This window comes from Crocosphaera watsonii WH 8501, assembly GCF_000167195.1.
Taxonomy (GTDB): domain Bacteria; phylum Cyanobacteriota; class Cyanobacteriia; order Cyanobacteriales; family Microcystaceae; genus Crocosphaera; species Crocosphaera watsonii.
The window spans coordinates 344458-402128 of record NZ_AADV02000001.1; the positions used below are offsets into that span (position 1 = coordinate 344458).

The window sequence follows — 57671 nt, forward strand, 5'->3', positions numbered from 1 at the left end:
TCACACTAAAGCGTTCCCTATTAGCGTTATTTCTTAATCGATTATTTGCTACAGATGGTTGGATTTCAGTCCTTAAGAGTAGTCAAGTTAAATTAGGTTATGCTACAGTTAGTGAAAAATTAGCTCGTCAAATTCAACATCTCTTACTAAGATTTTCCGTAATTGCTAAGTTGAAAAAACGCTCAGTAAAATATAAGAATAATCCTAGACAAATTTGGCAACTTGATATTAGCGACTCTCAATCAATTAAAAGTTTTATCGAAGAAATAGGAATATTTGGAAAAGAAAAAGCCATAGATTTAGCTAAAGAAAGTTTAAATAATAAACGATATCAAACTAACTGTGATCTTATACCTATAGAAATTTGGAAACAAATAGCTTTAGCTAAAGGTGATGAAAGTTGGTCAAGTTTAGGGAAAAGAGCAGGAATTAAAAGCTATAGTAATCTTCATGTTGGTCAACGAGCATTATCCCGTAATCGACTCTTTAAGTTAGCTTTAGCTTTATATGATTTATCATTACAGCAACTAGCGACAAGTGATATTTATTGGGATGAAATTATTTCTATTGAATATATGGGTGAACAACAAGTATATGATTTAACAATTCCGAAAACTCATAATTTCGTTGCTAATGATATCTGTGTTCATAATACAGCTTTTGGGTTAGGAGTGGCTGCAAATATTGCTAAAAAGGAGAATTTACCTGTGGCAATGTTTAGTTTGGAAATGTCAAAAGAACAGCTTTCTATGCGTTTATTGGCAGCAGAAGCAGGGATCGAGAGTAACCGTTTAAGATCAGGAAGATTTGTACAAAATGATTATGACAAAATTAGTATTGCTATCGGTACTTTATCTAGTTTACCTATTTATATCGATGATGCTGCTAATATTACTGTTACCCAAATTAGATCCCAGGTTCGTCGTTTGTTGGCAGAAAAAAAAGGAGAGTTTGGTTTAGTTTTAATCGATTACCTACAATTGATGGAGGGTGCAGCTAGCGAAAATAGAGTACAAGAATTATCAAAAATAACCCGTTCTTTAAAGGGTTTAGCCCGTGAAATAAAAGCACCAGTTATAGCCTTATCTCAGTTAAGTCGTGCCGTTGAATCGAGAAATAATAAACGCCCAATGATGTCAGATTTACGAGAAAGTGGTGCTATTGAACAAGATGCTGATTTAATTATGATGTTATATCGGGATGAATATTATAACCCGGATACGGTAGATAGAGGGGTTGCTGAAATTATTTTAACCAAGCATCGTAATGGACCAACAGGAACCGTTAAACTAATATTTCAACCGGAATTAACTAAATTTTTGAATATGCAAAACAGTTCTAATTACTCATGATTTTTGCCTGTTTTCTTCGTTTAGGAATTAGTAAAATTGCTAAAAAGTTAAACAGTACAGTTACAGCTAATCTCAAAGATACTAATTCCCCAGGACTTAATTTTAGTTCTTTACTTGTCCAGCGTTGAGGATGACTATATAAAAGATAAATTATTTCTTGATGTTGTTGTAATGTTAATTGATTAAATTTAATTCTTAATTTCTTTTTATCTTGATGATTATTGTTGCTTTTTTCCATTAGATAAATATCAATTTTTAGTCTCCCTAATTGTAAAATAAATTCCGCAGGTATATCGTTATGAGAATTAACTAAAATAGTTGCTCCTTCTTCGGATATCTCTAGAGTTTTACCATAAATTACTTGATTAGATGCAAGAATTTTAATCTTTTTTCTCAGGGGAAAACTATCATATATACTTGGTTTCGGTTTATCTAGAAATGCTAATAAAGCAACACAAATAATTAAAGCATTATATAAACTCCAATAAGTACCAATATTGAAATCTATAACAGTGGTTGGATCACTAAATAAACTCACCACCAAGCTGATTAAATTAATTATTAAACATATTATCAAAGGCAATGCTAACTTAAAATTGTAAACGTAATAATTGCGAGATATTCCTTTGATAGTAACTCTAAATGTTGTGTTGAAAGGATTAAATATGACTTTCAAGCTATTATAAGAGGTAGGAAAACAACTTATCAGACTATAAATATCCGAAAAAATAACTGACCTTGTTTTAAAACTTAACCAACGGAATACAGAAAGATGGGTAATATAGCAGGGTAAAAAGATATAAATAAACTCGTCAGAGGTGATCTGAATGAAAACAATATTGAATATAGAATATAGAAAAGGAAGCATCAAAAATAAACAACGAGGAATACCGTTAAACCAGTGTAATATTCCTTCTAAATGAGCTAATCTTTGTTTGAATGTTAAATTAGGAATAGTCAGAGGGTTCTCTTTAATAAAAAAAGCTTGTAATGTTCCTCTACCCCATCTTAATCTTTGTGCAATGTGTTCTGAAATACTCTCTGCTGCTAAACCAGCACTCAGCTTTTCAGACAAATAAATGACTTCATAACCTTGAGATGATAAACGAATTCCTGTGAAGTAATCTTCACTGATTGATTCTGTAACAAACCCTCCGACTTCCTCTAAATAACTACGCCTAACCACAAAAGAAGTACCTGCACAAATAACACTTTCTACCCCATCTTTCATGGGTTGAAGTTGACGATAAAATACTTCTTCTTCTGGGTTTAAAATATGTTCTAATCCTAAATTTCTGGAGATAGGATCAGCATTATAAAAGTTCTGAGGCGTTTGTAATAAGGCAATTTTATTATTTTGAAAAAAGCCTATTGTTCGTTCTAAAAAGTTCGTAGTTGGAACAAAATCAGCATCAAAAACAACAACTAATTCTCCATTAGTTTGCTGTAAAGCATTATTCAAATTTCCTGCTTTGGCATGAGTATTATGGGAACGACTAATATAATAACATCCTAACTCTTCTGCTAATTGTTTAACTTCTGCTCGCCCAGTATCATCTAGCACATAAATTTCTTTATGTTTATAGTTTAATAATTTACAGCCAATAATAGTTCTTTTTAAAGTGAAAATAGGTTCATTATAAGTAGGAATGAAAATGTCAACATAAGGGCAATATTCCTCATTAGACCTCTTGCAAAAGTTTTTCGTGGTATAATAAAAAATTATTCATTTTTTGCATAGCCACCATTGGTAAAGCGATCGCACTCTCATAGTGGCGATCGCCTGAACCCCAAAAATCAATTAAGTTTTAAAACAAGAATCGTTGTATAATTATTAAAGATAACTATTCAGCTAATAAAATTGATTTGATAATGAAATATTGGCAAGTTAAAAAGTTAAAAGAGACCGAATTCAAGCGTTTGACAGGAGTAAAAAAAAACTTTCAGAGTGATGGTTCGCACTGTCAAAGCTTATCTAAAAAGAAAAAAGAAACCCGGACGTAAACCAAAATTAATAGTTGAAGACCACATTCTCATAATGCTTGAGTATTTAAGAGAATATAGGACTTATTACCATATTAGTCTAACGTGGAAAATGTCCGAATCTAACGTTTGTCGCATTGTCCATAAAATCGAAAATATATTAATAAAATCTCGTCAATTTCGACTACCTGGAAAGAAAGAATTATGGAAAACGAATTATCAAGAGGAAATGGTAGTAATGGATGTCATGGAAAGTCAAATTGAAAGGCCGAAAAAACGACAAAAACAGTTTTATAGTGGAAAACAAAGAGAACATACTTTAAAAAGACAAATAGTCATTCAACAGAAAACTGGTCAAATTGTATGCCTAGTGAACGGAAAAAGAAAAACTCATGATTTTAAACTATTTAAAAACAGTGGGGTCAAATTTGGGACATCAATAAAAGTTCTTGCTGATAAAGGCTATCAAGGAATAGGAAAAATTCATCAATTAAGTGAAACCCCCATCAAGAAAAAGAAAGGGAAGAAGTTAAGCCAAGAGGAGAAAAAATATAATCGGCAACTAAATCGATTAAGAATCACAGTCGAACATATAAATCGTCGCTTAAAAATCTTTAAAATCCTTTCTTATCCTTATCGAAATCGTGGTAAGAGATTCGGATTAAGAGCCAACTTAATAGCTGGACTTCATAACTACGATTTGGCTAATTAATTTGTAAAAAAAATCTATTTAATCTCTAGTGGGTTGAGCTTTTTATCATTAGCTTAACTGTTTTAAGCAGCCTATTTTTAATGATTTTGTGTAGAAGCGATCGCTCTTATCTCAATTATTCAAAAATTATCAGATATTTTGTACATCTGAGCAAGTTAAATTGGCAAAAAAATAGCCTTTAATCATAGCATAAAATATTTTTGCAAGAGGTTTATTGATAACCTGTTGACTATAATAATCTGCTTCTCGTCTGCGATCTTTAAGATGATACATTAAATATAATTGCAACACACTACTAAATATGACTAGCAACTCCAGCACAAATAAGCTGATACTAAAAATTCCGTCTATGGGGTTAGATAAATTTAAACTTGACAGCGATCGCCAGAATAAATAACGTAGAGTTAACCCAATTAAAATAGTAACAATTAATCCCCGTGACCAAAATCTAGGACTAGGGGATATTCTGATAATAATTTGTGTAAGACAGACCGACACAATGGCAGGTAAATATAAATAAATCCTATCCAATCCCATACCCAACTGCTCTAACCACTCTAATGAAAAAGTAGCTATTAAAAACCCTAGTATTACTAATAATATACCCGCTATATACTTTGTAAATAGACCACCAAAAAAGATTTGTCTAACCGATTTTTTCCAAGTTGTCTTATCTCGGTCATGACTAAAAGTTTTGAACATGAGTGGATAAAAATAAGTAAGTGTCCTATTTCTATTCTAAGCACTAAATATTAAATTTTGCTGAAGAAGAGATGAGAATTATTATCAACAGTAAATTTACGGAAATTTATTAACGTCTTTTGAGAAAATTGTATCCTTTTTTACTAAAATTATAAGTTTGAAAAAGGTGGGACGATCCCACCCCCAAAAACGCAGGCTATATTTCTATTATCCCATGATATTAGTAAAGAAATCAATAGTTTCTTTTAAAACCATGACAAATTGATCAATCTCGTCGTAAGTGTTATAAAAATATAAACTAACTCTGGCACTTCCAGAAGCATCAAATAAACGGTGTAAAGGTTGAGTGCAATGGTGTCCAGAACGGATGGCAACCCCTTCTTGATCTAAAAGGGTTGATAAGTCACTACCGTGGATACCTTCGATGTTAAATGCGGCTAAAGCTGCCCTTCCTTTTCCTTCTGGGGTGGGTAAAGGTCCGTAAATTTTCAGGTTAGGAATATCTGCCAGTTTCCTAAATAAATAAGCGGTTAATTCCTCTTCACAAGCATGAATTTTATCCATACCAATATCAGTTAAATAATCAACCGCTGCCCCTAAGGCGATCGCCTCTCCAATAGCAGGGGTTCCGGCTTCAAATTTATGGGGTAATTCTCCACAGGTAAAGCTATCAAAAAACACCTCATTGATCATTTCTCCACCTCCTAAAAAGGGAGGCATTTCTTCTAGTATTTCTTGCTTTCCGTACAAAAAACCTACCCCAGATGGACCACACATTTTATGACCACTAGCCACTAACCAGTCGCAGTCCATTGCCTGTACATCTATGGCCATATGGGGGACACTTTGGCAAGCATCAATTAATACTTTCACTCCCTTCTCATGGGCTAATTTAATTACTTCTTCAACGGGATTAATGCAGCCCAATGTATTAGAAACATGAACAATGGTAACTAACTTTGTTTTCTCCGATAACAAGGATTTAAACTCTTCTAGATCGAAGTCTTCATTATCAGTTAAAGGTACATATTTAATCACTGCCCCTGTTTGTTTAGCAATCATTTGCCAAGGAACAAAATTACTATGATGTTCCATTACTGAAGTAATAATTTCATCCCCTGGTTGCAGATGATGTAATCCCCAACTATAAGCCACTACATTGATCGCTTCGGTGGCGTTTCTGGTGAAGATAACTTCTTGGCGAGAAGCCGCATTAATAAACTGTGCTATCTTATCTCTTGATCCTTCATAAGCTTCTGTTGCCCTAATACTTAAACTGTGGGCCCCACGATGAACATTAGCGTTATCTTTTCCATAATAATTTTGCAGGGCATCGAGTACAGTTACCGGTTTTTGAGAGGTAGCCGCGTTGTCTAAATATACTAAGGGTTTGCCGTGAATTTCTTGGTGTAAAATAGGGAAATCCTTACGGACTTTTGAGGCTAGGGTTTTTTCTTGGATAGCAGTCATAATTGGAGTCAAAAGGTTTGTTATATTTTGCGGTTAAGTTTATACTTCGGTGGTTTGAGCAACCACACACTTGGTTAAGCTTTGTTGCAGAGAGTCTAGGGGAATCCTTTCTAAAATTTCAGCAGCAAAAGCATCGATTAAAAGATGACGGGCATCGCTTTCGTTTAAGCCTCGACTTTGTAAATAAAAGAGTTCATCAGCTTCTAATTGACTAATAGTTGCCCCGTGGGAACATTTGACATTATCTGCTGTAATTTGTAGTTCTGGTTTTGTATTTATTCTGGCCTTGGTTGAGAGTAATAAGTTACGATTTAACTGGGTTGCACTGGTTAACTGTGCTGGTTTGGGGACGAATATTTTACCATTAAATACTCCACGGGAATTACCATCCATAATACACTTATGTAATTGGTGGGTAACTCCATGAGGATGACTTAGACAAACGGCGGTGTGGGTATCAGCAACCTGCTCGTTACCAATCATAGTTAAACCGTTGAGATTACTTTCTGTTTGAGTGCCATTTTGTATAATTTGTAGAGTATGACGAGATACTTTTGCCCCTAAATTTATCTCGTTACAAGTATAGTGACTATCTTGATTTTGGGTAATGATACTTCTGCCAATATGAAAGCTATTTCCTAATTCTCTTTGAATACGATTATGATTGATGTGAGCATTACCATCTAGGCAAATTTCTGTGACAGAATTTGTGAAATAAGGCTCATTTTGTTTCACATATAAAGACTGTTCTGTTATCGTGCCATAATACTCAACCAGTGTAGCACTAGAACCTGTTTCTGCTATAACTAATGTACGAGGTTGGATCAAACTTGCTGTCTCACTGCTAACCGCAAGAAATAGTACCATTATAGGGGTTTCAAGAACAACATTTTTGTTGATCCAAATTACAGCAGCATCGCTTAAACCTGCTGTATTTAAAGCCGAAAATGTGTCTTTTTCTCCTTCTGACTTGCCTAAATAGTTGACAATTTTTTCTGTTTGTGCATCAGATAAATGACTTAGGTTGCCTACAGAAACGCCTTCAGATAATGCAGAAACATTGGACAACTCAGAAGCGTATTCCCCATTAACAAAAACAAGGTAACTTTGTTTGGCTTCGGGTAAGATAAATTGATCAATAATATTCTTACTAACTGCCTCAGTTTTCCCTATGGTCAAGTCTAACTCATACAGTTTGGAGAGATCAGTAAACCGCCACTCTTCATCCTTTTTTTTGGGAAGGGTTAATTCTTGAACCTGAGAAACAGCATTTTTCCGTAGGGTATGAAGATAGTCAGCGTCAATGAGGGGAGAATTGGCTTGACACTGCTCTAAGAGATGATTTAAGTAGTTTTCTAGTCTATTTGTCTGGACAGTTGGGGTGTTCATGCAGTTAAGGGCTATAATCGGCGGTTATAGTCTCTGTTGATACGGGTTGTCTCTGTATTCAACATCGACCAATGGAGTCAGGTACTCTAAATCTATAACTATCTTACAATAATTTAGAAACATTTTTGTTGTTAAAGTTGCTTTTTGCTTTCACAGCTAAAATTTACTGTTGCGCAATAGAACAAATGCTCACTACCGGCTATTAGAAACGTCAATCCTTGATAAAATTGTCGAAATGGCTTTTTATCTGGAGTTAAAGTGTGATCAAAATAGACGGAAAACAAGACTTGCTTTGGTGGAGAAATGTATTTAATAGTTTCATTCTTCTCTGGACTTTTGCCTTGTCTCCTAGTGCAGCTTGGCGAAAGTAATCCACCAGATTTTTACAGAAACTTTCGTGACTAGCCACGACAATGTGTTTCAATGAAACTAACGGAAGAATCTCGAAGTTGATGTCCATGATAAAAGCATTGCCAATTAACCTCTCCAACCTACAGAAAACAGTACTCCAACAAATAGTGAGAGGGACAACAAACCCCTATCGCCTTGTTAGACGAGCCAAGCTAATCTTAGCCGCAGCATCAGGAGAGAGCAATAGTTCGATTAGTCGAAGATTAGAATTAGACCGAGTACAAGTGCGTCAGTGGCGATCGCGATGGTTTGAGGAGAGAGAAAAACTGAGTGCCGCCGAAGAACAACAGGTAACGGAGAAAGCATTAATGGTCTTGATCAAAGGAATTTTAAGCGATCGCCCAAGACCTGGAACAACAAAATCCTTTACGGTCGAACAAGTAGTCCAGATTGTAGCGATCTCTTGTGAAGAATGTGAAAAATCAGACAGACCAGTGAGCCATTGGACACCTTCAGAGTTGGCGGATGAAGCCATAAAAAGAGGAATTGTCGAAAAGATTTCCCCCCGTAGTGTGGGGCGTTTTTTAAAAAGAAGCGACATTACAACCACATCTCGTTCGTTACTGGTTAAATGCCAAAATTGATGATCCCTTAAAATTTAAAAAGCAAGTCAAATATATCTGTGAACTTCATCAAGAAGCTAAAACTTTGTTAGAACAAGGAATTCATTTAATTAGTACAGATGAAATGACAGGGATTCAAGCTCTTGAGAGATTATTTCCGAACAAAAGAATCAAGCCTAAACAAGTAGAAAAAATCGAATTTGAATATGAAAGACACGGAACTTTAAGCTTGATTGCGAACTGGGATGTGGCAAGAGGAAAAGTTGTTAGTCCCTCTATTGGACCGACAAGAACAGAACAAGATTTTTCTGAACATATCCAGAGAACGATTAAGATTGATGAAAAAGCAGAATGGATTTTTATTGTAGATCAACTCAACACTCATAAATCGGAAAGCTTAGTCAAATTAGTAGCAGAAAGCTGTGGAATTACTATTGATTTGGGGAGAAAAGGAAAGGAGGGGATTTTGCAATCTATGGACAGCAGAGCAGATTTTTTATCAGATGAATCTCATCGAATTCGCTTTGTTTATATTCCCAAACATACATCGTGGCTTAATCAAATTGAGTGTTGGTTTTCGATCTTAGTCCGGCGTTTACTCAAAAGAATTACTGTCCGTTCAACTGAAGAACTATCCCAAAAAATTCTCAATTTTATTGATTACTTTAATCAATATTTTGCTAAGCCGTTCGTTTGGAAATTTAAGGGCTTTAAAGATCATAAGTGACTGGTGGATTATTTTTGCTAAGCTGCACTAGCAGAAATTCCCAATTATTTTGATACTGTAACCGATTTTGAAGTGGATGTTGATATCATAGGGATTGGAGGTTTAGATGTTGGTTTTAGCGATTTAACTCTGACTCAACAGGGCAATGACACTTTAATTAGTAGTAACGAAGCCGATTTAGGTCTTTTATTAAACGTTGATTCTACTCAATTAGACGAAAATGACTTTGCCTTTGGTTAACTCCTAATTTCTTATTTAAAGTTATCATGATCACAATGAAAAATCACCTCTTCATTTCAAGAATAGGTAATTTTTCATTAAAAAGATATCATTGCTTCCTACTGACCTGAGTTCGATATAAGGAAATTTGCAGAAAACTAACTCAAATCAGAAGTATCAAACCCTCATTCTCTCGTAAAAAAAATCATAACTCCGAACTCCGAACTCCGAACTCCGAACTCACGTTACTGACATTTTTCTGAAAATTATTATGATTGACAAGAGAAAAAATATTGCAGATATTTATCCCCTGTCCCCTCTACAAGAGGGCATTTTATTTCATACTCTTTTAAGCCCCCATTCGGGAGTATATCAACCTCAAGTATGTCTGACATTAGTAGGTTCTTTAGATATTTCTAGATTTAAACAAGCTTGGGAAACTATTATTGCCAGACATCAACTTTTTCGTGTCTCTTTTCATTGGGAAAAGCGAGATCGACCTTTTCAAGCGGTTTATCGTCAGGTTAATTTACCTTGGGAAGAACAAGACTGGAGAGATATTTCTTTAGACAAACAAGAACAAAAGTTAGCAGAATTTTTAGAAGTAGACCGAAAAAGAGATTTCGATCTCAAAAACCCCCCTCAAATGCGTTTAACCCTGATTCATTGCCCAGACAATCGTTATTATTTCCTCTGGACACAACATCACTTAATCATAGATGGTTGGTCATCCGGGTTAGTAGTTAAAGAGGTTTTTCAGGCGTATAATGGGAAAATAGAACTTAGTTATACCCGTCCCTACGGCGACTATATTGGTTGGTTAAAACAGCAAGATAAAACCACTGCTAAAGCCTTTTGGAAAAAAGAACTAACCGGGTTTACTACTCCGACAAATTGGGGTATAGAAAACAATAAACCCATCCTACCAGAAAATATTTCACAAGCGGAACAAGAAATCTGTTTATCAGAAAATATTACAACTAACTTAAAATCTCTAGCACAGCAACAAGAAATAACCTTAAATACCCTTATTAGGGGTGCTTTAGGATTATTAATAAGTTATTATAGTGGGGAGCAAGATATAGTTTTTGGGGCAACTTGTTCTGGGAGAGCCGGAACTTTAGAAGGGCTTAATTCTATGGTGGGGCTATTTATTAATACCCTTCCAGTACGGATTAAAGTTCCCCCCCAACAAAATCTAGTTTCTTGGTTAAAAGAGTTACAAACCCAACAAGGAAAAACCTCTCAGTACGAATATGTTTCCCTGCTAGAAATTCAAGAAAATAGCGATTTAGCAACAGGTACATCTTTATTTGACACAATTTTGGTGTTTGAAAATTATCCCGTTGATCTCTCTGTAGCTCAAACAACTCAATCATTAACTATAGATTCAGTTAAGTCAACGGAATGGACAAGTTTACCCTTGACAATTTTAGTAGCAGGAACCAGGGAATTATCCATTAAAATAAAATACCATTGCCATCGCTTTTCTGATGGAGATATTGATCGCTTATTAAATAACTTTCAAAATATTCTAACTAAAATAATTGAAAATCCCAAACAACAACTCTGGGAACTTTCTGAGAATATAGGTAATGCAGAAAGTACAGGCAATGTAGAAATTTTAGATAGTTTGCTTCCGCAACTGTTTGAAAAACAAGTTGAAAAGACTCCTGATAATATTGCTGTTATTTTTGAAGAAGAATCATTAACTTATGAAAAACTTAACAAAAAAGCCAATCAAGTTGCTCATCATCTACAAAAATTAGGCGTTAAACCAGAAACATTAGTTGGTATTTGTTTACAACGTTCTTTAGAAATTGTTATCGCTATTTTAGCCATTCTTAAAGTAGGAGGAGCTTACGTACCCATTGACCCAACTTATCCCCTAGAAAGGATTAATTTTATCCTTGAAGATGCTCAAATTTCTATCTTATTAACGAATCAAGATTTCCCTAACTGTCCCGTTAAAACCCTAATTAACTTACAAACAAATTACTTTCAATCTTACCCAGAGCAAAATACCAATCCCACCCCAGAATTGAGCCTAGATAATAGTATTTATGCCCTTTATACATCAGGTTCCACAGGAAACCCAAAAGCCGTTATTAATACCCATCGAGGGCTATTAAACCGCTTAAACTGGATGCAGAAAGCCTATGAATTAACCCCTGATGATCGTGTATTACAAAAAACTCCTTATACTTTTGATGTATCTGTCTGGGAGTTCCTCTGGACACTATTAAACGGTGCTTGTTTAGTAATAGCAAAACCCGATGGACATCAAGATAGTGCTTATTTAGCCAGTTTAATTATTGAGCAAAATATTACCACTGTTCATTTTGTTCCTTCCATGTTACAAGTTTTTCTAGAAGAACAAAAAGCTTCTCAGTGTAACTCACTTAAACGCGTTATTTGTAGTGGAGAAGCCCTATCTGTTGACTTAAGAAATCGCTTTTTCCAAACCATAAAAGCTGAGTTAAATAATCTTTATGGACCCACCGAAGCTGCGATCGATGTGACGGCCTGTACTTGTCAAACCGATGATTTATCCGTTCCCATAGGTTTACCTATAGATAATATTCAAGTTTATGTACTCAATGCTCAGTTACAGTTACTTCCTGTAGGTGTTGTGGGAGAGTTATATTTAGGAGGAGAAGGACTCGCTAGAGGGTACTTAAATAAACCAGACTTGACAGCAGAAAATTTTGTCCCAAACCCCTTTAAAGCAGGAGCAAGATTATATCGAACAGGGGATTTTGTAAGATATCAAGAGGATGGCAATGTTGAGTATGTAGGAAGAATTGATAATCAGGTTAAAATTCGTGGAGTACGTCTTGAGTTAGGGGAAATAGAAGCAATCTTAAGCCAACATCCAGATATTATAGCCTGTGTTGTTCTAGCTAAAGAATTTGCCCCAGGCGATCGCCGACTCTTGGCTTATATTCAAACATCTCAGACAGAAGATATTTCCGAAGAATTACGTCAATTTTTGGGTGAAAGAATCCCTAATTATGGGATTCCCAGTGTTTTTATCACATTAGAGAGTTTTCCTTTGACCAACAATGGAAAATTAAATACTAAAGCCTTGCTTGCTTTGAATTACTCTAGCAAAAAAGAAATAATGTCCCCTCGCAATGAGACGGAAACAGCGATCATGGAAATTTGGAAAGAAATTCTCAAAGTTGATAATTTAAGTATTGATGACAACTTTTTTGAACTAGGGGGCAACTCCCTGATAGCAACCCGTGTAAACTCTCGTTTACGTCAATCTTTTTCCTTAGACTTACCCTTGCGTACTTTGTTTGAAAAACCAACCATAGCCAGCCTAGCACAGCGAATCGATGTTATTCAATTGTCTGTTCAACCTGCGGCTACTCCTATAGACTCAACGAAGCAACGAAAGGAAATAGAAATTTAGTCATATCCAGGCCAGAGAAATCTTTCAGAGCCAATTTGTTATAGTGTTCTTAACTCAATTGTTCACACAACTTGACTAAATAAATCTAGCGAAAAATACAAAAAATTGGTTTTTCATCCGATTAGCTTCAAAAAACTGACAAACCTTCAGATTACTCTTACTCAACCTAGTTTATGGACTCGAGCAACTTCATTTCTAGTTTTACACAATATTTTGTCCATCAAATAAGGGACAACTCCCCCTATTGGAATTAACGTTTGACCCTCACCGAAAAACAAAATTAATTCATGCTCGACTAATTTTGCCTTTGGTGTTGAGATATTGAAGAATGAAGCAATCTCTTTTTTTCCCCAGTGTTTTTGTGAGTAGTGCCATTGCCTTATCTGTTCCCCAAGCTGCTTGGAGCCAACTTCCTCCTATTGTTCAAATTACCGAGCTTAGGTTAGAAGGGACAGCCGAAGGGTTAGCTTTGGTTATTACCACGGCGGATGGTTCCCCCCCGCAATTTTTTGAAACCCGTTCTGATAATACCCTCGTTATTGACCTCTTAGATGCTCAATTAAGCTTACCTGGAGGAGGAAAAGAGTTTTTTCAGCAAAACCCAGTACCAGGAATCACCTCAATTACCATTAAACAACAATACCGCATTGGAGTCTTGATCAGTATTGTTGGAGAAGAGGGAGTTCCTCTAGCTCAAATCAGCACAACTTCATCGGGAATAGCTGTTAACTTGCCCGACACCGGAACAGAGTCCATCGCCGGGAACATAGACCCGTCAACCTCTCCAGAGGGTGCTATAACGCCCTCTGATCCTGAAAACCCCCTGTCAACAATACCTACCCCATCTATCCCAGGGGAAGACCCTCAAGCCCCTCCTCAACAGCCAACTGGACCAGAAGAACTACCAGAAGTGGTTGTTACGGCTGAACCCGATGATCCACCACCAGATCCTGGGCAAACCCCTGAACCTGCCCCTGAACCGCGTCCTCGTCCTTTAGAAGCCCGAACCTATACCCCCAATCCAGATCCCAACGTAAATCGGGATGGTTCGAGTAACTTAGAGACCCCTCAAAAGGTTGATCAAATCCCCGAGGAAATTATCGAAGACCGTGCAGATCGCACCGTTGGAGAAGCTTTAGAGAATATTAGTGGGGTAACCAGTGGTCGCTCTCCCACCAGTTCCATTGCTCTAACTCCGATTATTCGAGGTTTTGAATCAACTAATATCCTCAGAAATGGCATGAGAGACGATACTCAACGATTCTTTGGGGGAATTACCACTAATTTAGAACGGATTGAAGTTTTAAAAGGTCCGGCTTCTATTATGTTTGGTCAAGGAAACTTAGGGGGAACAGTCAATTTAGTGACCAAAGTGCCTCAACCCGAGTCATTATTTTCTTTTGAATTTCGCTCTGGGGAAAACGAGTTGTATCGTCCCGAAGTGGATGTTACTGGGCCACTTAATGAGGATGGAAGCCTCTCTTATCGTTTAGCCGCTTCTTTTGAAACAGGCAAAACCTTCAAAGATTTTGAAATCATTGATGAGCGGGTTTTAATGGCTCCTTCTTTCCGTTGGGATATTAGCGATCGCACACAAATGATCGTAGAAGCAGAATATATCAAAGAGAGAACTAGAGGGATCGCCCCTGAATTACCAGCCGTGGGAACAGTGGTTAGAAACCCCAATGAAGACTTTGAGGGGCCTTACCGTAATTGAAAATGAAGATGGTGCATCCTTTACAGGAACATTCACCGTGGATGGAAATATTCCTCCCGTTGCCTTTGATGCTGATGGTAACTATGTTGCTGGTGGACTCTCAGTCTTCTTAGATGTTAAAGAAGTTTTTGAATTAGCCAATCAGTTTGATACATTTATCGAAACTAATCTCACCTTTGGCTCTAGCGAAGCCGCAGCGAGTCAACCCAACATCTTTGAATTAATCCTCTTTGAAGAGACTTCCGAGCTTACTATTACCATCTTCGACGACATTATCGAAGAAGAACCATTCACCTACAATTTTGAACTGGTAGATGACCTCGAAGGTTCAGATTACATAGTCAACCCAGATGCCAACACAGGCAGCTTTGTCCTCGAAGATGGTCTTCCTGGGGGCCCTGGTGTGGGACCGGATGTAGGTGTCTCTGTCACTGAAAGCGAGTTGTTTGAAGGAGACGAATTTACAGTTAACTTCACGGTTGAGGGAGATGATCTTCCTACCCCTGACAATCCTTTAACAGTGTTGGTAGATAGTGGAGTCTTTGGAGCTATTGGTGAATTTGTCATCTTTGATGAAGAGGGCAACGAAGCCGTAGAATTTGAGGGTATTGCTGGGTTCCCAGAGGTTAATGGTGCGTCTGCCAGTGGTTTCTTGGTTGATTTGATTGCTCCAACTGCCAGTCTCACCCTGGAAGTGTTCGATGATGGACCAGGTGAAGGTCTAGAAACCTTTGACTTTGAACTAGCTAATGGGGAACTATACGAAGTTGACCCCGACAATGCTGGAGTTACCTTAAACATTGATGATACTGCTCCTGCCTTAGTACCCAACTTTGGTTCTCTTGATGGAGAGACTATCGAGGGAGTAGGCAGTAACGAGCTAACCTTCGGTGGAGCAGGAGACGATTTAATCGATACAGTTGGCGGAACAGGTGGGAACCGTCTCTATGGACAATCAGGGGATGATACCTTCATTTTAGGTAGCGATGACCGCGCCTTGGGTGGAGCAGGAGACGATCGCTTCTTCCTCTTAGGAGGTGATAACACTATTACTGGTGGTCAGGATATGGATCAATTCTGGATTGCTAATGCAGACATTCCCCCTGCAGCTAACACCATCACCGACTTTGAATCAGGAGAAGATGTGATCGGAGTTGCTGGTTTGGATATCGGTTTTGATGATTTGGGTATCACTCAACAAGGTGACGATACTTTAATTTCTCTTGGCAACGATGAGTTAGCCAAATTGCTCGGCGTTACTGCTAGTGATTTAACTGCTGCTGATTTTGCGTTTGCTGACTCTGTAACTATTTAAGCTCAAAAAAGCCATCTCACCTAATATTTAGAGTTTAATTGCTACTAACTTGGGTGAATTGAGCTAAATAAAAAACAAGGAAAAGTTATCTTTCCTTGTTTTTTGTTTTTAACCCTAAACCCCGTTTTTAACAACGGGGTTTTTTCTGGAAAATCGGGGTTTTAAGAGTATGTCAATTCTGACTTCCTGAACCTGAAAAGTTCTCATATATCATTCGGTGATTGCTATACTAGCTTTTAGGACTAAGATCAAACTCATAAATGAAACAAGATATTTCTCAGCAAATTGCCAATCTTTCCCCAAAACAGCGAGCTTTATTAGAAAAACGTCTCCAACAGAAGAAAATTAAACGTCCTTCCTCTTCTATCATTCCTAAACGCCAGCCATCAGATATTATTCCCCTTTCCTTTGCTCAACAAAGACTCTGGTTTATTCAACAGTTAGAACCAGATAATAATTCTTACAATGTTCCTAGTTCCTTTCGTATCAAGGGAAAGCTACAAGTTGAAATATTAGAACAAACTCTCAACGAGATTGTTAAACGCCACGAAATGCTACGCACAAGCTTTACTACAGATAGCGATCGCCAACCAATTCAAGTAGTTACGCCGTTTCAACCCTTTTCTCTGCCTATTATTGATTTACAAGATATTGCTAACGCAGAAGCAGAAGTTCAACGTCTTGTTATCAGAGAATTTTTACGTCCTTTCGATCTTAGTGAATCTTTATTACGTTTAATTTTATTAAAACTCTCTGAAAAAGAACATATATTATTAATTACTACCCATCATATTGTCTGCGATCGCTGGTCAATCGGTGTTTTCTTACGGGAAATGACCACCCTTTACAATGGATTTTTTAAGGCAACAGAAGTTGGCAAGGGAGAAGATAATAAAACACCTTTAAATTTATCTCCTTTACCTATTCAATATGGTGATTGGTCAATTTGGCAACGTCAATGGTTACAAGGGGACCTATTAGATAAACAGATTAACTATTGGCAAGAAAAACTAGGGCAAGATTTACCTATTTTAGACCTTCCCACCAAGCGATCGCGTCCTTTGGTTCCTTCCTACCGAGGGAAACATCATCCCATTGCCCTCTCCCCTGCTCTCTCAGACTCACTCAAGGCTGTTAGTGCAAAAGAAAAGGTAACGTTGTTTACTCTGCTTCTGAGTGCCTTTAAGGTGTTGCTATGTCGCTATACAGATCAGGATGATATTGTCATCGGCACAGAAATAGCTAACCGCAATCGCCGTGAAATGGAGGGTTTAATCGGTCTTTTGGTCAATACTTTGGTCTTACGTACTGATTTATCGGGAAACCCTAGCTTTAAGACGGTTTTACAACGAGTACGAGAGGTTACTTTAGGAGCTTATGCTCATCAAGATTTACCTTTTGAGAAGTTAGTAGAGGTATTAAACCCCGATCGCCATCTCAGTCAAATGATGCCTTTATTTCAGGTGAAATTTGATTTTCAACTAGCTACAGTAAAACCTTTGCAACTATCCGATCTTAGTTTGGAACGGTTATTAGGAGAACAAGAAACAGTTAAATATGAATTACGCCTCAATCTTCAGGATACAAATGAGGGTATTAATGGCCAGATCGAATACAGCACAGACCTATTTACAGATGAGACCATTGCTCGTATGGCAGAGCATTTTCAAGTGCTTCTAGAAGGTATTATTAGCAACCCTGAAAAACCCATCTCTGAGTTACCTTTATTATCACAAATAGAACAAGCAAAACTATTAACAGTCAATAGTGAGCAGTTTTCTAGTTTATCTATTCCTAATAATGCTAATATTCCTCAGTTATTCGAGGAACAAGTTAATAAGAATCCTGATGCTATTGCCTTGAGTTTTGGGGAAGAAAAATTAACTTATCAAGAAATAAATATACAGGCAAATAAATTAGCCCATTATTTACAAAAATTAGGGGTAAAACCAGAGGTTAAAGTAGGGATTTGTTTTGAACGATCGCCCCTGATGGTAATCGGTTTATTGGCTATTCTTAAGGCCGGCGGGGCTTATATTCCCCTCGATCCAGCTTATCCTCAAGAACGTCTCAATTTTATCCTAGAAGATGCGCAAATATCTATATTACTAAGTCGGCAAAGTCAAGAAATAAAGAAAGGTGATTTTGCAACCATTGACCTAGACAAAGATTGTGCAAAATTTGCACAAGAAAAGACAGAAAATCCTGACAATAATTTAGATCCTAATAATTTAGCTTACGTTATTTATACATCTGGGTCTACAGGTAATCCTAAAGGAGTTGCGATCGCCCATCGTAATACCGTGGAATTATTATATTGGGCAAAAAATAGTTTCTCTCCTCAACTATTACAAGGGGTGTTAGCTTCTACCTCTATTTGTTTTGATTTATCAGTTTTTGAGTTATTTGTGCCGTTATGTTGGGGATATCAAGTAATATTAAGCGAAAATGTCTTAGATTTACCCTATTTAGCAGCAAAAGAAGAAATTACCCTCATTAATACCGTTCCTAGTGCGATCGCTCAACTATTACGGATCAATGGTATTCCTACATCAGTAAAAGCAATTAATTTGGCAGGAGAAGCTTTACCCCATCGTTTAGTAGAGGAATTAGAGAAATTAAGTCATATTGAAACTATTTTCAATCTTTATGGTCCCTCAGAAGATACAACCTACTCAACCTATACCTCTGTAAAAAGTAATGCTGATGGTGTGGTAACAATTGGTAAAGGTATTAGTAATACTCAGACTTATATCTTAGATCGTTACTTGAATTTAGTTCCTCAAGGGGTTATTGGAGAATTATATCTCAGTGGTGCAGGAATAACACGGGGTTATTTAGGGCGATCGCCTTTAACAGCAGAGAAGTTTTTGCCTAACCCTTTTATGGAGGGAATATATAGTCGTTTGTACAAAACGGGGGATTTAGTACGATACGATGGGGAGGGAAACCTAGAATTTTTAGGAAGACGGGATAATCAGGTTAAAGTACGGGGTTATCGTCTGGAAATAGGAGAAATAGAAGCAGCTTTGAGTCAATATCCAGACATAATAGAAAATGCTGTTATGGTTTGGCGAGAAGATAACAATAATCAACGGTTGACAGCTTATATTGTGGTTGAAGAAGCATTTTCCCAAAAGCAGTTACGTCGCTTTTTAGGGGAAAAATTACCAAAATATGCCATCCCCACCACCTTTCTAGAATTACCTGCTTTACCTCGTTTACCCAATGGCAAACTAGATCGCAAGTCTCTACCACTCCCTGAAAATTTGGGACGTAGTTTAGAAAATGAATATATAGAACCCCAAATAGAAACAGAGAAAATTATCGCTGAAATTTGGCAAAATGCTCTTAAAATTGAGAAAATAGGTCTTTATGATAACTTTTTTGAATTAGGAGGTCATTCTCTCCTCGCTATTAATGTTATCGCAGAAATGAGCGAAAAGTTAGAGATAAAAATTTCTCTTCGTAGCTTATTCCAACAACCAACCATCGCAGGTTTAGAGGCACAAATCTCGGGAAATGAGCTAATTGAATCAGTAACAGCTAATTTACCCACATTAGTCGTAAATACAGAACAACGCTATCAACCTTTCCCTTTAACAGATATTCAACAAGCTTATCTCATCGGCAGAAGTGCAGCTTTTGAGTTAGGAAATGTAGCTACTCATGGTTATCGAGAAATCGAAACAGTTGGCTTAAATGTTCAAAAAGTAGAAGAAGCATTCAATATATTGATTCAAAGACATGATATGTTGCGGATGGTAGTAGATGAAGACGGAAAACAAAGAATTTTACCAGATGTTCCCCGATATGATCTAAAAACCCTAGACTTACAACAAGAAGACGAGACAACTATTGCCAGTCGCTTAGAAACATTACGCGATCGCCTCTCCCATCAAATCTTTACCACGGATCAATATCCCTTATTTGAAATTCAAGCTATTCTTTTACCAGAAGATAAAATCAGATTTATGGTGAGTTTTGAGGTTTTACTAGGTGATGCTTGGAGTTTTCAGCTTTTGGGATACGAATTTGCTCAAATATTAGAAAATAAAGCTAATTTATTGCCTCCTTTAACTATATCTTTCCGAGATTATGTCATGGCCGAAAATTCATGGCGAGACTCGGAAGACTATCAACATTCTTTAACCTATTGGCAAAACCGTTTATCTTCATTACCCCCATCCCCGGAACTCCCTTTAACTAAGCGTTTGGGGGCAGTGACTCAACCCCATTTTGTGCGTCGCAGTGGCAAACTCAAGGCTAATGACTGGCAAAAATTAAAGGATCAAGCTTCTCGTTTGGGCATAACCCCATCCGGTTTATTATTAGCGGCCTTTGCAGAAATTTTGACTACATGGAGTAAAAACCATGAATTTACCCTAAATTTAACCCTATTTAACCGTTTGCCTATTCACCCTGAAATTAACCGTCTCATAGGAGATTTTACCTCTTCATTACTCTTAGCAGTTAATAATAAAGGACAAGATTCTTTTAGTACCAAAGCTAGACGCATTCAGGGACAACTATGGGAAGATTTAGATCATCGTCATGTTAGTGGGGTGAAAATATTACGAGAATTATCCCGTTTGCGTGGAGGGAAAGGGGAAGCATTAATGCCCGTGGTGTTTACCAGTACCCTGACACAAACCTCTCAACAAACCTCATCCTCTCGTAGTTGGGATGCAGATGTTGTTTATAGTGTCAGTCAAACTTCGCAAGTTTACCTCGATCATCAAGTTTCGGAAATAGCAGGAGAATTAATATTTAACTGGGATGCTATTGAAGAATTATTCCCCACAGGGTTACTAGATGATATGTTTACAGCTTATAGTAGTTTCCTGGAAAGACTGGCAGCAGATACAACCCTCTGGGAAAGTCAAACCCTTGATTTATTGCCCCCAGAACAAATTAAAATAATTACAGAGATTAATAATACTGAAAAAACGTTTAAACAAGAAAATAGTTTACTCCATGAGCTATTTTTTGAGCAAGTTAGAGAAAATCCCCAGAAAATAGCTATTATTGACCCAAGAATTACCTTAACCTACCAAGAATTAAGCGATCGCATTTTAACTTTAGCCCATCGCTTACGCAACTTAGGGATCAAACCTAACCAGTTAGTTGCAGTGATGATGGAAAAAGGATGGGAGCAAATTATCGCAGTTTTGGGCATTTTAACGGCTGGTGGGGCTTATGTTCCCATTGATACTGCATTACCTTTAGAAAGTAGCTATTATCTCTTAAAAGAAATCAAAGCTAACCAGATTTTAACTCAGTCTTGGTTAGATATAGAAACTCCAGATAATTTACAACGTATTGATATCGATACCTTAGAAACAAGTAATACATTTGAACCTTTAAAATCAGTACAGAAACCCGATGATCTAGCCTATATTATTTATACCTCCGGTTCAACAGGAATGCCCAAAGGAGTAGCGATCGCCCATCAGGGGGCAGTTAATACAATCTTGGATATTAACCAAAGATTTGCAGTTTCAGGTAAAGATAAGGTTATTGCCTTATCTGCTCTCAATTTTGACCTTTCTGTTTATGATATCTTTGGCACACTAGCAGTAGGGGCAACATTAGTTATTCCAGAACACGATCGCCGTCAAGATCCCTCCCACTGGGCCGACTTATTGAGTCAACATCATATTACCATTTGGAACTCTGTTCCTGCATTGATGCAAATGTTGTTAGAAACCGAAGCTAGTGATGAAAATTTACGGTTAGTATTATTAAGTGGGGACTGGTTGCCCTTAAACTTAAGCGATCGCATCCATTCTCGTTTTCCCATCACTGAAGTTATCAGTTTAGGAGGTGCAACAGAAGCATCTATCTGGTCCATTTTTTATCCTATTGATAGGGTTGATCCCAGTTGGAAGAGTATTCCTTATGGCAAACCCTTGACAAATCAACAGTTTTATGTGTTGGGGGAATATTTGACTCCTTGTCCATTGTGGGTGACGGGACAATTATATATTGGTGGGAAGGGTTTAGCGGAGTTTTATTGGCAAAATACAGAGAAAACAGAAGTAAGTTTTATTATTAATCCCCATACTAAGGAAAGATTGTATAAAACAGGTGATTTAGGCCGTTATTTACCCGATGGGAATATCGAATTTTTGGGAAGGGAAGACTATCAAGTTAAAATTAGGGGTTATCGTATAGAATTAGGGGAGATAGAAACAGCATTAGAGCAACATCCGGCAATAAAAGAAGCAGTAGTTACTATTGTCGGAGAATCACGTGAAAATGAACAATTAGCAGCTTATATAGTACCATTACAATCTTCTGGGGTTCCCGATGCTTACGATCCCCAACAACAAGAAGGGGTTATTAATGATCCTATCAAACGCATGGAGTTTAAGCTTAAACAACCTGGGATCAAGAGTATAAATAGTTCTCAAACCCGTATTTCTTTACCAAAAACTGATGTTAACGAAGAAATTTATTTACGGAGACAAAGTTATCGACAGTTTTTAAACGAGTCAATTTCTTTACAACAAATAGGACAGTTTTTAAGTAGTTTAAGTCCCATAAAATTAGAAGATTCTCCCCTAGCAAAATATCGTTATGGATCAGCAGGTAGTCTTTATCCTGTACAGGTTTATTTATTGATTAAACCAGAAACAGTGACAGGATTAGATGGTGGTTTTTATTATTATCATCCTCTGGAAAATTCCTTGATTTTTTTAAACAATAAAACAGATTTTGATACTAACATTTATGGTAATAATCAGACAATTTATGAAGGAGCAGCATTTTCCTTATTTTTAATTGGAGAATTAAATGCGATCCAACCCTTGTATGGTGAAAAATCAAGAGATTTATGTTTATTGGAAGCAGGATATATCAGTCAATTATTGATGGAAATAGCACCAGATAACGAGTTAGGTTTGTGTCCCATTGGTGCATTAGAATTTGAGACATTACGAAGTTTATTAGAGTTAGAAGACAGTCAAATATTACTACATAGTTTTGTTGGGGGAAAAATAGATTTAGCTTTGACTAAAAAATGGTTACAGCCAAAAGTTGAGACAAAAATAGAATCACTTAGGGATAAAACACAGGGATATTTACAAGATAAAATACCCAATTATATGATTCCCAGAAGTTATACCATCTTGAAACAATTACCCTTGAATGCTAATGGGAAAATTGACCGTAACTCTTTACCAAAACCCAATATTTTAGCTGCAACATCATCAATAGAGTTTGTTGCACCGCAAACCGAAATACAAGAACAATTAGCAACAATATGGAAACAGTATCTAGAAATTGAAAAAGTAGGTATTTATGATAACTTCTTCGACTTAGGAGGAAACTCCTTATTAGTTACTCAAGTTATTTCTAAAGTTCGTCAAACATTTCAAGTTGAGTTACCCCTGCAAAAACTTTTTGAAACACCAACTATTGCAGAATTAGAATTGTTAATACAAGAAAATAAAACCATTGAACAAGGGAGCGATCGCATTGAAAAATATGATCGATATGAAACAGTAGAAACCGAGAATTATGACGAATTATCCGAAGGAGAAATCGATGATTTATTAATGCAAATGTTAGAAGATGAAGATATAGACAGCGAACTTTTAGAGTAACGCAAGCATCCTGCTTGTCCCTAGTTCCGGGAGCATCCCAAAGTTGCAAATTCTCCTTTATTGATAATAGTTGATCTGATGAATTTCCCCCCGTCTCCCCATCTCCCCATCTCCCCGTCAAACTCCATTCATCTCGTTTTTTGCAAAAATGGAATGCTCCCCTAGTTCCTCTCTGGAGTACCAATTATAACCAAGAATAACCTTTGCACAATCAGGTTGTGCAAACAAAAAGTTTATGCTAAGGTTATAGCTAAGTAGAAACTGAGAAAAATTAGCAATAAATAGTAGCTGTATAGCTTTTAGTTTATGTTAATCATTGACTCAGAAACTTTTGCTCATGATTTGTAAAACAATGGTAGAGAGTTCTAAATCTTTGTTGTCAAACTACTCTGAGTTTAGATATTTCGACATTAAAAGATCACTAAATAGGGTTTGCTGAATAAAAGCAAAACCCTATTCTTTAAAAGGTTACACCCATATTCGCGATCGCAAAAAAGATCAGCTTTGTCGGCTACAAACCGCTATAATTGGTAGAAACACCTCCCAGTTGTTGGTCAAGAACAAATGTATCGAAAAGAGGAGCAACCTTTACCGCCCCCAGAAAAATTTGAATTACCTTTCGAGGGCAAATTGTCCCCCAATAATCGTTGGGTAATCATGGCAGAGTTGATACCTTGGGATGATTTTGAGGAAGAATATGCTAAACTTTTTTCAGCAGAAAAAGGTGCGCCAGCCAAACTATTTAGAATGGCATTAGGGACATTAATTATTAAGGAAAAATTAGGAACAAGTGATAGAGAAACTATAGAACAGATTAGAGAAAATCCCTATCTACAATACTTTATAGGTTTAAATTGTTATCAACAAGAGCCACCACTGGAATCTTCAATGCTAGTTCATTTTAGGAAAAGAATTGATGGAGAATTGATAAACAAAATCAATAAAAAAATAGTAAAAAGAGAAATAGACAAGAATGATAAAGAAGTAAAAAAAAAGGATTGTCTCCAAGAAAAAGGAGAAAAAATAAAAAATAAAGGTAAACTAATTTTAGATGCGACTTGTGCGCCAGCAGACATCAAATACCCAACGGATTTAGGCATATTAAATCAAGCCAGAATTGAGACAGAAAGAATAATAGATAATCTTTATCAACCATTAAGAGTAAAATTGAGAAAAAAGCCGAGAACTTCTAGAATAATTGCTAGAAAGGAATACTTAAAAGTAGCTAAAAAACGAAAAGTATCTTATCAAGAAAGAAGAAAAGCTATCGGGAAACAGTTAAAATACCTTAAGAAAAATTTAGGAAATATAGAAGACTTAATTCAAGCTGGGGCTTCCCTGGAAAATCTGAGTAAAAGACAGAAAAATTGTCTAGAGACTATCAAAAAAGTTTATGAACAACAACAGTCAATGTGGGAGAATAAGACCCAGAGTGTTCCTCAAAGAATTGTAAGTTTAACTCAACCGCATATTCGTCCAATAGTGAGGGGAAAAGTAGGAAAACCAATAGAGTTTGGAGCTAAACTCTCAGTAAGCTGTGTAGATAACTATGTGTTTCTAGACAAAATAAGTTGGGAAAACTTCAATGAATCTTGTCATTTAAAAGAACAAGTAGAAAAGTATAAAGAAACGTTTGGCTATTATCCCGAATCCGTCCATGTAGATAAAATTTATTGAACTAGGGAAAACAGAAATTGGTGTAAGGAAAGAGGGATAAGAATCAGTGGTCCGAAGTTAGGAAGACCTCCGAAAAATGTCAGTGAAGAAGAAAAGAAACAAGCCCACTCCGATGAATGCTTCCGTAATGCTATTGAGGGAAAGTTTGGACAAGCTAAACGAAGATTTAGCCTAAATCTCGTGATGACAAAACTCCCTGAAACCTCCATTACATCTATTGCTATTACATTTTTAGTTGTCAATCTTTCTAAACTTCTGAGGCAGTTTTTGTCGCTTTTTTTGTCCTTATTTACTAATAATAGAACAGGGAAACTCATCAAACCGCCTTTCATTAATTTTGATTATACTTTAAACAATTTTTATGTACTAAAACTTATTGATTTGTCAGAAAATTCTTGGTCAAAAGTGGCATAAATTTTGGAGAAACTTTTTCAGCAAACCCTAATTATATGGATGATAATAATATTATTATCTATTTTCTATATAAGCCCAAGAAAGATAGATATGAATCCCCCCCCGGAGAGTTAACATCAAAAGTGTCAATGATGTAGTTAAAGGGGTAGTCAAGTTGGCTATTCGTTCAGCAGGAATTCCATTACCTTAAAATTATAAGCTTTCCTATGTCCTTAATTATTATCCTTTAATATGTGCTTTTTTCTATTGTTTTAAACTCTAAGGAAAAAAAGTCTTTAATTTGTGCTTTAAATGATTCAGGTAAAAGGGGAATAAGTACAGCTAAATTGCCAAGGTTGATGGTTTTTACTCCTAATAACTCAACCCCAACTATCTTATTATGTTGATTATAATCAACAATAATCCCATCCGCAATTTCTTCAGAATCTAAAACTGTCTCATTCTCAAGACGAAAATAAGCTGCATCTACTTCTTGATCATAATTAATCTGAAAACTCATCTTTTATACCCTCTATCAAAAAAAACTGTAACGACTGTAATAGGTTCTGTATCTGGATTATAAACTACTCTCAACGCTCGATTACCAAACTCTGGAATTCGTTTCCATACACGAATTGTATTAGTTCTATTATCTTGATCCAAATACTCTGGAGTCGTTAATGTACGATGAATCCACTCTTGTTTAATTTGGGATCTCCCTGCTTTATTTAATTCATCGGCTGCGTGTTTAGACAGAATAAAATCCAACGAAAGTTAACCTCTTTTTTTGACGTTAAACTTATTTAATCATACCATCTTTCTCCTAATCATAAAAAGGTAAATTAGACAAATTTTAGGTAACTTTTGAACTCAGTTAATAATAGGTTCTTGTCCTTTTTCTATCCAAACAATAGTTTTAATTCCATTTTGTTGAGCATCTTTTTTTATTTCTTCATCGTTTCTATTTTCTAAGTCAATAGTAACTCGTACTGAGGGGTCATCCTCTCTTAATTTTTGAGCATATTTTAAAGCTTCTATTTGAGATTCAGTTTTTTTTGCTACTACTAAATAGTCGATTAAATTAGCCTTTTGGGGTAAAATCTCTGTGGACAACAGACAACGATGTAAAGCCCCTACATTGAGTGAAAAACCAATTCCTGGGGCTGATTTTTGTTCAGGATCATAGACCCCTAATAATTGATCGTAACGACCTCCCTGTCCTAAAGTTTGTAATTTATTATTAGTTTGTTCAATAACTTTAAAAGTGATACCCGTATAATAATCAAAGGTTTGAATTAAACTTAAATCTAAGGTCAAAGGTAACTCTTGAGAAGCACTCTTATTGACTAACTCTATCAAAGATTTTAAATTATTTAGACAACTTTTTCCTGTTTCATCTAAACTTAAATCCAACACTTTTGATAAGACATCTTCCGGTTTACCCCGTAAATTAAACAATAAAATAGCTCTTTGTTTTAGTTCCTCACTAGGATAGTCTAAACTTTCCAGCTGAACATAATCTAACGAAGACAAACAATTACGGACTTTCTGTCGTAACGCTTCAGGAAAGGGTGATAATAAGGATCTCGTTAGTCCGGCATCTCCTAAAATAAGATACCAGTTAGGAACTTGTAATTTTTGTAAACAATTAGTCACTAAAAGCAGAATTTCTGCATCGGCTAAAGTTCCCCCAGAAAATAATAATTCTACCCCGGCTTGATAAAATTCTAATTGTCTACCGTGATCACTACTGGGAGGGTTACGAAAAACATTGGCACGATAACATAGTCTTTGAGGATAGCTGGTATCTATCATCCGTGTGACTGCTGCACGAGCAACCGAAGCGGTTAATTCTGGTCGTAAACCTAACTGTCCACCACTGTTATTATGGAGTTGGATCACAGTATCATCCTCGATCGCCCCCCCAGCTTTGAGGGTGTCTAGTCTTTCGATGGTGGATGTCACAATACGCTGATAACCCCATTGTCCAAACACTTGCTGGAGAGTATCATTAATCCAAGCTTTCTGAACAACTTCTAGGGGAAGTAAGTCTCTTGCGCCTGCTGGTGGTTGATGGATCATCGTATTATTGGTAAATTAGCCAACTTCTAGAATATCTGTTAGTGGCACATTTAAGTTAATTAAGGGAAAGCTTGCCAGACTTGGCGAATTAAATCACTCAACCAACGACGTTGAACCCGATCCAATAAAGGATCGTCTTCTAAGACTTCGGCGGTTAAATCATCTAATGATTGTCCCTGAGAACGGGCAAGATTAACAACTCCCGTAATAGCAACGGCGATCATTTCTTCGTCTACTGGCCTACTACGCAGGGCAAATATTTCTTCTGGACTCGCAGGAATGGGATAATGCATAAGGGTATCGTCAATTGTCTAAATCGGTCACAAATTGTAAACTTTTTTTAAGGTTCTCTCAGAATACAGTAACGGAAAGTCTAGCTTACTTTCAACCAAATGGAATCTGTACTTTGGCTTATTTTTGCTTTTCTTAACATATCGTAATGAAGGAAATCACTTATTTAGAAATTCCCAATCCCAACACCGATGATGTCTGTCACTGGTTACAAGAGCTTTGGAATCCTCCAATGGGCAAGAAAAAGCCTACACCAAATGGGGTTCGTTTACAAGTCATTTCTGAAGTTTCTCCCTCAACACCAGGAGAGACTGAATTATCCATCTTTGTTTGGTCAGTACAACGAACCACTTACCTAAAAATTTTTGCTTGGGGAAATCAACCTTTTCCTTCACAAACAAAGGTCTGTCGTCACTTGGAAAAAGAGATTAGAAAAGCATTTCCTCAACAATATCCTCAGTTACCTGAGTTAGATACGGCTGCTGCTTCAATTTTTGATGCTTTAGAAGCTTATTATCCAAAAACAGTGCATTTTTTCCGTAAAATGCCCCAAGGAAACACAGATTTACAACGGGTTTACTGGTGGGAAAAACGATGGCGAGAAAGTGTTAAAAATCCTCAACAACCCAAACAAGTGATTTTTCAACAAAATCAGCCTTCTCCGTCTTCTCAGACGACATACGACCTAATTTATGTTGGCGGTGCTTTGGGGGTCATTCACGCTGCGGTAATGGCACGGTTAGGTTATCGGGTACTATTGATGGAACGGTTGGCGTTTGGACGGATGAACCGTGAGTGGAATATTTCTCGTTCTGAATTTCAAAGTTTGATTAACTTGGGTTTATTTACATCGGCTGAATTTGAATCTATTATTGCTCAAGAATATGTGGATGGCTTTAATAAGTTTTTTGATGGGAATAATCCTAGTTATTTGAAAGCTGATATTTTGCATACTCCAACGGTTTTAAATATTGCTATTGATACCACTAAACTGCTGAAGTTATGCGGTGATAAATTAAAAGAAGCAGGGGGAGAAATTTGGGATAGAAGCGAATTCATGAAAGCTAATATTGATCCAGAAGGAGTAACAGTTAATCTAGTTGATTTAGAAACGAGCCAAAGCAAAGAAGTTCGGGGACGTTTATTGATAGATGCTATGGGAACCGCTTCCCCCATTGCTTGGCAGTTGAATGGTAAGCAAACTTTTAATAGTGTTTGTCCCACTGTTGGAGCGGTTATTGAAGGGATGGATACTGAAGTTTGGGATCATCAATATGGTGATGTTTTAAACTCTCATGGGGATATTTCTCGCGGTAGACAGTTAATATGGGAGTTGTTCCCAGGGGAAGGAGATGAGTTGACTTTTTATCTCTTTCATTACCATCAAGTACACCCTGAAAACCCTGGCTCTTTGTTGGAAATGTACGAAGATTTTTTCAATATTTTACCTGAATACCGCCGTTGTGATCTCGAAAAATTGACCTGGAAAAAGCCCACTTTTGGTTATATTCCTGGTCATTTTAGTGTGGGGAAAGGCGATCGTAAAATAGCTTTTGATCGACTGGTGGCTATTGGAGACGCTGCCTCTTTACAATCTCCGTTAATTTTCACGGGTTTTGGGTCTTTAGTCCGTAATTTGGATAAATTAACCTATTTACTGGATTTTTCTTTAAAGCATAATTTACTCAAAGCAGAGGATTTAAACCAAATTCGGGCTTATCAGAGTAATGTTGCGGTAACTTGGCTATTTTCTAAGGGAATGATGGTTCCGACGGGTAAAATATTACCACCACAGCGTATTAACTCCATGTTAAATACGTTTTTTGGTTTATTAGCTGACTCTCCCCCAGAAGTCGCAGATACCTTTATCAAGGATAAGACAACTTGGTTAATGTTTAGTCGACTTGCCTTGAAAGCAGCCAGCAAAAATCCGGCTTTATTGCTTTGGATCTGGGAAATGGCAGGAAATAAGGATTTAATTCGTTGGTTAGGTTCTTATTTTGAGTTTACGTTTGATAGTTTGAAAAATCTACTCTTTGGTGGTTGGTTTAACCAACTATTAAAACAACTTCCTGATCAACTACAAGAGCGATATCCCTCTTTTTGGTTAAGGTTGCTCAGTTTTCAAAGGAGTTTAGCAACTTCTCGTAAATTGTAGTTAATACTCATTAGCGGCTTTAAATTATGACTCAAATTAAGTCAAGCTATCAATATCAAGTCGGGGGTAGTCTTAACGGTGACGCACCCAGTTATGTGACTCGAAAAGCTGATTTAGAGTTTTATAAAGCCTTAAAAGGGGGTAACTTCTGTTATGTGCTTAATTCTCGGCAAATGGGTAAATCTAGTTTGCGAGTACGAACTATGCAAAAACTACAAGCAGAAGGGATAGTTTGTGTTTTTATCGATTTAACGGGAATTGGAACACAAGATGCTACCCCAGAAAAATGGTACGCAGGAATTTTTTACACTTTGGTTAGCGGTTGTCAACTAACCTCAAAAATTCAATGGCGAACTTGGTGGCGAGAACACCTAGAATTGTTGACCCCCATACAACGTTTAAGTTTATTTATTGAAGAAATATTATTAGTCGAAATTAAACAAAAAATTGTTATTTTTGTCGATGAAATTGATCGAGTTCTTAGTCAAAAATTTTCTCTTGATGATTTTTTTGGACTCATTCGTTATTGCCATGACCAACGAGATACCTATGCTGACTATCAACGGTTAACTTTTGCCTTGTTAGGAGTGGCAACCCCTTCAGATTTAATCCAAGACAAAACTCAAACCCCGTTTAATATTGGTCAAGCTATTCAGTTACAAGGGTTTTAATTTGATGAAGTTCAACCACTTATTGAAGGTTTAAAAGAGCAATTTGCTGATCCAGAAGCAGTAATAAAAGATATATTACACTGGACAGGTGGTCAACCTTTTCTAACACAAAAAATCTGTAAATTAGTAATTCGTGCTGACCGTGATAAGATTACTAATTTACAGAAAGATTCAGAATTAGTTGCACAAGTAATACAGTATTCTCTTATTGAAAATTGGGAAGTTCAAGACGAACCCCAACATTTGAGAACGATACGAGATAGGATAATTATAAATGAACAAAAAGCAGTACAACTGCTAGGAATTTATCAAGAAATTATTGGTCAAGGAGAAATTCCTGCTGACGGTAGTGCGGAACAAATGAAATTACGACTGTCAGGATTAGTGGTGGAAAAAGAGGGAAAAATCAAGGTTTATAATCTTGTTTGTCAAACAGTTTTTAGTAAACATTGGGTTGAAAAGAACTTAGAAAAATTTCGCCCCTATGCCCAGGAAATAAGAGCTTGGATAGCTTCAGAGGGTCAAGATCAATCTTGTTTATTACAAGGCTCTCAGTTGCAGGATGCCTTAACCTGGGCGTTGGGAAAACGTCTCTGGGATGATGACTATCGATTTTTGGTCGCTAGTCAAACCTTAGCGAAACAACAAACAGAACAATTATTAGAAGCTACAGAACAAGCTAGTCAATTATTAGCATCTACTAGGTCAAAAGCCAAAAGAAAAGCCCAAAAAAGGCGAATTGGGTTTGTTTGGATACCTGTAATTAGCTTGAGTGTGACTATATTTGTCCTTTTGTTGCGCTGGAGTGGATTATTACAAGGACTAGAATGGTCTATGTTGGATCAATTCTTTCGTTGGCGATCGCTGGAACCTTCAGATCCTCGCATTGCCATTGTCACTATCGATGAAAGAGATTTAACCGAGGTAGGAAAGTGGCCAATTCCTGATAGTATTTTAGCCAAAACAATTACTAATATAAAAGCCCAAAATCCTCAAGGAATAGGGTTGGATCTCTATCGAGATTTGCCTGTAGAACCTGGCCATAGTGATTTAGTTAAATTGTTTCAATCAACTTCTATTTTATTTGGTACTGAAAAAATAGCCAGCAGTCGAGTTGCCGCTCCTCCTGTGTTGAGTGAATCAGGACAAGTGGGGTTTTCTGATATTGTGGTAGATGCTGATGGAAGGGTTCGTCGTGCTTTATTGTCTCTTGTGGACTCTGATGGTGAACTGCGATACAGTCTAGTGCAGCTTAGCAAAAATAATCCACCAGTCACTTATGATCTTTAAAGCCCTTAAATTTCCAAACGAACGGCTTAGCAAAATGTTGATTAAAGTAATCAATAAAATTGAGAATTTTTTGGGATAGTTCTTCAGTTGAACGGACAGTAATTCTTTTGAGTAAACGCCTGACTAAGATCGAAAACCAACACTCAATTTGATTAAGCCACGATGTATGTTTGGGAATATAAACAAAGCGAATTCGATGAGATTCATCTGATAAAAAATCTGCTCTGCTGTCCATAGATTGCAAAATCCCCTCCTTTCCTTTTCTCCCCAAATCAATAGTAATTTCACAGCTTTCTGCTACTAATTTGACTAAGCTTTCCGATTTATGAGTGTTGAGTTGATCTACAATAAAAATCCATTCTGCTTTTTCATCAATCTTAATCGTTCTCTGGATATGTTCAGAAAAATCTTGTTCTGTTCTTGTCGGTCCAATAGAGGGACTAACAACTTTTCCTCTTGCCACATCCCAGTTCGCAATCAAGCTTAAAGTTCCGTGTCTTTCATATTCAAATTCGATTTTTTCTACTTGTTTAGGCTTGATTCTTTTGTTCGGAAATAATCTCTCAAGAGCTTGAATCCCTGTCATTTCATCTGTACTAATTAAATGAATTCCTTGTTCTAACAAAGTTTTAGCTTCTTGATGAAGTTCACAGATATATTTGACTTGCTTTTTAAATTTTAAGGGATCATCAATTTTGGCATTTAACCAGTAACGAACGAGATGTGCTTGTAATGTCGCTTCTTTTTAAAAAACGCCCCACACTACGGGGGGAAATCTTTTCGACAATTCCTCTTTTTATGGCTTCATCCGCCAACTCTGAAGGTGTCCAATGGCTCACTGGTCTGTCTGATTTTTCACATTCTTCACAAGCGATCTCTACAATCTGGACTACTTGTTCGACCGTAAAGGATTTTGTTGTTCCAGGTCTTGGGCGATCGCTTAAAATTCCTTTGATCAAGACCATTAATGCTTTCTCCGTTACCTGTTGTTCTTCGGCGGCACTCAGTTTTTCTCTCTCCTCAAACCATCGCGATCGCCACTGACGCACTTGTACTCGGTCTAATTCTAATCTTCGACTAATCGAACTATTGCTCTCTCCTGATGCTGCGGCTAAGATTAGCTTGGCTCGTCTAACAAGGCGATAGGGGTTTGTTGTCCCTCTCACTATTTGTTGGAGTACTGTTTTCTGTAGGTTGGAGAGGTTAATTGGCAATGCTTTTATCATGGACATCAACTTCGAGATTCTTCCGTTAGTTTCATTGAAACACATTGTCGTGGCTAGTCACGAAAGTTTCTGTAAAAATCTGGTGGATTACTTTCGCCAAGCTGCACTAGGATTAGAGTCGTTGTCTGAAACCTTTACATCATCAGCATTATCGCCGTTACCTTTTTACGAGAAGTTACCATCAATAGCAGGGTAACTGTCAACTGACATCATCATCGCACCACGAGGAGATAGAATCGTTGACGACAGGTGACAATTATGCCACCATAAGGGTATGCGTAATACTCGGCGTATATCGTGGATTAAAGCTGCACAAAAGGATTTTAGAAAATTTCCCTCTGAAGCGCAGGATATTGTTCTTGATGCTTTAACTATTGCAGCAGAAGGGGCGAAGTCATCCTTAGCCAAACCATTTAAAGGCGCGGGGTCTGGAGTTTTTGAGATAGCACTACCTTTTAAGGGTGATGCCTATCGAACCATTTATGCAGTGCAACTAGGGGAAGCCATTTGGGTGATTCATGCCTTTCAGAAAAAATCAAAAATAGGTATCAAAACACCTCGACAAGAGGTCGAACTGATTAAGAGACGACTTAAACAACTACGGGAGGCACTCTCATGACAGAAGAACCCTTAGAATTGGTACATGGAAGTGGCAATGTCTATAAAGACATGGGAGATGGGGAAGCCGATGTCCGCCAAGCAAAAGCCTTGCTGGCAGCAGAAATCATCAAGGTTTTAGACCAAGAAGATTTATCAACCCGTCAGGCACAAGAGAAAACTGGGGTAGATCACAGCGAGTTTGTTCGCATTCGTGGTGCGAATCTCAGACGTTTTACTATTGATCGACTTATCCTGATCTTAGGTCGGCTCAATCACAATGTAGAAATCAGTGTGACAACCCACCCCAAACAAAGGGATTTTTCCTCCACGCCTTAGACCAGACTAAGATGAACGAGCGCCGCTTCAAAGGCTTTGTCTTTGGGGTTCTCAGAGGATCTAACCACAGCCACAACATCATTAACAAATCGCTCAATCATCACCCTCACACCTTGAAAAAGCACTGTTTGCCCTACTCGGAACGTGGGGATTGATTTGAGATAACCGAGAAATTCTAAGAGTTGGCGATCGCTTAACTTAATCCGAGAGCGAACGCCATATTTTCCAATGAGATACCGTTGTCCTCGTTCGATATCCCAACCAAGTCGAGTCATCTGTTGATCAATTTCAGTCACCACGTCTTCCCAATCAACGTCAGTTACCTCATTTTCAGATTCAGTTTCAGAGGGTAACGACTTTAGCTCAACTTCTGTATCGCTGATTATATCCTTGTCACAGCAGTTTGTCTCAGTTTCAGTTACCGCCTCAGAAATAGTGGCATCATTTTCAATAGAACCCAGATTCCGCACTTCAAAATGTAGTATAAAAAAATACATAGTTTTAAAAAGTCCGAAAATCATACCTGGGCAAGAATATTTCTCTTTTCATTAAATTTTTAGGAAAAATAATCAAATTAAGAAGATTTATACTCATTGAAAACTTAGCAAGACTCAGCACAAACGAAGGAGAGTTTCCTCTTCTCATTTGATATCATTAGACTCTTATTCTTTTATTATTTTTGCTTTATCCAATTCAATTTATAGATAATATCTTTGACAAGATGCAGGTAATAAACTCAATATAAAACGCCTTTCTTCTGTTAAATTGACAATTTGTTTAACTCCGTTTAAAATCACATAATGAATACCTTGAAAACATTGAAATATCCACCTCAAAGTCGGACGCAATGTTACTTTCCCTACTTGATTATTTATTCCTTTTTTGACTCTTTTTAAACAATTTCTTAATTCTCTTTGCCCCAAGTTATAAATCAACAAACACAAAGACATTAAAAATAACATTGTTTCTATTCTTTCTGGTTTTTCAACGAAGAAACTATCAGTAAAAAATAAGGGATCTTTCAAAAATCGAAATCCTCTTTCCGTAGATTGCTGATTTTTATAAGTTATCAGAATTTCACTAGCTTCTAATTTATTTTCCTCTACTAAGTTAGTTGCTAAAATAAATTTTCCTGCTTCTTTAGTCTTTCTACTTATCTCTTCATCTTTTTCGATGATCAGACTAATCATTTTATAAATCTTTTCCTTTTTTTTTGAGTAAGTTTCAATCAGTTCAACTTCTTTTATTTCCAACAATCTCAATTTTTTATTAATAGCTTTTAATTTATATCGAGCAGCTTGAGGATGTTCAAATTCTTCAGATTGTATTTCTTTAAGAAATTTTTGGGATTTCTTCTCTTCTTGGGAAAGTTGTTTTTCTAGTTTTTCCAAATTACTTTTCTGTCTTTTTTCACTCAAGACTATTAACCAAGTTTGCTTGATTCCACCATAAGTAACAATTTCTTCTTTCCAGGTATAACTGTAACTGCTCACCGCAACAAAAAAGTCTTATTGAAAAGCACTACAAACAACATCAGTTGAGTCAACAAAAATATAAGCCCTGTGATTTAGCGTAAAATTTAAGCTAATTTATTACGGCTATTTTAATGACTAACATTCCCAGAATCAAGTCTTTTAAAAACCTCAAATAAAAACAACAATATGAGAAAAAAAAGAATAGTAAGATAGTTTTTTGTTAGCGGAGATTATCCGCTAATCCTGTGTATTTTTGTGCAGAGAGATAGGGCGATCAAGAAAAATCTATCCCCCATCGGCTCCGGAGCCTTTTACATCTCTAATCCTGGGGGACTCCGACCAGCTAATGAAAATAATTCGCATAATTGGACAATGGCATTTTGCCCCTGTAATCTCATGGTCTCTAAAAAACTGAACATTTGGGTGACTAACTCTGCACCCCAGTCGCTTCTTGCCCCCCCACTTACTTTGCGGTGAATGACAATGGGACGTAAAGCTCTCTCAGCATCATTATTATCTGGTTTGACTTCAGGATAAGTTAGAAAGGTGAACCACTCTTCCCAATGACGTTTGAGACGGTTAATCAATCTTTGTGCATCATAAGGCCATCCTTTTTTGGGAGTTGCTTTAAAAATCTTTTGCAGTGAGTTCTCGACTTCTGTTCTTTTGGAGCCTAAGTCTTCAAGGGTTAAATTTCGAGCATGATAATGACGATAATGGATACGGGCGGTTGCTAAAACTTGCTGTACATCGGCAGCAAATTCTCGATTCGCTTGAAAACGACTGGTTTTAAGGGACTCTAACTCTCGTTCTAAATGTGCCAGACATTTCTGTTTGGCCATCGCACTTTGTCTAAAGTAGGCACTATAGCAGTCACTGGTGAGGATGCCCTTAAAATCTGCTCCTAACAATTTCTCGACTTCTGCGGAGCTTCTAGTGGGAGCCAACATCAACACACAGACCTCATTTGATGTGGCTACCCAAACCCAATACTTGATGCCATCGATGCAATAACTGGTTTCGTCAACACATCGGATTCCTGGCTGCTGGATGTACTTTAACCACTGTTGGGTCAAGGGTTCTAAACTTTCTTGAAACCATTTGTGCATTTTGGCAAGGCTCCCTTGAGAAATGGGAATGCCAAAGACATACTCTATAAAATGTTCCTGTTTACGCCATGTAAGATTACCCCCATAGCCAAGCCAGCCCACGATGCTACTTAATCGCGCCCCATAACGGAATCCTTCTTTAACTCCCAATGGAACAGGACTGTAATCTGACCATCCACAACTAGGACATTTATAGAATCCGCGACGATATTCCCTGATTTCTATGGGTTGGTCTACTACTTCAGCCACTTGCTGGACTTTTTCGGGAACTACTTCATCTCGTTCCACTGAACCCCCACAAACAGGACAGTTTTCTAGTTCTAAAGGGACTATCTTATCGGGCTGACCAAAACCATTACGGGTCTTCCCTAGGTGGTCATATTTTGGTCCGCGTTTAAATCCTTTTTTGCGTTTCTTTTTGTCAGAAGGCTTTTTTAGTGGGTCTGATGATGGGGGGACTGAACTGTTTTTTGAGTTACGGTTTTTTAGCTTATCTCTCTCTTCTTTCAATTTTTCAATTTCTTGCTGTTGTGTAGAGATTTGTTGTTGTTGCTGGTCAATCAGTCTTTGTTGAAGAGATAACTGTTGTTGTGCCTTGACTAGCCACTCAATCATGAAGACATTGTTCGCCAACTGTTCATCGGCGATAGCTCTAACTAGCTTTGAATCAATGGTAGCATTTGTGGTCATAACCCCCACTATACATAAAAATCCCCGATTTTACCTTTATGTTGTCAAGACAGATTCTTTATTGCGGTGAGCAATTACAACTTATTTTGTCTAGAAACACATAGTTATCTACACAGCTTACTGAGAGTTTAGCTCCAAACTCTATTGGTTTTCCTGCTTTTCCCCTCACTATTGGACGAATATGCGGTTGAGTTAAACTTACAATTCTTTGAGGAACACTCTGGGTCTTATTCTCCCACATTGACTGTTGTTGTTCATAAAATTTTTTGATAGTCTCTAGACAATTTTTCTGTCTTTTACTCAGATTTTCCAGGGAAGCCCCAGCTTGAATTAAGTCTTCTATATTTCCTAAATTTTTCTTAAGGTATTTTAACTGTTTCCCGATAGCTTTTCTTCTTTCTTGATAAGATACTTTTCGTTTTTTAGCTACTTTTAAGTATTCCTTTCTAGCAATTTTTCTAGAAGTTCTCGGCTTTTTTCTCAATTTTACTCTTAATGGTTTATAAAGATTATCTATTATTCTTTCTTTCTCAATTCTGGCTTGATTTAATATGCCTAAATCCGTTGGGTATTTGATGTCTGCTGGCGCACAAGTCGCATCTAAAATTAGTTTACCTTTATTTTTTATTTTTTCTCCTTTTTCTTGGAGACAATCCTTTTTTTTTACTTCTTTATCACTCTTGTCTATTTCTCTTTTTACTATTTTTTTATTGATTTTGTTTATCAATTCTCCATCAATTCTTTTCTTAAAATGAACTAGCATTGAAGATTCCAGTGGTGGCTCTTGTTGATAACAATTTAAACCTATAAAGTATTGTAGATAGGGATTTTCTCTAATCTGTTCTATAGTTTCTCTATCACTTGTTCCTAATTTTTCCTTAATAATTAATGTCCCTAATGCCATTCTAAATAGTTTGGCTGGCGCACCTTTTTCTGCTGAAAAAAGTTTAGCATATTCTTCCTCAAAATCATCCCAAGGCATCAACTCTGCCATGATTACCCAACGATTATTGGGGGACAATTTGCCCTCGAAAGGTAATTCAAATTTTTCTGGGGGCGGTAAAGGTTGCTCCTCTTTTCGATACATTTGTTCTTGACCAACAACTGGGAGGTGCTTCTACCAATTATAGCGGTTTGTAGCCGACAAAGCTGATCTTTTTTGCGATCGCGAATATGGGTGTAACCTTTTAAAGAATAGGCTTTTGCTTTTATTCAGCAAACCCTACATAAGATTGATGACGATGATCTTGAAAACAGTTACCAAACTTCTCGGTAATTCCCAGTTTTTTATCCAACTCAGCTATCCAGACAATCCCCGCATCTGAAGTGATTAGTCCCCCATCAAAATTAGCGATTATTTCTTTTCCTTTCTGTTTACTAAAGTTGATTACTTGACGAGGGTTTCGGGGATGACTGGGACTCATTAAATCAGTTTAAGGTAAATTGCTTTAATAATTAAATTATAGCATATTTTATTCTAACAATCTAGTACTATTAGAGATTTTATTAATAATTTTTTTGGAAAAATGAGTAATTGATTTATCTTTTCATCTTTGTCTAATTCGGGTTGATTTTAACTTAAAATCTGACAACAGACTGTTGGTTGGGGAAATCTGCGATCGCTCTGTTCAAACCCACTTCCTGTAAGGCTTCTGTGTTTGGCGATCGCAGATTTTGTGAGAAATTCGGGATTAAGGATTAGTTGATTTAATAATTGGTTACAGGTTCGTATAATGAGAAATCCATTCAGGGGTTGTGCATCACAATCAGTGAGAATTGTGGGAATATTGGCCTGTAGATATGGGTTGAGTTGTTGTTTTGATTCTTCCTTTAAACCCTCTGTTAGATAGTTGATCAACCAAATCTTAAAAATTTTGAATGGGGAGGACTTAATTTGAAAAAAAAGTTTGAATATTGTTTGATTCTTTATTCGACTTGGAGTTAATTGAATAAAAGTTTCTACTGCTGTCCTAAAAGCTTGATGATTCAATAAGGTAGGGTTAGGAACAACTTGTATAGGTTGAGGAATTTTGCTTGTCATGCTGCGAAGACGAGCAACTTCAATTTTTTGTTTTTGCAGCACAATTGTTCTGTTGAATTTTTCTTGAAAGGAGTTTTGTTGATGTCGTTTGAAACCAGCTAAAAAATTAATATACTCTGGTAGACTATAATGGTCTGCTAAACACCCTTTATATAAGAAGGGGTAACGTCCTAATAAATCCCCTAAAACTTGTGGTTTTGCTGCATCGGAACTAAGAAGAGGATTGATAATATGACTTAATCTTTGTAATTTTAAATATTCAGAGCTTCCCGAAAAAGCTTGACTTTCTTCTTGCCACCTTTCAATAAAATTTTCTGGCTTTTTCTCAGACAAATTTAGTTCTTTAAATAAATTAAGTAAACGATAAATAATACTTTTTGCATCTTCTTCAACTATCCAATAGGCAATACAAATTTGACAAATATTATTTAAAAATGATAGACAATTACCTTTAGTATTTGGTGAGCATACTATATTCTTGACCATTTTCTGAACTTCCACATCGGGGTAATACTCAGTCTCTGCTAATAGTAAATGTAGTTTATCTAATACCTCAGAACTGGGCTTAGTTTCTATCAATGTGAGAAAATATTGATAGAGACTGTTATCGGTAGTCACAGTTTTTGTAGATATAGATTCTAATGTACCAAATGAGCCTTGAGTTATCACCATATTACTAATTACAATTCACCTAACTTTCATTAATTATTGATGCGATCGCTCTCAAACTCAAGAAAAAAAATTACTAAGGTTATGTGATCTTTTATATTGACATTATTAACTTACTATGGTAGCTGCAAACGTTACCGTATTTTCCACAAAGAAGGGGAGATTTCAGGTAATCTAGAAGGTATGGCAGTTCAAGTTTGGGTGTTTAAACAAGGCCGTTTCTCACATTTTAGGTAAATATACCTTCATTAATCACTCACTGTTGCTATTACTCATCACAACCACAGAGATTAAAAAATATAATGGCTCATCCTCTATACGTTGCATTTATTTGGCATCAACACCAACCCTTGTATAAATCCCGTGAAGCGATTAATGATCCCAATGGACAGTATCGTATGCCTTGGGCCCGTTTACACGGTGTCAAAGATTATTTAGACCTAATTCTTGTATTAGAAGAGTTTCCCAAGCTGCATCAAACGGTTAACTTAGTCCCTTCTTTGATTCTACAGTTAGAAGATTATAGCCGAGGAACTGCACTCGATCGCTACATGGCTTTAACTTTAACTTCTGCTATCGATCTCACAGATGAAGATAAAGGATTCATTTTTGACCACTTTTTTGATGCTCATCACCGCACCTTAATCGATCCCTATTATCGCTATTCTGAATTGAATATGCAAAAGCACGATAAAGGCCGAGAATGGTGCTTTGAAAATTGGAGTGTCCATGATTATAGCGATCTCTTGGCTTGGCATAACCTAGCTTGGATCGACCCCATTTTCCGAGAAAAAGATCCCGAAATAGCTGCTTGGTTTGAACAAGGAAAAGGCTTTTCTTTGGAAGATCGCAAAAAAATTATTGCTAAACATCGGGAAATTATCGGACAAATTATCCCGCAACACAAAAAAATGCAGGATTCTGGGCAGTTAGAACTAATTACAACGCCCTATACTCACCCCATTTTACCCTTACTAGCGGATACAGATTCGGGACAGGTAGCCATTCCTGAGATGCAGTTACCTGAAAAACGGTTCCAGTATCCTCAAGATATTCCTTGTCATCTGCGTAAAGCGAAACAAATGTACGTCGATCGCTTTGGCTGCCAACCGAAAGGACTCTGGCCGTCAGAACAGTCCGTTAGCCCTGCCATTCTACCCTATGTAGCTCAAGAAAAGTTTAATTGGTTGTGTTCCGATGAATCGGTTTTGGGTTGGAGTGTGGAACATTATTTCTATCGGGATGAAACCGGAAACGTTTGTGATCCCCACAGAATGTACCTTCCCTATCGCCTCGAAACTGAATACGGAGATTTAGCCATTGTCTTCCGTGATCACCGTTTATCCGACTTAATCGGCTTTAGTTATAGTGGTATGGAACCCCGTCACGCTGCTTCTGATTTTCTGGGACATTTACAAGCCATTTCTCGTTCTTTGGTGGAACGTCAAGAAAGCAAAGTTACCACCCTGGAAGATCCCTGGTTAGTTACCATTGCCCTAGATGGGGAAAATTGTTGGGAATACTATCACGATGACGGCTTACACTTCCTCAGAGCGTTATATTCTCAGTTAAGCGAGGTTGATGATATAGAATTAGTCACCGTTTCCGAATTTATTGAGAAGTTTCCCCCCAAAGAAGAAATTCCAGCCAAGAATTTACACAGTGGTTCCTGGGTAGATGGTAGCTTTAGCACCTGGATCGGTGATCCAGTCAAAAATAAGGCTTGGGACCTCTTAACCGATGCTCGTAAGATTATGGCAAAACACCCCGAAGCCACGGAACAAAGTAACCCCGAAGCCTGGGAAGCGTTATACGCAGCCGAAGGCTCGGACTGGTGTTGGTGGTTTGGAGAAGGTCATTCTTCCAGTCATGGGGCTTTATTTGATGAATTGTATAGGGAGCATTTACGGGGAGTTTATTCGGCTCTGGGTGAACCTATTCCTGATAACTTATATGAAGCTCTCGACGATCATACCAAGAAAGGCGATCGCCCCCCAGAAGGCTTTATTCAACCTGTGATCAATGGTGATGTTGATGAGGAAGACTGGGAAAAAGCCGGACGCATCGAAATTGGCGGCTCAACGGGAACTATGCACAAAGCGAGTACGGTGCAACGCATCTACTACGGTGCGGATCACCTGAATTTATATCTACGTTTTGATGTCAAAATGGGGTCACAACCCGGTCGAGACTTACCCAATGAGTTACATTTACTCTGGTATTACGCCGATACCGATGTGTTTACCAGTTCGGTTCCTTTGGCGGATGTTCCTGACGAAGCACCGCTTAATTATACTTTCCACCATCATGTAGGGATTAATTTGGTTTCTCAGTCAGCCTGGTTACAACAAGCTTGGCATAGTAATGACTGGCACCCGAAAAATCACCGTATTGAGGTGGCGTTTAATCAATGTTTAGAAATTGCGGTTCCTTGGAGTGATCTACACCGTGAACCGGATGCTTGGTTGCATTTAGTGGCTGTATTCGCTGATCACGGTAAGTTCCGTAGCTTTTTACCCGAAAACCAATTAGTGGAGTTGAAAGTTCCTTAAAGGTGAGTTAGAGAAAATTTTGAATATGAACAAACCCGACTTTTAAAAAGTCGGGTTTTTAAACTTCAGATGATGAGATTTTCAAAGAAAGCTTGCTTTTTTGATAGTATTAAAGTTAAATAGGGTTTGCTGAATAAAAGCAAAACCCTATTCTTTAAAAGGTTACACCCATATTCGCGATCGCAAAAAAGATCAGCTTTGTCGGCTACAAACCGCTATAATTGGTAGAAACACCTCCCAGTTGTTGGTCAAGAACAAATGTATCGAAAAGAGGAGCAACCTTTACCGCCCCCAGAAAAATTTGAATTACCTTTCGAGGGCAAATTGTCCCCCAATAATCGTTGGGTAATCATGGCAGAGTTGATACCTTGGGATGATTTTGAGGAAGAATATGCTAAACTTTTTTCAGCAGAAAAAGGTGCGCCAGCCAAACTATTTAGAATGGCATTAGGGACATTAATTATTAAGGAAAAATTAGGAACAAGTGATAGAGAAACTATAGAACAGATTAGAGAAAATCCCTATCTACAATACTTTATAGGTTTAAATTGTTATCAACAAGAGCCACCACTGGAATCTTCAATGCTAGTTCATTTTAGGAAAAGAATTGATGGAGAATTGATAAACAAAATCAATAAAAAAATAGTAAAAAGAGAAATAGACAAGAGTGATAAAGAAGTAAAAAAAAAGGATTGTCTCCAATAAAAAGGAGAAAAAATAAAAAATAAAGGTAAACTAATTTTAGATGCGACTTGTGCGCCAGCAGACATCAAATACCCAACGGATTTAGGCATATTAAATCAAGCCAGAATTGAGACAGAAAGAATAATAGATAATCTTTATAAACCATTAAGAGTAAAATTGAGAAAAAAGCCGAGAACTTCTAGAAAAATTGCTAGAAAGGAATACTTAAAAGTAGCTAAAAAACGAAAAGTATCTTATCAAGAAAGAAGAAAAGCTATCGGGAAACAGTTAAAATACCTTAAGAAAAATTTAGGAAATATAGAAGACTTAATTCAAGCTGGGGCTTCCCTGGAAAATCTGAGTAAAAGACAGAAAAATTGTCTAGAGACTATCAAAAAAGTTTATGAACAACAACAGTCAATGTGGGAGAATAAGACCCAGAGTGTTCCTCAAAGAATTGTAAGTTTAACTCAACCGCATATTCGTCCAATAGTGAGGGGAAAAGCAGGAAAACCAATAGAGTTTGGAGCTAAACTCTCAGTAAGCTGTGTAGATAACTATGTGTTTCTAGACAAAATAAGTTGGGAAAACTTCAATGAATCTTGTCATTTAAAAGAACAAGTAGAAAAGTATAAAGAAACGTTTGGCTATTATCCCGAATCCGTCCATGTAGATAAAATTTATCGAACTAGGGAAAACAGAAATTGGTGTAAGGAAAGAGGGATAAGAATCAGTGGTCCGAAGTTAGGAAGACCTCCGAAAAATGTCAGTGAAGAAGAAAAGAAACAAGCCCACTCCGATGAATGCTTCCGTAATGCTATTGAGGGAAAGTTTGGACAAGCTAAACGAAGATTCAGCCTAAATCTCGTGATAACAAAACTCCCTGAAACCTCCATTACATCTATTGCTATTACATTTTTAGTTGTCAATCTTTCTAAACTTCTGAGGCAGCTTTTGTCGCTTTTTTTGTCCTTATTTACTGATAATAGAACAGGGGAACTCATCAAACCGCCTTTCATTAATTTTGATTATACCTTAAACAATTTTTATGTACTAAAACTTATTGATTTGTCAGAAAATTCTTGGTCAAAAGTGGCATAAATTTTGGAGAAACTTTTTCAGCAAACCCTAAATAGTTATTAGGAACCACCATTAATGTACCTTTTCCAGAAATACGAATTTTGGTAGAACATAACCCGATAGACTCAACTTTACCAAAAGTTCCATCTGGTAAACCGATATAATCACTAACCATAAAAGGACGATCCAGATAGAGAACAATTCCTCCCAATAATTGTTCTAATGTTTTTTGAGCCGCAAAAGCGATGGCTACACCACTAATACCTAAACTAGCAATTAAACCAAATATATTAATTTCATGAGCTTGGGAAAAAATGGTAATAATAATGAATAAAAATAGAAAAAAAGTCAACCCTTTAGCAACAATTAGTAAATCACTATTTAACTTTTGTCCATTTTGAGTAATCTCAGTGAGATAAATCTTAAAAAAACGTTCAACTAAACGATAACCTAGCCAACCAATAACTAAAGAAACCGATAAACCCACAGGAAATTCAATAATATTGATTGACTGAAGTTTTGGGACTAAACGATGGGTTACTAATAAAATAATATCAGCTAATAATAAGAGAATTATTGACTGTAATAAAGCTTGATCAGGATTAATTATTCGTTGATAAATCTTTTGAGTTTCTGAAGTAGCTATGTTCTCTCGGAAAATCACTAATAAACGAAGTATTTGGGGTAAAGCAACTATCACAAGAACAATAGCTAAACCCACAGGAATTATTGGCCAATTAATCAATATTTTTTCAAAATTTAACATAACGCCACATTAAAAGTATCTTTTTTTTGTATTGCTACATTATACAAATAAAAGTATACAAGCAAAAATTAATTTTAATGTGAAACAGAAGATGGAATAGGTAAGGAAAAATTCTTAGATTTTTCTAACTGAGAAGCTAAGCGAATTAAAGTTAACTCATCAGCAGGTTTTCCTACTAATTGAATTCCCACGGGTAAACCGTTTTCATCCTGTGCCATTGGTAACGTCATCGCTGGTAAACCACTAGCATTAAATGCAGGACAAGGAGCAATCCAATTGATTATTTTTTCTAAAGTTTCTTGGGGTGATAAATGCGCCCATTGTCCTATTTTAATCGGTTGATGTAAATAAACAGGTAATAGTAAGACATCAAAATGCTCAAAAAAGACCACCAATTGACGGGAAAAAATCTGTATTTGCTGAACAGCCTGTAAATATTCTCCTGCACTTACCCTTTGTTCTCTAAACCAATTATTCAGAGGACTCAACATACTTGGAGGCAGTCCAGATGCCCCTATTCCCGATTGCCAAATTTTAGTAAAGGGTTCAATTAATGCCTCCACTGATGGACAGTTTATTTCTAAAAAATGACCAAAAGACTCTAATAATTTAGCCGTTTTATCGACGGTTTCTTTAACAATGGGTTCGCTTTTAGTAAAGGGGGGCATATGGTCACAAAAAGCAATTTTTAATGGGGTAGAAACTTGTTTTGTTGCTTCTAAAAAAGAGATTTCAGGAGACGGCAACCAATAGGGATCACCAGGAATATAACCGGACATAACATCTAATAAAGCCGCTGCATCAGCCACTGTACGTGCTAAAGGCCCATTGCTAGAAATGCCACTTTGATAGTCTCCCACAGGTGCATTAGATATCCTTCCCCTACTCGGTTTTATACCCACTAAACCACAGCAGGCCGCTGGACCACGAACGGAACCCCCACCATCGGAACCCTGGGCAACCGGACAGAAACCTGCCGCCACAGCCGCCGCTGCACCTCCACTGGAACCCCCTGCAGTATAGTCTAAATGCCAGGGGTTACGGGCAGGAGAAAAGCCTGGGGGTTCGGTGAAAGGAAATGATCCCAGTTGGGAGGTGGCAGTCTTCCCTAAGACGATAAACCCTGCTCCCTTCATGCGGGTTGTCACCCCGTCATCATAGTTAGCAATATTCTCCCTCAATGCTGCTACACCATAGGTTAAAGGCATTCCTGCTACTGCATTGAGGTCCTTAATGGTAGTGGGAACACCGAAAAACAGAGGTAAACTATTAGGATCTGATGTATTAAGTAACTGTTCAGTTTTTGTTTGGGCTTCTTGGAGGGCAGTTTCAGCAGCAACATGGAAAAAACTACCCAGTTTAGGATTATATTTTTCGATTCTATCTAGATAAAGTTGGGTTAATTCTAGGGGAGAAATGCTGCGATCGCGGATTAATTGAGCTAAGTCTAACGCAGGAGTAAAGGCTAAATCAAGGGATTTCATAAAATTTAAGAAAGAGGGAGCTTAAACTTTTTATCCTATCATGTTAGTAACTTATATCTGATTAAATATTGACTAGAAGGGTTGATTATTCTAATTGGGATAATATTTCATTCTATTTTGTGTATTTTTTGTTCAATTTTGTAATTCTTATTTAATAAGAATTACAAAATTTTTCACCGTCAAAATGAATCAAATGGTCAGGTGATTCTGCGATCCATACTTCTGTTTCCCAAGCAATGTCACTAACAAACTTACGAAAGGTCTTTTTATCTAAAAAAGCAGTAACAAAAATTAACTCAGCTTGGCAATTATTGGTTAATCTTTTCAAATTTAATAGACGAACTGGAGAGATTACTCCTGAACTATTAACTGCTTCAATGAGATATAACCAGTTTTTAGTATGTGAATAAGCAATAATATCAGGTAACTCACCATGAGAAATTTCAAAAAATTTTAATTCCTTCAATTTATCTTGCTCTAAATGTAAAAATTTATCGGCTGTATCTCCTATATATAAAACCTCTGCACCGTAACCGTAGCGAGGAAGAAATAACTCAATAATTGCTTTTTGTAATTCATTATGTTTTCCTGGACTCAGTTCTAAAATTTTACCAGATGGAAAAATAATAGGAACTAAATTAAGGGAACGACTTTCAGAAAGCTCAGTTTTCAAAGTTTTTGTATTTTTTAAAATTTTACTAAGTTCATAATCCCATTTTTGAGTTCCAAAAGTTTCAATTACAATAGCATAATCAGGATTTAATGCAAATGCTCTTGTTCCATCATTACGCGCAGCATTAGGGTTAGTAGCACTAGCAATAACTATTCCTGATAGGACCAATAATTTTAAGTCTTTTCTACGAATATCATCATAAGAACTCTCTGAAATATTTTCATCAAAATACGTATTCCAAAATTTAATAATTTCTCTTGTTCTTAGAGCATGGTTTTGAGAAGTTTTCTGAACATTTTTCCAATCTTGACTATTTTTGAGATTAGCAACAGCTAAAAAAGCCATTCCTAGTCTTTCTAACCTTCTAGTTGTTTGTTTTTCTAGGGGAATACCTAATTGTTCAAGAATAAATAATGCTTCATTAAGCAATGACTTAATTTCAGTATTTTTAGTTGATTTTGCAGTATAGTCTTTAGAATTCATAAAGGTAAAGATAATTGTTGAGGAAGCGTATATTTTTTAAGTTCTCTGGCTGATAAGCGATAACTAGATTCTAAATAATTACGGACACTTTTTGCTAAATAAAAAGCTAATAGTGGAGACACAGCATTACCAATCTGATTATAAGAACTTGTTTCACTTCCATAAAATTCAAACCAGTCTGGAAAACTTTGTAACCGCGCTGCTTCTCGAATTGATAAACGTCTTCTTCTACCATCGGGAAGTTTAATTCTGTGCATATCTCCTGTTGCACCTGCTAAATTACGACAAGTTAAAGTCCTTGCTTGTTTATCTAAATGTAAATCACGAGGCCGTTTACAACAAGATGCTTTCTCATATTTAGCAATATATTTATCCATGCTAGGAGTTAAAAATTTAGAGTCAGGTAACACTTGAAATGCTAATTCTCCTAATGCTTCTCCTGCTGTAATTCTCTTAGCTGAAATTTGAGGAAACTGGAATTTTCCTCGATGTCCAACTACCATTAATCTTTCTCTATTTTGAGGAACTCCGAAATCAACAGAATTTAATAGTTTCCATTCAATAATGTAGCCTAAATCTTGTAATGATTGTGTTATCTTATCAAAATACCATTTATTTTTGTATAGTAACCCTCTCACATTTTCAAATAACCAAATATCAGGCTTAACCTGTTTAATGGCATTGATAAAAATAGGAAAACCATCTCGTGAATCTCTTAGACCTTTTTGTTTTCCCCCAACACTAAATGGTTGGCAAGGTGGTCCACCAATGATGACAGATGCACCCGATAATTTACTATTAACTGTTAATTCTATTTGCTCACATTTACCCCGTAAATTCTTTTCATAACTATGACAACAATCTTGCTCTTTCTCAAATCCGTAAGTCTCAAATCCTTGCGCTTCAAATCCCAAAGATAAACCACCACACCCTGCAAACAAATCTAACACTAAATGAGATTTTAGCTGTTGTGGTTTCAAAATGTTATTAATTTGATTGATATAATTAGTTAACATGGAAAAATAATTTTTGTTCCTTCTATTTAATAATAGCAGTAAGGCGATTATAGATATAAAATGAAAACAAAGAAATAATAAATATTATCGTTTGTGGACAAACCGTCATGATCCTTAGTTTCTTGCTACCCTATAGAAATATGTAAGGAGTGTAACGGAATCATCAATGCAAACGCAAGATAGACTAACTCAAAAACAACCTTTATCCCTCAAAGATGCTATCACTGCCAGTCAAAATTATTTATTGTCCCTACAATACCCCCAAGGGTACTGGTGGGCAGAATTAGAGTCTAATATTACCTTAACCGCGGAAACGGTTCTACTCCATAAAATTTGGGGAACCGACAAAACTCGTCCCTTACACAAGGTAGAAGCTTATTTACGTCAACAACAACGGGAACATGGGGGTTGGGAACTCTTCTATGGAGACGGTGGAGAAATAAGTACCTCCGTGGAAGCATACATGGCCTTGCGTTTATTAGGGGTTCCCCAAGATGATCCGGCCTTAATTCGTGCTAAAGATTTTATTATTAGTAAAGGGGGTATCAGCAAAACCCGAATTTTTACTAAGTTTCATCTTGCTTTAATTGGTTGTTACGACTGGAAAGGAATTCCCTCTATTCCCCCCTGGATAATGTTGTTTCCTGATAGTTTTCCCTTCACTATCTATGAAATGGCAAGTTGGGCAAGGGAAAGCACCGTTCCCCTAATTATTGTCTTTAACGATAAGCCCGTTTTTTCAGTCGATCCTGTCTTTAATCTGGATGAATTATATGCAGAAGGAGTAGAAAATGTCAAGTATGAATTACCGAAAAATAATAATTGGGGTGACATCTTTTTAGGAATAGATCAAGTCTTTAAATTTGCAGAACAGGTTGACTTAGTTCCCTTCCGAAAAGAAGGACTAAAAGCAGCAGAGAAATGGATTTTAAACCATCAACAAGAAACAGGAGATTGGGGTGGAATTATGCCCCCAATGTTGAATTCTTTACTCGCTTTTCGTACCCTAAATTATGATGTCAATGACCCCTCAGTTAAACTAGGTTTTGAAGCGATTGATCGCTTTTCTATTGAAGAAGATGATACTTATCGTTTACAAGCCTGTGTGTCTCCTATATGGGATACAGCTTGGTGTGTACGAGCATTAACGGATTCGGGTTTAGAGAAAGATCATTTTTCCCTAGTAAAAGCAGGGAAATGGTTATTAGATAAACAAGTCATGGAATATGGAGATTGGGCAGTTAAAAATAAAGCAGGAAAACCCGGCGGATGGGCTTTTGAATTTACCAATCGTTTCTATCCTGACCTCGATGACTCTGCTACAGTAGTAATGGCATTAAACGGTATCAAATTACCCGATGAAGCACGCAAACAAGCAGCCATCAATCGCTGTTTACAATGGATAGAAACCATGCAATGTAAAGAGGGTGGTTGGGCAGCTTTTGATCTCAATAACGATCAAGCTTGGTTAAACGAAGTCCCTTACGGGGATTTAAAAGCTATGATCGATCCTAACACCGCAGATGTCACCGCTAGGGTAGTAGAAATGTTAGGAAGTTGCGATTTAGAAATAGAAAGCGATCGCCTTAATAAATCTCTCAATTATCTTTATAAAGAACAGGAAAAAGATGGTAGTTGGTTCGGTCGTTGGGGTGTAAACTACATTTATGGAACCAGTGGGGTATTATCCGCATTAGCTGTTATTAACCCCGAAAAACATAAAACCCAAATGGAACAGGGAATTAACTGGTTATTAAGCTGTCAAAATAAAGACGGAGGATGGGGAGAAACTTGTCGGAGTTATAACGATCCAAGTCTTAAAGGAAAAGGAGTTAGTACCCCTTCCCAAACAGCTTGGTCCCTCATCGGTTTATTAGATGCAGGAGAAGCATTAAATAAGTTTGAAACAGATGCGATCGAACGAGGAGTTAACTATTTATTAGACACTCAAACCGAAGAAGGAACCTGGGAAGAATCAGAATTTACTGGAACTGGTTTCCCCTGTCATTTCTATATCCGTTATCATTTCTATCGTCATTATTTTCCCTTAATTGCTTTAGGACGTTATCAAAACCTGAGTTCGGAGTTCGGAGTTCGGAGTTAGGAATTATGTCTTTTTCTGTTGCCTAATAATGATAAATAAATATCCATTAGTAACAGAAAATATTACACTTTTCAGACTTGTAGGGGTTTAGCATTGCTAAACCCTTAACTATTGCCTTCTGACTTTTAATTGATTAATATAAAATTGACCAATAGGCAATTATTCTATAAAATAGTCTTTGTCAAATATGTTTAAAATAAGCCAATTATTTCGTTTTAAACGCTCAAATCTTTTATATTTAGTAATTTCCTTAATTATCCTGTTGTGGTGTATGAGTGTAGGTTGGGCTTTTAACCGAGCATTGGGAGCAAGTCCTAGCCATACTTTAGCCCAACTTAGCCCCAATCGTCCCACCGTCCAAGCAGGAAAGGAACTCTATGAAAAAACTTGTGCCGGCTGTCATATTCCTATTCCAGCAGAAGTGTTACCCACAGAAACCTGGCAGCAACTTTTAGAGAACCCTCAAAAACATTATGGTACCTCTGTGCCTAATATGATTCGTTTAACTCAAGTATTAATCTGGGATTATCTGAAAACCAATTCTCGCCCTATTTTGCTCAAAGGTTCGCCGATTCCTTATTATGTAGAACAATCCCAGTATTTTACCATTCTTCATCCCCGTGTAGAGTTTAAGGAACCTATCACAACTCAAAGCTGTGTACTCTGTCATACTGGTATCAAAGACTTTAACTATCGTCGTTTAACCGCAGAATGGGAAGATGCACCTTGAACAGTTATCAGTGATCAGTGAACAGTGAACAGTTAAAGTTTTCCTTTGTTTTCAATGATCAGGTTGGCACGATCTTTAAGAAAATCAATTTCTGAAGGGGTTAGTAAACGATAATGTCCACTGGATAAACTGTTTTTATGGTTAGGAGAGAGACAGAGTGAGTCAATGGCAGTACGATGGAGTCTTAGGACACGGAAACCTAGTTGTTCAACAATGCGACGAATCTGACGATTTCTGCCTTCAGTTAAAACTACTTTTAGCTGAGTTTGTTGAGCAGAACGACGAATCACCTCTACCTCAGCAGGTAACGTCTTTTTGCCCATGAGTATCACCCCTTCACGCCATTGTTGTAGGGTTTCTTCTGGGGGATGTCCTTTGACTAAAACTTCGTAGGTTTTTGGTAAATGATAACGAGGGTGGGTTAATTTTAGGGTCAAGTCTCCATCATTGGTTAATAATAACGCTCCAGAAGAGTTAAAATCCAGTCTTCCTACGGGATGAATACCAGTTCCTTGAGTTAACTTTTTCGGCAATAAATCTAAGACAATAGAACGGTTTTGGGGATCATCGCAGGTAGAAACCACCCCCACCGGTTTATTCAGCAAAATATAGATTAATTTTGGCCGTTTATTGGGTTGAATGAGTTTGCCATCTACTTCCAGGCGATCGCAACTTGGATCGGCTTTATCTCCTAAAGTGACTATTTTCCCATTTAACTTAACTCTTCGGGCCAATATCATATCTTCGGCACGACGACGGGAAGCAACTCCCCATTGAGATAAAATTTTTTGTACCCGTTCAAGCATTATTCACGCACTCTACAGGAATATTTCAGCTACAGTGGTGGGTTACGACGGATTCTTATATTCCTGTAATAATCCTGTATTGTAGCCGTCTAACCCACCCTACTTCACTTATTGCCGTTATTATTACTCGTAACCAGACCCGAATAAACCTGGCCTTTTTCAGCATCAACCGTAATAATTGCCCCTTCTCTAATATTAGCCGTTGCCTCCTTAAAATCAATAATTACAGGAACACCCAACCTTAGTCCAATAACTGCCGCATGGCTAGTTAAACTTGCTTCTTCGGTAATAATACCCGAAGCTTTACGCATCATTTCCACAAACTCCGCATTGGTTCCCGGAACCACCAAAATGTCCCCAGGTTCAAAATTGCCCAATTCCCTGGCGTTATGAGCAATTCTTGCCCGTCCACTGGCTGCTCCCTGACCAATACCCACACCTTTGCCCAAAACCGCCTTGACCATTTCTACCTTAATCAAATCCGTAGATCCTGCCACCCCTTGAAGGGTTCCGGCCGTCATCACCACTAGATCCCCATCCTTGAGCCAATTATTTTCTTGGGCCACATTAACCGCAGATTGAAAGGTTTGATTAGGTGAAGCTAAATCAAGCACCAGCAAAGGTTTAACCCCCCAGACTAACTGTAACTGCCTAGCCACATCCACATGGGGAGTAACCGCTACAATGGGTATTTGAGGGCGAAACTTAGAAACATTACGGGCCGTTGATCCCGTTTTTGTCAAAGACATAATGGCCGCCGCATTCAATTCTTGAGCAATGTGACTAACCGCTGAGGAAATGGAATTAGTGACTGACTGCTTCTTTTCTGAGAGGACTTTAGGGATAGTTGGTTCTCGTTCGATCCTTTCCGCAATAGTGGCCATAGTTGCCACTGCTTCCACGGGATATTTACCTACAGCAGTCTCGTTGGATAACATTACCGCATCAGTACCATCCAAAATAGCGTTAGCCACATCGGACACTTCTGCACGGGTGGGACGAGGGTTACTGGCCATACTATCTAACATTTGAGTAGCAGTAATCACCGGAATACCCAAACGATTAGCCGTAGAAATTAGGCGTTTTTGGAGGATAGGAACATCCTCTGGGGGTAACTCTACCCCTAAATCTCCCCGTGCCACCATTACCCCATTACACAAGGAGAGAATTTCTTCCATATCCTCGATGGCCTCGTGTTTTTCAATTTTGGCAATGACAGGAACATTTTTGCCGGCACTAGCAATCAATCCCTTAATTTCGAGAATATCTTGAGGGTTTCTCACAAAACTCAAGGCCACCCAGTCTACTCCTTGATCTAAACCAAACATCAAATCCCGTTTATCTTTCTCCGTTAAAGCCTTCACGGATAAATAAACCCCTGGAAAATTTACCCCTTTGCGATCGGACAACACACCCCCAACCACAACCCGACAATGAAGATCCTTATTCTCCTTATCCACTTTCTCCACTAGCATTTCTACTTTGCCATCATCCATTAAAATTCTCGCCTTCTCAGGCACTTCATCGGCCAGATGCTCATAGGAGACATAACTGATAGTTTGATTGCATTCAACTTCACGACTGGTCAAGATAAAAACATCCCCTGGTTGAACGGTAATTGGTCCGTTGGCAAATTGACCCAGACGAATTTTTGGCCCCTGTAAGTCCTGTAAAATAGCCACTGGTTGATTTAATTCAAAAGCCGTTTGACGAATCAGGCGAATACTATTTTGATGATAGTCATGATCATTATGAGAAAAATTGAGTCGTAACGTGGTTGCCCCTGCTAAGATCAATTGCCTTAAAATTTCTTTGTTTTGAGTAGCTGGACCGATGGTTGCCACGATTTTTGTGCGACGGGATATAGAAGAGGATGTCATAGGGAGCTAATTTAACGAAGAAGCAATTATCAATCTGAAGTTCTTTATCTAGGGTCTCACGAATGGTTACTATAGGTGGGAAAATTTGTTATTTTCTTAGGGATCTCCCCACTCCCCATCCCCCCGTCTCCCCATCTCCCCGTCTCCCCATCCCCCCATCTCCCCCAACCGAAATGACTTATTTAGGAGTTACGCATTGACAAATTAACTTAAATATGAGTAGCTTTAAAGAGAGACAACGATCGCTAATTATTAGAGTCATTAAAATTGACGTAATAATAACAATAACTAATCTATAAATTAGGCTGATAATTTCAAATTTATTTGCTCTAAAATAAAATTCCGATTAACTTCAATAGACAATTCTCTTTGGAGTTGATACCAATTATCAATTAACTCATTAGCTCTCATTAATTCAAGTTTAATAAAAGCCCGTAAAGAACTAAAGAAATGGGTCAATATAGCTTCTGATTTTCTGACTATAAATTTATTGATACCACATAATTGTTTGAGCGCACGATGGTAACATTCAATAATCCAATGAGTTGTTTTCAACAAAGTAAATAGAGTTTTATCTGTTTCTCTTAAGTCTTTATTTTCTTTGTCAAATAAAATATAAAAACGAAGCATCCCGTTTTTGAAATGTTTCTTAAATACTTTAACTTCGCCAAACTCTTTTAAGTAAACAATTGTCCCATTTTCCTCTATTTCTAAGCTTTCAACGGATTGATATTGTCCTTTAACGATTGATACTTGTCGATTTTTAGCTATTCCTATCATGAAACCTAATTCTTGTTTTTTCAAAATTTAAGTTCTCTTTAGATGAATACCAACTATCACCAGTTACATAAATTGGCCTCAGTCCCCAAGCTAAAACTTCCGATAGCATCATCCGAAAATAATCATTTTAGACAGATTATCTTCTTTATCATAAAGTCGATAATTTAGAGGGACTGAAATTCCATCAGGGTCAGTATATAATAAAGTAACTAAATTAATTCCTTTGATAGTTTTATGTTTATTTCCTGACCAGAAATAACCAATAAATTTACTTAATTTAGGATTACTATAAAGTTTTTCAATGACTGTATCATCAATACTTAAGGTTCCCCCACTCAGTTCAATGTGCTGTTTAAATTCATTGAATAAATCAACAGGTTTATAGCTTTCTCTTAATAAAAAACGGTTAACACTATCATGAGATAAATCCTCAAATATCTCGGATAAACGATTACAAACCGAATATTTGGATTCAGCAATTAAATAGTAAGTATAGAGTTCTAAATGACATTTAGCCGTTGATTTCTTCGTTATAGTTCGGATATCTACCTCCAGTTCTTATAATCCTCTCTATTTTATCAGTTTTTTGCTTTTTGTTAACAGCGATCGCTTTCTCTGTTTGGACCATGCACATTGTAAACCATCTGTCAATGCGTAACTCCTACTTACTGTAAAAACTAAAAAAAATGATGACTTAGATAAAATTTTGATTTCTAAAATTACTAAATCTGATGACTTATATGATTATCATCGTCCTTCTCGTCCTGAAAACTTCATTGGGAGAGAAAAAATTAAGCAAGAATTCTGGGATTTTCTAAATAATGTTAAAACTTCTGAAACTGATCTGAGAATTATTTGTTTTTCTGGTCGTACTGGCCTAGGAAAATCATCTTTGATTGTTAAGTTAGAAGAAGATTGTTCTACTAAACTAGAATATAAAGATAGGTTTTATATTTATGCAACTGATGTGACAAGTGTTAATGAAAAAACAGCTTTTTAATTTCTTAATAAAATTATTATTGAAGCTTTTCAAGAAGCCATTAATAAAAAATTTATAAGTTTATCTAATCATAAAATATATATAGAAAGTGTAGAACCACCATTTTTAGAAAGTCGTTCAATTCGAGAAGCTTTAGACTTCTTGAAATTTAATAATAAAGTATTAGTTATATTTTTTGATCAATTTGAAACAATTTTATCTAAACCATCTTTAGATCATTTATTTTTATTATTTGAAAAAATTGTTTATGAAGTTGATGGTCTTAAAAGTGACAATTTAGTGTTAGGATTTTCCTGGCGAACAGATATGATTACATCAATTTCTCATAAAGCTTACCATACATGGCATAATCTAACTAAGTTCCGCAAAGATGTTGAAGTCTCTGAATTTCACCAAGAAGAAGTTAAAAATTTAATAACTTGTTTTAGTCAAGAAAATTCTTTCAATAAATCTAAAAGAAACATACAATCTTTGTTAAAATCATGCCCAAAATATCCTTGGCTCATTAGAAAAATTTGTAGTGCTTTCTATAGCGATATTCTTGATAAATCTGAAGTTATTGAGAATAATTATAAAAAACCAATAACAGAAGATGATATTAAAAAGTTATTCGATAAAGATTTAGAATCTCTATCAGTGGAAGAAATAGAATGTTTAAAATATATTGCAAAAAATTCACCTGTTAATATGACAAATCTTTGCGAAAAATATAAATCTAACATTATAGAAGATTTAGCCGACAAAAAATTAATCATCAGAAATGGGAGTAATTATAAGCCTTACTGGGATATTTTTACTGACTATGTAAACCATGAAAAACTACCTGAATTAACGATAAACTATGTACCAACTCAAACAATTGAAAATTTTATAAGCAAGTTTCGGCAAATGAAAAACAATAAAACAAGGCAAGAAATCAGAACTATTTTGGATATCTCAGAGAACTCTTTAAAAGGTTTTCTTTCCGATTTTACTACTTTGTTTCCTTGCGAATATAATAGAAACAGCAAGAAACTTATAATCAGTAATGATAAAATATTAAAGTTCAATGATGCTGAAATTGCGAATTATCTTAGTGAACAATTTAAGAGTCATATAATTTATCAGAAAATACAGAGAAACCCATCAAAGCTAATTACTGAGGCTCAAATTACTGAATTTTTAGGTGAAGAATATTCAGTTTCAAATACAAGTATCAAAGATTATCGAAGTAGATTGTTATCTTGGTTATTTTTTACAGGTTTGATAGAAAAGCGTAGTAATTGGGGTTTGCTGAAAAAGTTTCTCCAAAATTTATGCCACTTTTGACCAAGAATTTTCTGACAAATCAATAA

The 57671-nt window shown here is 36.8% G+C and carries 40 protein-coding genes and 6 pseudogenes (2 of these 46 only partly in view); 22 read left to right on the forward strand and 24 right to left on the reverse strand.

Going from position 1 to position 57671, the window contains the following annotated elements; all coding sequences use genetic code 11:
* Window positions 1–1352, forward strand: the 3' end of a protein-coding gene (gene dnaB, locus CWATDRAFT_RS01760; RefSeq protein WP_007303364.1) for a replicative DNA helicase. The gene continues 1474 nt to the left of window position 1, outside the view; 1352 of the gene's 2826 nt are visible here — the last part of the coding sequence; its start codon lies beyond the left edge, outside the window; its stop codon occupies window positions 1350–1352.
* Here dnaB and CWATDRAFT_RS01765 read toward each other — a convergent pair.
* The gene (locus CWATDRAFT_RS01765; protein WP_326997397.1) at window positions 1339–3078 is read right to left on the reverse strand and encodes a glycosyltransferase family 2 protein; all 1740 of its coding nucleotides are present in this window, start codon (window positions 3076–3078) and stop codon (window positions 1339–1341) included. The genes dnaB and CWATDRAFT_RS01765 overlap by 14 nt on opposite strands.
* Window positions 3079–3224: 146 nt before the next feature.
* Here CWATDRAFT_RS01765 and CWATDRAFT_RS01770 point away from each other — a divergent pair.
* A protein-coding gene (locus CWATDRAFT_RS01770; RefSeq protein WP_085961735.1) for an IS5 family transposase occupies window positions 3225–4047 on the forward strand; the annotation gives its coding sequence in 2 pieces (ribosomal slippage) (window positions 3225–3284 and window positions 3286–4047; 822 coding nt in all).
* A 129-nt stretch (window positions 4048–4176) separates the two neighbouring features.
* Here CWATDRAFT_RS01770 and CWATDRAFT_RS01775 read toward each other — a convergent pair.
* From CWATDRAFT_RS01775 to sufD, 3 genes are all read right to left on the reverse strand, one after another.
* Window positions 4177–4749 (reverse strand): hypothetical protein, encoded by a 573-nt coding sequence (locus CWATDRAFT_RS01775; RefSeq protein WP_007303367.1) that lies wholly within the window; start codon window positions 4747–4749, stop codon window positions 4177–4179.
* Between the two features lie 207 nt (window positions 4750–4956).
* Window positions 4957–6219 carry a SufS family cysteine desulfurase gene (locus CWATDRAFT_RS01780; RefSeq protein ID WP_007303368.1) on the reverse strand — a complete coding sequence of 421 codons (1263 nt, stop codon included), beginning with the start codon at window positions 6217–6219 and terminating at the stop codon, window positions 4957–4959.
* A gap of 39 nt (window positions 6220–6258) precedes the next feature.
* Window positions 6259–7608, reverse strand: coding sequence for a Fe-S cluster assembly protein SufD (gene sufD / locus CWATDRAFT_RS01785; protein WP_007303369.1), 1350 nt, complete (start codon window positions 7606–7608; stop codon window positions 6259–6261).
* A gap of 413 nt (window positions 7609–8021) precedes the next feature.
* Here sufD and CWATDRAFT_RS01790 point away from each other — a divergent pair, with 413 nt between their 5' ends.
* The 8 genes and pseudogenes from CWATDRAFT_RS01790 (at window position 8022) to CWATDRAFT_RS01815 (ending at window position 25682) form a co-directional block, all read left to right on the forward strand.
* Window positions 8022–8603 carry a helix-turn-helix domain-containing protein gene (locus tag CWATDRAFT_RS01790; protein ID WP_007303370.1) on the forward strand — a complete coding sequence of 194 codons (582 nt, stop codon included), beginning with the start codon at window positions 8022–8024 and terminating at the stop codon, window positions 8601–8603.
* A 64-nt stretch (window positions 8604–8667) separates the two neighbouring features.
* Entirely contained in the window at window positions 8668–9309 is a 642-nt protein-coding gene (locus tag CWATDRAFT_RS01795; RefSeq protein ID WP_007303371.1) for a transposase, read from the forward strand.
* Window positions 9310–9381: 72 nt separating this feature from the next.
* Window positions 9382–9549 (forward strand): hypothetical protein, encoded by a 168-nt coding sequence (locus tag CWATDRAFT_RS36870; RefSeq protein ID WP_157134026.1) that lies wholly within the window; start codon window positions 9382–9384, stop codon window positions 9547–9549.
* A 250-nt stretch (window positions 9550–9799) separates the two neighbouring features.
* Window positions 9800–12949, forward strand: a complete 3150-nt coding sequence (locus CWATDRAFT_RS01800; RefSeq protein ID WP_007303372.1) for a non-ribosomal peptide synthetase — start codon at window positions 9800–9802, stop codon at window positions 12947–12949.
* 328 nt (window positions 12950–13277) lie between these two features.
* Entirely contained in the window at window positions 13278–14666 is a 1389-nt protein-coding gene (locus CWATDRAFT_RS01805; RefSeq protein ID WP_007303373.1) for a TonB-dependent receptor plug domain-containing protein, read from the forward strand.
* Window positions 14644–15981, forward strand: coding sequence for a calcium-binding protein (locus CWATDRAFT_RS32235; RefSeq protein ID WP_232286929.1), 1338 nt, complete (start codon window positions 14644–14646; stop codon window positions 15979–15981). Before CWATDRAFT_RS01805 ends, CWATDRAFT_RS32235 begins: the two co-directional genes overlap by 23 nt.
* Window positions 15982–16241: 260 nt before the next feature.
* The gene (locus CWATDRAFT_RS01810) at window positions 16242–23591 is read left to right on the forward strand and encodes a non-ribosomal peptide synthetase (RefSeq protein ID WP_007303375.1); all 7350 of its coding nucleotides are present in this window, start codon (window positions 16242–16244) and stop codon (window positions 23589–23591) included.
* Between the two features lie 564 nt (window positions 23592–24155).
* A pseudogene (locus CWATDRAFT_RS01815) lies at window positions 24156–25682 on the forward strand (IS5-like element ISCwa2 family transposase).
* Between the two features lie 226 nt (window positions 25683–25908).
* Here the strand turns inward: CWATDRAFT_RS01815 and CWATDRAFT_RS01825 are convergent.
* The 4 genes from CWATDRAFT_RS01825 to CWATDRAFT_RS01840 form a co-directional block, all read right to left on the reverse strand.
* Window positions 25909–26181: a DUF2283 domain-containing protein gene (locus CWATDRAFT_RS01825; protein ID WP_007303377.1), complete on the reverse strand. Its 273-nt coding sequence runs from the start codon at window positions 26179–26181 to the stop codon at window positions 25909–25911.
* Window positions 26178–26429: a DUF4258 domain-containing protein gene (locus CWATDRAFT_RS01830; protein WP_007303378.1), complete on the reverse strand. Its 252-nt coding sequence runs from the start codon at window positions 26427–26429 to the stop codon at window positions 26178–26180. Before CWATDRAFT_RS01830 ends, CWATDRAFT_RS01825 begins: the two co-directional genes overlap by 4 nt.
* A gap of 102 nt (window positions 26430–26531) precedes the next feature.
* Window positions 26532–27743: an ATP phosphoribosyltransferase regulatory subunit gene (locus tag CWATDRAFT_RS01835; RefSeq protein WP_007303379.1), complete on the reverse strand. Its 1212-nt coding sequence runs from the start codon at window positions 27741–27743 to the stop codon at window positions 26532–26534.
* 59 nt (window positions 27744–27802) lie between these two features.
* Complete coding sequence (locus CWATDRAFT_RS01840) at window positions 27803–28036, reverse strand: hypothetical protein (RefSeq protein ID WP_007303380.1); 234 nt, start codon at window positions 28034–28036, stop codon at window positions 27803–27805.
* 146 nt (window positions 28037–28182) lie between these two features.
* On the opposite strand from CWATDRAFT_RS01840, the gene CWATDRAFT_RS01845 reads away from it, so the two are divergent.
* The 3 genes from CWATDRAFT_RS01845 (at window position 28183) to CWATDRAFT_RS39210 (ending at window position 32153) form a co-directional block, all read left to right on the forward strand.
* Window positions 28183–30192 (forward strand): FAD-dependent monooxygenase, encoded by a 2010-nt coding sequence (locus tag CWATDRAFT_RS01845; RefSeq protein ID WP_007303381.1) that lies wholly within the window; start codon window positions 28183–28185, stop codon window positions 30190–30192.
* A gap of 95 nt (window positions 30193–30287) precedes the next feature.
* The gene (locus tag CWATDRAFT_RS39205; protein ID WP_232286931.1) at window positions 30288–30863 is read left to right on the forward strand and encodes an AAA-like domain-containing protein; all 576 of its coding nucleotides are present in this window, start codon (window positions 30288–30290) and stop codon (window positions 30861–30863) included.
* Between the two features lie 243 nt (window positions 30864–31106).
* On the forward strand, window positions 31107–32153 hold the full coding sequence (locus CWATDRAFT_RS39210; protein WP_007303383.1) for a CHASE2 domain-containing protein: 1047 nt from the start codon (window positions 31107–31109) through the stop codon (window positions 32151–32153).
* Here CWATDRAFT_RS39210 and CWATDRAFT_RS01855 read toward each other — a convergent pair.
* Both CWATDRAFT_RS01855 and CWATDRAFT_RS01860 read right to left on the reverse strand, forming a co-directional pair.
* The gene (locus tag CWATDRAFT_RS01855) at window positions 32137–32778 is read right to left on the reverse strand and encodes a transposase (protein WP_007303384.1); all 642 of its coding nucleotides are present in this window, start codon (window positions 32776–32778) and stop codon (window positions 32137–32139) included. The two genes, CWATDRAFT_RS39210 and CWATDRAFT_RS01855, sit on opposite strands and share 17 nt — an antisense overlap.
* A 64-nt stretch (window positions 32779–32842) precedes the next feature.
* On the reverse strand, window positions 32843–33424 hold the full coding sequence (locus CWATDRAFT_RS01860) for a helix-turn-helix domain-containing protein (protein WP_007303385.1): 582 nt from the start codon (window positions 33422–33424) through the stop codon (window positions 32843–32845).
* Between the two features lie 4 nt (window positions 33425–33428).
* On the opposite strand from CWATDRAFT_RS01860, the gene CWATDRAFT_RS36880 reads away from it, so the two are divergent.
* From CWATDRAFT_RS36880 to CWATDRAFT_RS01870, 3 genes are all read left to right on the forward strand, one after another.
* Window positions 33429–33575, forward strand: a complete 147-nt coding sequence (locus CWATDRAFT_RS36880; RefSeq protein ID WP_198138930.1) for a hypothetical protein — start codon at window positions 33429–33431, stop codon at window positions 33573–33575.
* Between the two features lie 78 nt (window positions 33576–33653).
* Window positions 33654–33998, forward strand: coding sequence for a type II toxin-antitoxin system RelE/ParE family toxin (locus CWATDRAFT_RS01865; RefSeq protein ID WP_007303386.1), 345 nt, complete (start codon window positions 33654–33656; stop codon window positions 33996–33998).
* Window positions 33995–34315 carry a helix-turn-helix domain-containing protein gene (locus tag CWATDRAFT_RS01870; protein WP_007303387.1) on the forward strand — a complete coding sequence of 107 codons (321 nt, stop codon included), beginning with the start codon at window positions 33995–33997 and terminating at the stop codon, window positions 34313–34315. Before CWATDRAFT_RS01865 ends, CWATDRAFT_RS01870 begins: the two co-directional genes overlap by 4 nt.
* On the opposite strand, the gene CWATDRAFT_RS36885 is transcribed toward CWATDRAFT_RS01870, so the two are convergent.
* From CWATDRAFT_RS36885 to CWATDRAFT_RS35375, 6 genes and pseudogenes are all read right to left on the reverse strand, one after another.
* Window positions 34312–34812, reverse strand: coding sequence for a hypothetical protein (locus CWATDRAFT_RS36885; RefSeq protein ID WP_157134028.1), 501 nt, complete (start codon window positions 34810–34812; stop codon window positions 34312–34314). The genes CWATDRAFT_RS01870 and CWATDRAFT_RS36885 overlap by 4 nt on opposite strands.
* A gap of 201 nt (window positions 34813–35013) precedes the next feature.
* A pseudogene (locus CWATDRAFT_RS01880) lies at window positions 35014–35796 on the reverse strand (IS1634-like element ISCwa1 family transposase); the annotation flags it as partial.
* Window positions 35797–36101: 305 nt separating this feature from the next.
* The gene (locus tag CWATDRAFT_RS01885; RefSeq protein ID WP_007303390.1) at window positions 36102–37598 is read right to left on the reverse strand and encodes an IS66-like element ISCwa4 family transposase; all 1497 of its coding nucleotides are present in this window, start codon (window positions 37596–37598) and stop codon (window positions 36102–36104) included.
* 70 nt (window positions 37599–37668) lie between these two features.
* Window positions 37669–38676: pseudogene (locus CWATDRAFT_RS01890) on the reverse strand (IS5-like element ISUnCu10 family transposase); the annotation flags it as partial.
* 136 nt (window positions 38677–38812) lie between these two features.
* Window positions 38813–39013, reverse strand: a pseudogene (locus CWATDRAFT_RS01895) (transposase); the annotation flags it as partial.
* 149 nt (window positions 39014–39162) lie between these two features.
* Window positions 39163–40209 (reverse strand): hypothetical protein, encoded by a 1047-nt coding sequence (locus CWATDRAFT_RS35375; RefSeq protein WP_198138915.1) that lies wholly within the window; start codon window positions 40207–40209, stop codon window positions 39163–39165.
* 392 nt (window positions 40210–40601) lie between these two features.
* On the opposite strand from CWATDRAFT_RS35375, the gene CWATDRAFT_RS01905 reads away from it, so the two are divergent.
* The gene (locus CWATDRAFT_RS01905; protein ID WP_007303394.1) at window positions 40602–42851 is read left to right on the forward strand and encodes a glycoside hydrolase; all 2250 of its coding nucleotides are present in this window, start codon (window positions 40602–40604) and stop codon (window positions 42849–42851) included.
* Between the two features lie 258 nt (window positions 42852–43109).
* Window positions 43110–44636, forward strand: a pseudogene (locus CWATDRAFT_RS35380) (IS5-like element ISCwa2 family transposase).
* On the opposite strand, the gene CWATDRAFT_RS01920 reads toward CWATDRAFT_RS35380, so the two are convergent.
* The 4 genes from CWATDRAFT_RS01920 to CWATDRAFT_RS01935 form a co-directional block, all read right to left on the reverse strand.
* Complete coding sequence (locus tag CWATDRAFT_RS01920; RefSeq protein WP_007303396.1) at window positions 44596–45381, reverse strand: mechanosensitive ion channel family protein; 786 nt, start codon at window positions 45379–45381, stop codon at window positions 44596–44598. The pseudogene CWATDRAFT_RS35380 and the gene CWATDRAFT_RS01920 overlap by 41 nt on opposite strands.
* 74 nt (window positions 45382–45455) lie before the next feature.
* Complete coding sequence (locus CWATDRAFT_RS01925; RefSeq protein ID WP_007303397.1) at window positions 45456–46865, reverse strand: amidase; 1410 nt, start codon at window positions 46863–46865, stop codon at window positions 45456–45458.
* Between the two features lie 151 nt (window positions 46866–47016).
* Window positions 47017–48021 (reverse strand): BsuBI/PstI family type II restriction endonuclease, encoded by a 1005-nt coding sequence (locus CWATDRAFT_RS01930; protein WP_007303398.1) that lies wholly within the window; start codon window positions 48019–48021, stop codon window positions 47017–47019.
* The gene (locus CWATDRAFT_RS01935) at window positions 48018–48971 is read right to left on the reverse strand and encodes a DNA cytosine methyltransferase (RefSeq protein ID WP_232286932.1); all 954 of its coding nucleotides are present in this window, start codon (window positions 48969–48971) and stop codon (window positions 48018–48020) included. Before CWATDRAFT_RS01935 ends, CWATDRAFT_RS01930 begins: the two co-directional genes overlap by 4 nt.
* Window positions 48972–49203: 232 nt before the next feature.
* On the opposite strand from CWATDRAFT_RS01935, the gene shc reads away from it, so the two are divergent.
* Both shc and CWATDRAFT_RS01945 read left to right on the forward strand, forming a co-directional pair.
* The gene (shc, locus tag CWATDRAFT_RS01940; RefSeq protein WP_007303400.1) at window positions 49204–51141 is read left to right on the forward strand and encodes a squalene--hopene cyclase; all 1938 of its coding nucleotides are present in this window, start codon (window positions 49204–49206) and stop codon (window positions 51139–51141) included.
* Window positions 51142–51328: 187 nt separating this feature from the next.
* The gene (locus CWATDRAFT_RS01945) at window positions 51329–51871 is read left to right on the forward strand and encodes a low-redox potential cytochrome (protein ID WP_007303401.1); all 543 of its coding nucleotides are present in this window, start codon (window positions 51329–51331) and stop codon (window positions 51869–51871) included.
* Window positions 51872–51903: 32 nt separating this feature from the next.
* On the opposite strand, the gene CWATDRAFT_RS01950 is transcribed toward CWATDRAFT_RS01945, so the two are convergent.
* The 3 genes and pseudogenes from CWATDRAFT_RS01950 to CWATDRAFT_RS35385 all read right to left on the reverse strand — a co-directional run bounded on the left by CWATDRAFT_RS01950 (window position 51904) and on the right by CWATDRAFT_RS35385 (window position 55880).
* The gene (locus CWATDRAFT_RS01950; protein ID WP_007303402.1) at window positions 51904–52677 is read right to left on the reverse strand and encodes a pseudouridine synthase; all 774 of its coding nucleotides are present in this window, start codon (window positions 52675–52677) and stop codon (window positions 51904–51906) included.
* A 104-nt stretch (window positions 52678–52781) separates the two neighbouring features.
* On the reverse strand, window positions 52782–54557 hold the full coding sequence (pyk, locus tag CWATDRAFT_RS01955; protein WP_007303403.1) for a pyruvate kinase: 1776 nt from the start codon (window positions 54555–54557) through the stop codon (window positions 52782–52784).
* Window positions 54558–54857: 300 nt separating this feature from the next.
* Window positions 54858–55880, reverse strand: a pseudogene (locus tag CWATDRAFT_RS35385) (IS701 family transposase).
* Between the two features lie 163 nt (window positions 55881–56043).
* Here CWATDRAFT_RS35385 and CWATDRAFT_RS01965 point away from each other — a divergent pair.
* Together CWATDRAFT_RS01965 and CWATDRAFT_RS01970 are read left to right on the forward strand one after the other, a co-directional pair.
* On the forward strand, window positions 56044–56337 hold the full coding sequence (locus tag CWATDRAFT_RS01965) for an ATP-binding protein (RefSeq protein ID WP_007303405.1): 294 nt from the start codon (window positions 56044–56046) through the stop codon (window positions 56335–56337).
* 141 nt (window positions 56338–56478) lie between these two features.
* Window positions 56479–57645 carry a hypothetical protein gene (locus CWATDRAFT_RS01970; RefSeq protein ID WP_007303406.1) on the forward strand — a complete coding sequence of 389 codons (1167 nt, stop codon included), beginning with the start codon at window positions 56479–56481 and terminating at the stop codon, window positions 57643–57645.
* On the opposite strand, the gene CWATDRAFT_RS01975 is transcribed toward CWATDRAFT_RS01970, so the two are convergent.
* Window positions 57631–57671: the final stretch of an IS5-like element ISCwa2 family transposase gene (locus CWATDRAFT_RS01975; RefSeq protein WP_007303407.1), read on the reverse strand. Its footprint extends 1486 nt past the window's final position; the window shows 41 of its 1527 coding nt (coding positions 1487–1527); its start codon lies beyond the right edge, outside the window; its stop codon occupies window positions 57631–57633. The genes CWATDRAFT_RS01970 and CWATDRAFT_RS01975 overlap by 15 nt on opposite strands.

Excerpts from the sequence above, each read along its gene's own strand:
- CWATDRAFT_RS01775 (WP_007303367.1), bottom strand. The coding sequence starts at position 4,749 with ATGTTCAAAACTTTTAGTCATGACCGAGATAAGACAACTTGGAAAAAA.
- CWATDRAFT_RS01780 (WP_007303368.1), bottom strand. The coding sequence starts at position 6,219 with ATGACTGCTATCCAAGAAAAAACCCTAGCCTCAAAAGTCCGTAAGGAT.
- sufD (WP_007303369.1), bottom strand. The coding sequence starts at position 7,608 with ATGAACACCCCAACTGTCCAGACAAATAGACTAGAAAACTACTTAAAT.
- CWATDRAFT_RS01790 (WP_007303370.1), top strand. The coding sequence starts at position 8,022 with ATGTGTTTCAATGAAACTAACGGAAGAATCTCGAAGTTGATGTCCATG.
- CWATDRAFT_RS01800 (WP_007303372.1), top strand. The coding sequence starts at position 9,800 with ATGATTGACAAGAGAAAAAATATTGCAGATATTTATCCCCTGTCCCCT.
- CWATDRAFT_RS01805 (WP_007303373.1), top strand. The coding sequence starts at position 13,278 with ATGAAGCAATCTCTTTTTTTCCCCAGTGTTTTTGTGAGTAGTGCCATT.
- CWATDRAFT_RS01810 (WP_007303375.1), top strand. The coding sequence starts at position 16,242 with ATGAAACAAGATATTTCTCAGCAAATTGCCAATCTTTCCCCAAAACAG.
- CWATDRAFT_RS01825 (WP_007303377.1), bottom strand. The coding sequence starts at position 26,181 with ATGAGTTTTCAGATTAATTATGATCAAGAAGTAGATGCAGCTTATTTT.
- CWATDRAFT_RS01835 (WP_007303379.1), bottom strand. The coding sequence starts at position 27,743 with ATGATCCATCAACCACCAGCAGGCGCAAGAGACTTACTTCCCCTAGAA.
- CWATDRAFT_RS01840 (WP_007303380.1), bottom strand. The coding sequence starts at position 28,036 with ATGCATTATCCCATTCCTGCGAGTCCAGAAGAAATATTTGCCCTGCGT.
- CWATDRAFT_RS01845 (WP_007303381.1), top strand. The coding sequence starts at position 28,183 with ATGAAGGAAATCACTTATTTAGAAATTCCCAATCCCAACACCGATGAT.
- CWATDRAFT_RS01860 (WP_007303385.1), bottom strand. The coding sequence starts at position 33,424 with ATGTGTTTCAATGAAACTAACGGAAGAATCTCGAAGTTGATGTCCATG.
- CWATDRAFT_RS01865 (WP_007303386.1), top strand. The coding sequence starts at position 33,654 with ATGCGTAATACTCGGCGTATATCGTGGATTAAAGCTGCACAAAAGGAT.
- CWATDRAFT_RS01870 (WP_007303387.1), top strand. The coding sequence starts at position 33,995 with ATGACAGAAGAACCCTTAGAATTGGTACATGGAAGTGGCAATGTCTAT.
- CWATDRAFT_RS36885 (WP_157134028.1), bottom strand. The coding sequence starts at position 34,812 with ATGTATTTTTTTATACTACATTTTGAAGTGCGGAATCTGGGTTCTATT.
- CWATDRAFT_RS01905 (WP_007303394.1), top strand. The coding sequence starts at position 40,602 with ATGGCTCATCCTCTATACGTTGCATTTATTTGGCATCAACACCAACCC.
- CWATDRAFT_RS01920 (WP_007303396.1), bottom strand. The coding sequence starts at position 45,381 with ATGTTAAATTTTGAAAAAATATTGATTAATTGGCCAATAATTCCTGTG.
- CWATDRAFT_RS01925 (WP_007303397.1), bottom strand. The coding sequence starts at position 46,865 with ATGAAATCCCTTGATTTAGCCTTTACTCCTGCGTTAGACTTAGCTCAA.
- CWATDRAFT_RS01930 (WP_007303398.1), bottom strand. The coding sequence starts at position 48,021 with ATGAATTCTAAAGACTATACTGCAAAATCAACTAAAAATACTGAAATT.
- shc (WP_007303400.1), top strand. The coding sequence starts at position 49,204 with ATGCAAACGCAAGATAGACTAACTCAAAAACAACCTTTATCCCTCAAA.
- CWATDRAFT_RS01945 (WP_007303401.1), top strand. The coding sequence starts at position 51,329 with ATGTTTAAAATAAGCCAATTATTTCGTTTTAAACGCTCAAATCTTTTA.
- CWATDRAFT_RS01950 (WP_007303402.1), bottom strand. The coding sequence starts at position 52,677 with ATGCTTGAACGGGTACAAAAAATTTTATCTCAATGGGGAGTTGCTTCC.
- pyk (WP_007303403.1), bottom strand. The coding sequence starts at position 54,557 with ATGACATCCTCTTCTATATCCCGTCGCACAAAAATCGTGGCAACCATC.